Raw genomic sequence first — 57547 nt, 5'->3', positions numbered from 1 at the left:
CCAGTCAGCCACTTCCTTGCCGGACTTTTCGAGATCCGGGTACTGCGTCAGAACGGTTTCGTAACCGTTCGAGCGCGTTGCGGCGTTGTTGTCGGAGGGAGCGCCGAAGAGCTCGACATACTTGCCCTTGTCGCCGACCGCTTCGACCCACTGCTGGGCACCAAGCGCTGCGCCCTGGGCATTGTTCGAGACGAGCTGCGCCTTGGCGAGGCCTTCCTGGTTGATCTCGGCATTGACGAGGATGACCGGGATGCCGGCCGCAACGGCCTTCTTGACCGCGCCGACCGAACCATCGGCATTGGCCGGGTCGAGAATGATCGCGACCGACTTGTTGGTGATCGCGGTGTCGATCAGGTTGCTTTCGGTGTTGGTGTCACCCTTGTGGGCGCCGACATTGGCCGTGTAGCCAAGGCTTTCGGCCGTCTTCTTGGCGACTTCGCCTTCCGTGAACCAGTAGGGGTTCGACGGATCGTTGACGATGACGGTGATCAGGCCTTCGGCCCAGGCGGTGCTGAACAGCAGCGGCAGAGCGGCAGTTGCTGCGAAGAGTACACGCATACCTTTTTTGAACATGGTCTCACTCCCTTTGTTGAGGCCGGCCCTTTGTCGAGCCCGGTTGCGCCGATTATCGGCAATACTTTCCGCTGCCAGGCCGATCATCGATCCACCTCTCCCGGTCGCGGTCGGTTCCAGTCAGCCGTCGCTCCTTAGCGGCGGCCGTATTTCAGGCTGTTGAGCAGGACGGCGGTGACGATCACGGCGCCGGTGAAAACCGTCTGCCAGTAGGCCGAGACGCCGATGATCACGAGGCCATCCGACAGGAAGCCGATGACGAAGGCGCCGAGCATGGTGCCGATCACCGTGCCGCGACCGCCGGTCAGCGCCGCACCGCCGATGACGACGGCGGCAATCGCCGTCAGCTCGTAGGTGGTGCCGGCCGTCGGGCCTGCGGAGGTGAGCTGCGAGGAGAGAACCAGACCGGCGACGGCCGCGCAGATGCCCGACAGCACATAGACCGCAATCTTCACGCGCTTCACCGGCACACCGGAAAGTTCCGCCGCACGCTCGTTGCCGCCCGACGAGTAGAGCCAGCGGCCGAAGGCGGTGCGGGCAAGCAGGATGTGGCAGGCGACGGCGAAGACGAGAAGCACGAGCACGCCGATCGGCACGCCAGCCAGCCGGTTGAAGCCGAGCCAGTCGAAGCCGGTATTGCCAAGCTCCGGGCGACCGCCGAGATTGTTGTAGGTGAGGCCGTTGGTCATGAGCAGCGCGATACCGCGGGCGACATAGAGCACGCCGAGCGTCGCGACGAAGGCCGGCACACGCAGATAGGCGATGAGCACGCCGTTGACCGCGCCGACGACAGCACCGAGCAGGCAGGTCAGCACGACCACCACCCAGACCGACGGATAGAGGATCACGCCGATCTGCGGGATCGTGACACCCTGCATCAGGAAACCCGCGACCACGCCAGCCAAGCCGAGCGTCGATCCGACCGACAGATCGATGCCGCCGTTCAGGATGACGAGCAGCATGCCGATCGCCAAGAGGCCGAAAATCGCCACATGCGAGGCCATGATCAGGAAATTGCTGACCGTCAGGTAATTCGGCGACATGGCCGAAAAGACCACGATGATGGCGATGAGCGCGAAGAAGGCGCGGCCTTCGAACAGAAGCTCGACAAAGCCCTTCTTGCGCTTGCCGCCGCGAACCGCTGCCTTTGTGTCGATTGCAGGTGTGACTGACATTGCTTCAGCGCTCCTAATGGGCATGCACGGCTTCGCCAGAGGCGGCCATGATCTGTTCCTTGGTCACATCAGGACCGAATTCTGCGGAGATGCGGCCGCGCCGCATGACGAGGATGCGGTGCGCGATGCTCAGGCACTCGCCGACCTCGGAGGTGGTGTAGACGACGGCAAGCCCTTGCCTTGCGCGCTCGGCGAGAAGCTTGAAGACCTCAGCCTTGGCGCCGATATCGATGCCGCGGCTCGGCTCGTCGAGCAGGATGACTTCGGGATCGGTCGCCAGCATCTTGCCGATGACCACCTTCTGCTGGTTGCCGCCGGAGAGCGAGCCGATCGGCGCGCCGCCGCCATCCGTCTTGATATGGACCTTGCGGATCGCCTCGCCGACGAGCCCCGCCTCGCGCGAAGTCGAGGTGAAGAGGCGGCGCGTGAAGGCGCCGATGCTGGCGAGCGACAGGTTGCGGCCGACCGTCATGGTCTGCACGAGGCCGTCGCGCTGCCGGTCTTCCGGCACCAGAACGAGGCCGTCGCGAATGCAGCTTGCAATCGACTGCCCTGTAACGTCCCGGCCCTTCAGCACGACCTTGCCGGCAGATGCCTTCAGGCGGCCCGCCACCGCTTCGAGCAGTTCCGTGCGCCCCGCGCCCATCAGGCCGTAGATGCAGACGATCTCGCCGGCGCGCACCGAGAGCGACAGCCCGTCCACCACCGAATAGCCGGCGCCCGCCGGGTCCGGTACGGTGATGCCCTCGATCGACAGCGCGACATCGCCCTTCTCGTAGCCGGTCGGCGGCGAGCCGAGGTCGAAATTGTCGCCGACCATATGGCGCACGATCCATTCGAGATCGATATCCTTGCGCTCGGCATAGGCCGTCATCGCGCCGTCACGCAGCACCACCGCATGATGGGTGATCTGCAAGGCCTCTTCCAGATGATGCGAGATATAGACGATCGACACGCCGCGGCCCGTGAGGTCGCGGATGACCTTGAACAGCACTTCCACTTCCGTGGCCGACAGCGCCGAGGTCGGCTCGTCCATGATCAGGATGCGCGAATTGACCGAAAGGGCGCGCGCAATCTCGACGATCTGCTGCTGGCCGAGGCGCAGGTCCTCGACGGGGGTCAGCGGATCGATGTTCTCTTCCAATTCAGCCATCAGGAGACGCGTCTGGCGCTCTTCTTCCGCGAAGTCCACGCCCGTCGCCGTCATAATCTCCCGACCCATGAAGATGTTGTCGCGCACGTTCATGTTGGGAGCGAGGCTCAGCTCCTGATGGATGATGGAGATACCGCGATCACGTGCTTGGGAGGATGACGCGAAAACGATTGGCTCTCCATCTAGGACGATCTCGCCGGAGGTGGGCTGCACCACGCCGGAGAGGATTTTCATCAGCGTCGACTTGCCGGCGCCGTTCTCGCCGAACAGCGTCGTCACCTGGCCGCGGTGAATGTCGAAGTTCACGCCCTTGAGGGCATGGATATTGCCGTAGGCCTTCGCCACGTTGCGCGCGGCGAGAACGACTTCACCCTTCTGATACGAGCCATCGAGCGCACTCATTGGACGTCGATCCTCACGGGGGTGACGATCCAGCTCTTCGGATTCACGAGCTTGAAGACGCCGATGACCGTCACGGTCTTGCCGGTGAGCGCCGCCGGATCGAGGCTGCCGAGCACGACCTTCTTGACCTCGTTGTTGATGGCCGAGCCGGCATCCTGGTATTCGATCTGGTTCTTGAACTGTCCGAACTCGATCTGGCCCGTGGCATCGCGCAGGTCCGTGCCGTTCAGCGCCGGGCCGGTCTGCACGCGCAGCGTCAGCTCGGCGGGAAGCCCCTCGACGGCGACGACGTTGTAGTTCGCCTTGCGCTCGCCGACGACGCCGGTGAACTTGACGGAGAAGACCGGGCCGACGGAGGTCGCGACACCGTATTTCTCGCCCGCCGCCTTCTTGTCGGCGGTGATCGCCTGCGCCAGTTCCGCGGCCTCGACGGCCCGCGTCTCGACGCTCTGCTTGATCAGCGGGAACTGCTCGGCTCCAAACGCTTCCGGCGAGAACCGCTGCACCTGCACGTCCCTTTCGGAACCGATCTGCACGATCGTCGTGTCGAGCGCCATGGCCACGAGCAGCGCGACGACGGCGACGCCACCGATCCAGCGATAGCTCTTCGCGGGCTGGGGCGATTTGGAAATCGTGGTGTCAGTCATGTCGATTGGCCTTGGATGGGATGGACGGTTTCAGCGGGGATGCCGGCGACAGGCCGATGACATAGGCAGGCCCTCGGGTGGACGCGCAGCGCAGCGCCCAGGCATCGCTCTCTTCCGTAAAGACCATGTCATGATGACCTCCCCATGAACGGCGCCGGCCAGGTCTCCTCACCCGCCTTGCGCTGCATTGCACACATCTTCGCAGTTGCGATATCTGCATGTTATATGTCGCAGTATATATGTTAAATTAACACAGCCTGTCAATTGGGCTTTTTCGCTTAGGCTTCGATCATATGCTCACTATTTCGTCATGAAAAGGCGAACCTGTGCATTGAAATGAACGCTCGATGCAGAGGCGCACTGTACGCGAAACACTCCGACGAACCGAAAGATAAGCAGCACAACTACCAGATTCTATTAGATAAAAATCTGAATTTCGTTACGATTGAAGCGCCATTCCTCCAAGGGCAACGACGGTTGGCGACGGTAGCGCCCTACGAAAGAAGCCACCAAGCGCTCTTATTTCCTCTCTCTATCATACCTGAAAAAAAATTCTTGGTGCGCAAAATTTTACGAGACATAAGGTATCTTTGTGTTATGTTCGTTATGAGGTCCGGGAGGCCCGTGGTAAATCCTCTGAAACAGGTCGCAGGACCTCTGCCCTGCGGTACAAAGGGACCACGCGCACTTTCGCGAGAGAATTTCGGGAGGAAATCATGCTCTGTTTCGGGTCAGGCGAAGCGACGTGCGTCGTCGTGCGGTCCGTGGAGCAGCAGGCATGACTGAACGCGCAGACCTCATCATCGGCATCGACGCCGGCACGTCCGTCATGAAGGCCGTCGCCTTCACGCTCGCCGGCCGCCAGGTCGCCAGCGCCTCCGTGCGCAACACCTACACCACCGGCGATGACGGCTCCGTCACGCAATCCCTCGACCAGACATGGCTCGACTGCACGCGCGCCCTGCGCGGCCTCGCCGACAAGGTCGAAGGCCTCGCCGCGCGCACCGCCGCCATCGCCATCACCGCCCAGGGCGACGGCACCTGGCTCGTCGGCGCCGGCAACCGCCCGGCGGGCGACGCCTGGCTGTGGCTCGATGCCCGCGCGGCACCCACCGTCGAACGGCTTGCCGCGACCGAGGCCGACCGCGCACGGTTCGAGGCGACCGGCACGGGCCTCAACACCTGCCAGCAGGGCACGCAGCTCGCCCACATGGACCGCTATTTTCCGGAGCTGCTGGCCGGCGCCGAGACGGCGATGCACTGCAAGGACTGGCTCTACCTGAACCTGACCGGCATCCGCGCCACCGACCCCTCCGAAGTGAGCTTCACCTTCGGCAATTTCCGTACGCGCTGCTATGACAGCGACGTGCTCGCCGCCCTCGGCCTGACGCACCGCCGCGCCCTGCTTCCGGAGGTGATCGAAGGCACGGAAACCACCCACCCGCTGACGGCGGAAGCCGCAACCGCTTCCGGCCTCAAGGCGGGCACGCCCGTCTGCCTCGGCTATGTCGATATGTGCATGACGGCGCTCGGTGCGGGCGTGCGCAGCGAAGGCCGCAACGCCGCCTGCTCCGCCATCGGCTCGACCGGCGTGCACCTGCTCGCCAAATCCGTCTCCGAGGTGGTGTTGAATGCCGAGCGCACCGGCTATGTCATCGCGCTTCCGATCCCGGGCGTCGTCACCCAGGTGCAGACGAACATGGGTGCGACGATCAATCTCGACTGGCTGCTCCAGCTCGGCGCCGACCTGCTCGGCGAATTCGGCGTGACGGTCAGCCTCAACGAGATGATCGCCCGCGTCGACCCGTGGTTTGCCGCAAGCAAGCCGGGCAACATTCTCTACCACCCCTATATTTCCGAGGCCGGCGAGCGCGGCCCCTTCGTCAATGCGCGGGCGCGCGCCAACTTCACCGGCCTTGCCAGCCGCCACCGTTATCCGGACCTTGTGCGCGCCGTCGTCGAGGGCCTCGGCATGGCGACGCGCGATTGTTACGCCGCGATGGGCGCATTGCCATCGGAGCTTCGCGTCAGCGGCGGCGCCGCCCGCTCGGCGGCCTTGCGCAGCACGCTGGGCGCCGCCCTTGGCGCGCCTGTCCGCATGAGCCTTCGTGAGGAGGCGGGTGCGGCCGGCGCCTCGATGATGGCGGCGGTCGCCATCGGCGCCTACCGCACCATGGACGATTGCATCGCCGACTGGGTGACGCCCGAACTCGGTGAGGCCGAAAAACCGAAAGCCGAAGACACCGAACGCATGACGCGCCTCTTTGCCGCCTATGCGGATGTTCGCCGGGGCATCGCGCCCGCCTGGGACATCCTGGCCGCGCGCTGACACGAATGACGATTGCGCCTTCCCAAGGGGTGCCGAAGGAGAATTTGATGAACGAGCCCGAGCTTATTGACCTCTTCGTGATCGGCGGCGGCATCAACGGCGCCGGCATCGCGCGCGATGCGGCGGGCCGCGGCCTTTCCGTCGTCCTCAGCGAAAAGGACGATCTGGCCGAAGGCACCTCCTCGCGCTCCGGCAAGCTGGTGCATGGCGGCCTGCGCTACCTCGAATATTACGAATTCCGGCTGGTGCGCGAGGCGCTGATCGAGCGTGAGGTGCTGCTCAACGCAGCGCCGCACATCATCTGGCCGATGCGCTTCGTGCTGCCGCACAGCCCGGAAGATCGCCCGGCCTGGCTGGTACGGCTCGGCCTCTTCCTCTACGACCATCTCGGCGGCCGCAAGAAGCTGCCCGGCACCCGCACGCTGAACCTCGCCCGCGACCCCGAAGGCACGCCGATCCTCGATCAATATGCCCGCGGCTTCGAATATTCCGATTGCTGGGTGGACGACGCGCGTCTCGTGACCCTGAATGCGGTGGGTGCCGCCGAAAAAGGCGCCGTGGTGCTGACCCGCTCGCCCACCGTCTCCGCCCGCCGCGAGAACGGCGCCTGGAGCGTGACGACGAAGAACAGCGTGACGGGCGAAACCCGCACCTTCCGCGCCAAATGCCTCGTCAACTGCGCCGGTCCCTGGGTCTCCGACGTCATCAACCGCGTCGCCGGTTCGAATTCCAGCCGCAATGTGCGCCTCGTCAAGGGCAGCCACATCATCGTTCCGAAATTCTGGGCGGGCTCGAATGCCTATCTGGTGCAAAACCACGACAAGCGCGTCATCTTCATCAACCCCTACGAGGGCGACAAGGCGCTGATCGGCACCACCGATATCGCCTACGAAGGCCGCGCCGAGGATGTCTCCGCCGACGAGACGGAAATCGACTACCTGCTCAAGGCCGTGAACCGCTATTTCAAGGAAAAGCTGCACCGGCAGGATGTGCTGCATTCTTTCTCCGGCGTGCGCCCGTTGTTCGACGACGGCAAAGGCAACCCCTCCGCCGTTACCCGCGACTATGTCTTCGACCTAGACGAGACCGGCGGCGCGCCGCTGCTCAATGTCTTCGGCGGCAAGATCACCACCTTCCGCGAGCTCGCCGAACGCGGCCTGCATCGCCTCGCGCACATCTTCCCGAACATGGGCGGCGACTGGACGGAAAAGGCGCCGCTCCCCGGCGGCGACATGCCCGGAGCCGACTACGAAACCTTCGCCAACAGCCTGCGTGACACCTATCCCTGGATGCCGCGCAAGCTGGTCCATCACTATGGCCGCCTCTATGGCACGCGGGCAAAGAATGTCGTCGCCGGCGCCACCAGTCTCGACGGGCTGGGCCGGCATTTCGGCGGGCAGTTCTATGAGGCGGAAGCGCGCTATCTCGTCGCGACCGAATGGGCGCAAAGGGCTGAGGACATCCTCTACCGCCGCACCAAACACTACCTGCACCTGACGGAAGCCGAGCGTGCGGCCTTTGCCGACTGGTTCCATTCCGCCCGCCTTGCCGCCGCCTGAGGACGACCATGCCGCTGACGCTTTCGCTCAACACCAATCCGCTGGTCAACCGCTTCGCCGATCCCGACGACCTGATCGAGACCGTCGCGCGCGACCTGCGCCTGCGCGATCTCCAGCTGACGCATGAATTCATCAACCCGAGCTGGAACGCTTCGACGATCCGCCGGCTGACGCGGCAGATGGAAAAAGCGCTCCAGCGCACCGGCGTGCGCGTCACCTCCGGCATGACCGGCCCTTACGGCCGGCTCAACCATTTCGGCCATCCGGATGCCGATGTGCGGCGCTATTATGTGGACTGGTTCAAGATCTTTTCCGACATCATCGGCGATCTCGGCGGCACCTCCGTCGGCACCCAGTTCGCCATCTTCACCTACAAGGACTTCGATGATCCGGCGCGCCGCGAGGAGTTGATCCGGATCGCCATCGACTGCTGGGCGGAAGTCGCCGAGCACGCCAAGGGCGCCGGCCTGTCTTATGTCTTCTGGGAGCCGATGAGCATCGGCCGCGAATTCGGCGAAACCATCGCTGAATGCGTAAAGCTTCAGGATCGCCTCACCGCAGCGGACATGGCGATCCCCATGTGGATGATGGCCGATATCGACCATGGCGACGTGACCTCCAGCAACCCTGACGACTTCGACCCCTATGCCTGGGCGCGCGCGGTGCCGAAAATCTCACCAATCATCCACATCAAGCAAAGCCTGATGGACAAGGGCGGTCACCGGCCGTTCACCGCCGAATTCAATGCCCGCGGCCGCATCCAGCCGGAACCGCTGCTCAAGGCCTTTGCGGAGGGCGGCGCGGTGGACAATGAGATCTGCCTGGAACTCTCCTTCAAGGAGCGCGAGCCGAACGACCGTGAGGTCATTCCGCAGATCGCCGAAAGCATCGCCTTCTGGGCACCCCATATCGATACCGGCGTTTCCGATCTCAAGCTGGGCTGACCGTCCGACGGCCACTTGCTAAGACGGACCTGAAAACCGCTTCCGGTTGCAAAGCAAGGCAGGACATCGCTGATGACCGACAATGAAGACTCCCTCGCCGTCCGTGCCGCCTGGCTGCACTATGTCGGCGGGTTCACCCAGTCCGCCGTTGCCAAGCGCCTGGGCATCCCCTCGGTGAAGGCGCACCGGCTGATCGCGCGTGCGGTCGCCGAAGGCGTGGTGAAGGTCAGCATCGACGGTGATATCGCGGAATGCGCCAACCTGGAGGTCGAGCTTTCCACCCGCTACGGGCTCGATTATTGCGAAGTGTCGCCCGATATCGACGACGACCCGCTGGCGCTGACGACGCTCGGCCAGGCCGGCGCGAATTTCCTGCGGCGCGAGATCGAGCGCGGCGAGGCGTCCGTCATCGGCCTCGGCCATGGCCGCACGCTCTCGGCCGCCGTGCGCCACCTGCCGCGCATCAGCGCGAGCGGCACGCGCTTCGTCTCGCTGCTCGGCGGCCTCACCCGCAACTACGCCGCCAATCCCTATGACGTCATGCATCGCCTGGCCGAAAAGACCGGCACGCAGGCCTATGTCATGCCCGTGCCCTTCTTCGCCAACACGGAGGAGGACCGCGAGGTGCTGCTCTCCCAGCGCGGTGTCAGCGAGGTGTTCGATCTCGCCCGCAGCGCCGACCTCAAGATCGTCGGTATCGGCACCGTCGACAACCAGGCGCACCTCGTGAAATCCGGCATGTTGCAGCCGGATGAACTGGAGGAGATCGCCAGCCTCGGCGGCGTCGGCGAACTGCTCGGCCACTTCTTCGACAACCGGGGCCGCATCCTGCAGACGTCGGTGACCGCGAGAACGCTTTCCGCATCCTTCTCCGAGAACGGCAAGGACAGGATCGTCGCGATTGCCGGCGGGCCGGTGAAGACCGAGGCCATCCGCGCCGTGCTTCATAGCAACAAGCTCTACGGCCTGATCACGGACGAGCGTACGGCCCACGCATTGTTACAAGGCACCCCGTAAGAAAATCACAAAATCACAAAATCTGTGTTATATTCTGCGAAGAATGGTGTTATAGACCTCCCCACGGCGTGAAGATGGAGAACGCGGTGAAACGGGAAGAGCGCAGGCAGGAGATCATCAACCTTCTGATCGAAAGCCGGGCCGTCGAACTCGACGACATCGCGGCGCGCTTTGGCGTCTCCAAGATGACCATCCACCGCGACCTCGACGATCTCGAACGCGCCGGTGTGCTGCGAAAGGTGCGCGGCGGCGCGACGATCGATGCCGGCACCCAGTTCGAGAGCGATTTCCGGTTTCGCGAATTGCAGGAGGCCGACGTCAAGCGCGCGCTGGCGGAGACCGCAGCAGAGCTGGTCGAGCCCGGCATGACGGTCATGATCAACGACGGCTCGATGGCCTCCGTGCTCGGCGACGTGCTGGCTTTGAAAAAGCCGATCACGCTCATCACCAACAACGCGGCGATCATGGAGCGCCTGAAGGGCGTCTCCGGCGTCACGCTGATCGGCCTCGGCGGCGTCTATTCCGCAAAATTCAATGCCTATTTCGGCATCGTCACGGAAGAGGCACTGTCGCGCCTGCGCGCCGACATCGCCTTCGTTTCGGCGCCCGCCGCCACCGGCCGGCTCGCCTACCACATGGACGAGGCGGTGGTGCGCACCAAGCGGGCGATGATGAATGCCAGCCGCCAGACCTGCCTGCTGATCAACAGCCGCCGCTTCGGCCATACGGCCCTGCATGTGCTGGCCGATCTCGCGGAATTCGACACGGTCATTTCAGACAAACCCCTGCCCCACGATACCGCCGCCGAACTCGGCAGCGGCAAGACCGTGGTGACGATTGCCAAGGAGACAACGACATGACGTTCTGGGTCGGCACCAGTTGGAAGATGAACAAGACGCTTGCCGAGGCGAAGCTTTTTGCAGACGGCCTCGCTGCCGCGGATGGCGCTCGCGACCCGCGCATCCAGCGCTTCATCATCCCGCCTTTCACGGCCGTGCGCGAGGTGAAGGCGATGCTCCAAAACACCTCCGTCAAGGTCGGTGCACAGAACATGCACTGGGCCGATGAAGGCGCATGGACGGGTGAAATCTCGCCGGTGATGCTGAAAGATTGCGGCCTCGATATCGTCGAACTCGGCCATTCCGAGCGCCGCGAACATTTTGGCGAGACGGACGAGACGGTCGGCCTCAAGACGGAGGCCGCCGTGCGCCATGGCCTCGTGCCGCTGATCTGCATCGGCGAAACGCTCGCCGACCGTGAAGGCGGCCATGCGACCGAAGTGCTGGCGCAGCAGGTGCGGGGCGCGCTTGCGCGGCTCGACACGACGCAGAAACAGGCGGAAATCCTGCTCGCCTACGAACCCGTCTGGGCGATCGGTGAAAAGGGCATTCCAGCAACCGCGGATTATGCGGATGCGCGCCATGCCGAAATCGCCGAGGTTGCGGAAAGCGTCCTCGGCCGCCGCATTCCCTGCCTCTATGGCGGTTCGGTCAACCCGCAGAACTGCGAGGAGCTGATCGCCTGCCCGAACATCGACGGGCTCTTCATCGGCCGCTCAGCCTGGAAGGTTGAAGGCTATCTCGACATCCTGGCGCGCTCAGCCGCCACCATCTGAAAGGAGAATTTCCATGAAACTCGCTATTGCCGGTGACAGCGCGGGCGAAGGCCTCGCCAAGGTTCTCGCCGATCACCTGAAGGACCGCCACGACGTGCACGAAGTCTCGCGCACCGATGCCGGCCCGGATGCGTTCTACGCCACCCTCTCCGACCGGGTCGCTTCCGCCGTTATCGCCGGCGAATACGACCGCGCGATCCTCGTCTGCGGCACCGGCATCGGCGTCTGCATCTCGGCCAACAAGGTTCCGGGCATCCGCGCGGCGCTGACGCACGACACCTATTCCGCCGAGCGCGCCGCACTCTCCAACAATGCCCAGATCATCACCATGGGCGCCCGCGTCATCGGCACGGAGCTCGCCAAGGCGATCGCCGACGCCTATCTTGCCCAGACCTTCGACGAAAACGGCCGCTCGGCCGGCAACGTCCAGGCGATCAACGAGGTCGACGCCAAGTACAACGCTGGCAAATAGGCCGCGGCACACGAAGCGGAATGCGATCGCCCGATCGCGTTCCGCTCTTCGCGTAAGTTTCGACTAACCGAGAGCCGCCTCGAGCTTGCTGGCCGGCGGCGGCGCATAGCCGCCAAGCCGGGATGTGCGCATGTTGAGGCCGGCCATGGCCTCAGCGAGCTTCACCGCGCAGGTGACGCCGTCGAGCACCGGCAGGCCGTGTTCCTGCGCAAGGTCGTTCGCCAGGCCCGCCATGCCGGCGCAGCCGAGCACGATGGCCTCCGCCCGGTCCTCGCTGACCGCAAGGCCGATCTCGGCACTGATTTTTTGACGCGCGTTGGAGCCCGGCTGCTCCAGTTCCAGCACCGCCACTTCCGAAGACCGCACGCGGGCACAACGGACCGAAAGGCCATAGCGCGAAAGATTGTGCTCCAGCGCCGGCACGGAGCGTGCCAGCGTCGTCACCACGGAAAACTTGTTCGAGATCATCGAGGCGAAGTGATAGGCCGCCTCGCCGATGCCGATGACCGGCCGGTCGGTGAGGCAGCGCGCCGCATCGAGCCCGGTATCGTCGAAACAGGCGATGACCACGGCGTCGCAATCCGGATTGCTGCGGATGGTGGAAAGCAGGCCGGCGAGGCTCATCGCCTCGTCGAAATAGCCCTCGATGGAGACCGGGCCGTGCGCCGGGTTGACGGCTACGATCTCGGTGCCGGGGGAAGCGGCGTTGCGCGCCGCCGCCCCGATATGCGCCGTCATCGATGCGGTCGTGTTGGGGTTGATGACGAGGATTTTCATGTCAGAGTTCGCCTCCGAGGTAGGCAGCCTTGATGCGGTCGTCGTTCATCAGGTCCTTGGAATTGCCTGATAGCGCGATCGACCCGGTGGAAAGGGCGTAAGCGCGGTTGGAGATGGAGAGCGCCATGCGGCTGTTCTGCTCGACGAGCAGGATGGAGACCTTCTCGTCGCGGCTGATGGCAACGATGGCGCGCGCAATGTCCTGCACCAGCTTCGGCGCAATGCCGAGCGAGGGCTCGTCCAGCAGCAGGAGTTTCGGGCGGGCCATCAGCGCCCGGCCGATCACCATCATCTGCTGCTCGCCGCCCGACATGGTGCTGGCCTGCTGGTGATAACGCTCGCGCAGGCGCGGAAAACGCGTCAGCACGTTTTCCAAGGTCTGCTCGATTTCCGCCTTGTCCGAGCGGGTGAAGGCGCCCATCAGCAGGTTGTCCTTCACCGACATCAGCGGGAAGGCGCGCCGCCCCTCCGGCACCATGGAGATGCCCTTGCGCACGACATCGGCGGCCGACGTGCCGTCGAGCCGTTCGCCCTGGTATAGGATCTGGCCGGACTTGATGCCCCGAAGACCGGTGATCGCCCGCAGGATCGAGGACTTGCCCGCCCCGTTCGCGCCGATCAGCGCGACCGTTTCGCCTTCCGCAACGTCGATAGAGACGCCCTTCAGCGCGTAGATGTGGTCGTAGTAGAGCTCGACATTCTCAACACTCAAGATCTTGGTCATGGCTTACATCCCGATCGCAGCATCTTCGGAACCGAGATAGGCTTCGATCACCTTCTCGTTCTCGCGGATTTCCTGGGGCGTGCCTTCGGCGATCTTCTGCCCGAAGTTGATGCACACGATGCGGTCGCTGATCTTCATCACCGCGGGCATGTCGTGCTCCACGAGGAGAACGGTGACGCCACGCTCGTCGCGAAGCCGGCGGACAAGGCCCACCATCTTCATCGTCTCGTCGTGGTTCATGCCGGCGAAGGGTTCGTCGAGCAGGATGACCTTCGGATCGGTGGCAAGGCCGATGGCCATGCCGAGCGCGCGCAGGTGCCCCTGCGGCAGGTTGGAGGCGAGCTCGTTGCGGATCGCCTGGAGCCCGAGGAAGTCGACGATATCGTCTGCCGAGGAGGCAAAGGCCGCCTCGTCTTCCTTCGCCTGTTTCGTGCCGAGGAAGAAGCCGAAGAGGCTCGCCTTGGACCGCAGGTGATGGGAGACGATGATGTTCTCGCGCACCGTCATGGAGCGGAAGATCGTCGTTTCCTGGAAGGTGCGCACGACCCCCATCTGCGCGACCTTGTGGGGCGCGAGGCTGGAGATGCGCCCGCCGTTGAAGAGCACCTCGCCGGAGGTCGCCGGCACGAAGGAGGAGATCAGCTTGAACAGCGTCGATTTGCCGGCGCCGTTCGGACCGATCACCGAGAGGATTTCCCCCGCCTTCACGTCGAAGGAAACATCGTTGACCGCGGTGAGGCCGCCATAGCGCTTGGTGATGTTCTTGATTTGCAGGATGGGTGTCATCTGCTGCCCTCCTTCTTGTCGAGAAGACTCAAGACACCGTTCGGCAGGACCAGCATGAGCAGGATCATGACGCCGGAGTAGATGAGGAGCTGGTATTCGCGGGCGATCGACAGCAGGTCCCAGCCGAAATAGAGGAGCAGCGTGCCGAGCATCGGGCCGAAGACGTAACCGAGGCCGCCGAGGAAGCAGTAGAGCATGAAGTTCACGCTATCGGCGACCACGAAGGAAGACGGATAGATCGACTGCGCGATGGAGGCGAACATGGCGCCCGCAATGCCGCCGAAGAACGAGGAGATCGCATAGGCGAGCACCCGCAGATAGGCGGTGTTGACACCGATCGAGGCCGACAGTTCCTCGTTCTGCTGGAGGCTGCGGCAGAGATGCCCGAGCCGCGAGTTCACGATGCGCCAGAGCACCAGGTAGGTGATGATCATCAGGAGCACGGCCATGATGTAGAAGCCGAAGCGCGGATTGGACAGCGTTCCGAAGGCCGGGATGATCGTCAGGCCGAAGATCGACAGTTCGCCGGGCAGCGGGATGGAGGTGATGCCCTTCGCGCCGTTGGTGATGGGAAGGGCGAGTGCCGTGAGGCGCGCGACCTCGGTCAATACCAGCGTGACCATGGCGAAGTAGACGCCGCGGAGCCTGAGGATAGGAAAGCCGATCGCCACCGAAATGATGGCGCAGAACAGGCCCGCCAGCGGCAGCGTCAACCAGAAGGAGACGTTCGCCTGGGTGACGAGGATGGTCGACACATAGCCGCCGATCAGGGCATAGGCGCCCTGGCCGATATTGATGCGGCCGATATAGAAGGTGAGCCAGACGCCGGCAGCACCGACGGAAAGAAGTGCTACCGAAGTCAGCGTGTAGAAGAAGTCCCAGCGTCCCGTGGCGCTGATGAACAGCGGCACCAGCACGAAGACGACGACGAGGAAGGCGATAAAGCCAAGGAGTTTTTTACCGATCATCGCCTCAACCCCACGGCTTGCCCATCAGCCCCTGCGGGCGGACGGCCAGGAACACCATCAACGAGGCGAAGATGACGAGGTAGGTGATATCGCCATAGGCGGACAGCACGGTGAGGCCGACGCTCTCCATCATGCCGAGGATGAACCCGCCGGCAATCGCGCCGGAAATCACGCCCGCACCGCCGATCATGATCATCAGGAAGGCCTTGACCGAGGTCGGGCCACCCATGCCGAGATTGACGCCGGTGATCGTGACGAGCAGCCCGCCGACCAGGCCGGCCAGCATGGCGCCGAGCGCGAAGCCGATCATCGAGTAACGGGAGACATTCACGCCCATCAACTGGGCGGCTACCTTGTCCTGGGCGAGTGCGCGCATGGCGCGGCCGGTCCGGGAGTAGTGCATGAAGGCGATGAAGGCCACGATCAGCAGGATGGCGAGAACGCCGATCAGGATACGGTCATAAGGCATGATGATGCGCATATCGAGATTGAGCACGCCGTTGACGATCTTCGGCACGCCGCGCTGCTTTTCGCCGAAGAACAGCAGGATGACGGCATCGAGGAAGAAGGCGATGCCCGCCGCAAGCAGCATGGTCGATTCATCGCGTTTTGAGCGGCGCACCACCGGCGCGAAGAGGAATTTCTCGATGGCCGCGCCCATGACCGCAAGCACGATCGCCGAGGCGAAGAGGCCGACGATGAAGGGCAGGCCGAGCTGCACGACGACCGTGTAGGTGACGAAGCCGCCGAAGACGTACATCTGCCCGTGGGCGAAGTTCAGCACGTTCATCAGCGAGAAGATCAGCGTCAGACCAAGGGCGATCAACGCATATTGCGCCCCGAGGTAGAGACCGTTGGCGATTATCTGTTCCATCGTGAGCCTCCAATGGAAGGTTCAGGCAAAGAGGGATCCGGCCGGAACTGCACGCGCGGTCCGGATCCCGTTTCTTTGTAAAGTCCTAGGCTCGGATCAGTCGACCTGGCCGACGAACAGCGTCTCGAACTTGCCACCCTTGTACTCGTTCACGACGAGCGGAACGGAGACCTGGCGCTTCTGGCCGAAGGAGGTCATGCCGACATATTTCAGCTTGGCGTCGCCCTTCATGAAGGGGTTCGCGGCTTCGAACGTGTCCATCGTCTTCTTGAATTCATCGACATTCTCGATGGCCGCGGGGTTCGCCTTCAGCGTCTCGAGGATGTATTCGAGCGCATAGACCTTGGTGTTCGACTCGTCGTTATATTCGCCGAACATCTTCGTATAGCGGTCGACGAATTCCGTCATCGTTTCACTGGCAAGCTCCGGCGTGGACGCACCGCCGACGGAGATGAAGCCGTCCGCGAGTTCGCCCGCACCTTCCTGCAGGACGCTCGCATCCTGGCCGGTTTCCGTCGAGATGAGGCCGGTATAACCGAGCTCGCGCGCCGAGCGGATGAGCTGCGGCGCATTGGCCGGCGACACGCCGGAAAGCACCAGCAGGTCCGGCGACGCCTGGATGACGGGCAGCAGAACCGGCGTGAAGTCGGTCGTATCCACCTGGTAGGTCACGTTGCCGGAGACGACTTCCAGCCCGAGCGCCTCGGCGGCGGCAATGCCGGATTCACGCTGGCTGAGCGGGTCGGATTCGTTGGCGGCAACGAAGGCCACCTTCTTCACGCCCTTGTTTTCCTTTAGGAACTTGTAGATGGCGGGACCGGACTGGTAGTTCGCCACCATGCCGAGGATCGCGTTCGATGCCGGCGCGGTGAAGAGTTCCTTCGGGAAGGCATACGGGAAGTACATGATGCCGTTCTGTTCGGCGACCGGGCGAACGGCCGCAGCACCGTCATCGACGTTCGGGCCGACGACGTAATGCACGCCGTCCTGCGCCATCTTTTCCATGCCGGCGATGGCACGCTTGGGGTCCTTCTGGTCGTCGAAGGGGACGATTTCGATATTATAGGTCTTGTCGCCGATCTTGACGCCGCCGAGCTCGTTCAGCCAGGCCGCCCGGGTTTCCATCGAGCGCTGGTTGGAAACGCCCCAGGATGCGGCCGGGCCGGAGGTGACGCCGACGAAGCCGATCTTCAGCGTCGCGTTCTGGGCATAAGCCATGAGCGGCAGCGACAGGACGGTCGCTGCGGCAAGGGCGGAAAATTTCAGGAATGTGCGCTTTTGCATGATGTTCCACTTCCTCTGGGCCATTGATCTGTTTTCTATTGGCGAGCGGGCCGCTGAGCGCGGCCTCATTCGGCCTTTGGCATGGGCATTACGCGCATTGTTAACGATCCTGTCAAGGGGTTGTGAACAAGACATTTTGATCATGTCAACGAAATCGCGGCTTGTTGGTGAACCGAATGCGACATATTAGATGGATCATGCGAGTGCAGGCGGAGCGTATCGAGGTAAACGGCAGTGGTTGAACTCAGCAGCGGAGCGCCCTTCGAAGCGGACGAGATCGACGAGAGCGATATCGTCGAGCGTATTTTCGAAGCGGTCATCGAACAGCGGTTGCCCCCAGGCACGAAATTGTCGGAATCCGCCCTGTGCGATGCCTTCGGCGTCGGGCGCATGCGCATCCGGCGCAGCCTGCTGCTGCTCGCCAGCCGCGAGGTCGTGGAACTGCACGCCAACCGCGGCGCCTTCGTCGCCTCGCCGACGCCCGAGCAGGCGCGCGAGGTCTTCGAGGCCCGCCTGGCGCTGGAGCCGAACATCGCGCGCCTCGCCGTCCACCGTGCCTCGGAGGAGGATATCTCTGCGCTGACGCGCCACCTCGAAATGGAATATGTCGCGCACAAGGAGCGGCGGCGCCACGATGCGATCCGCCTTTCCGGCCAGTTCCACACCCTGATGGCGCAGGTCGCCGGCAATGCCATCCTCATCCGCACGATGAAGGAGTTGGTGACCCGCACCTCGCTGATCATCGGCCTTTTCGGCTCCGGCGTCAGCAATTGTCGCGACGACGATCACGCGGCGATCGTCGGGGCGTTTCACACGCGGGATGCGGAAAAGGCGGCGTGGATGATGACGCTCCACCTGCGGCACATCCAGAACCACCTGGAACTCGGTGCGAAAACCACGGATTCCGTCGACCTCATGGCGCTTTTCGGCAAGGCGTGAGGCGGCTTACGGAACCCGCATCAGCGCCTGGCCATCCGCATCGGTGACGAGCACGCTGACCTTTTCGGTCACCGCGATTTCCCGCACGATCCGCCGCGCATAGGCGGCTGCAGCCGCCGTGTCATCAAGGATGATGCCCTTCTCGTCCCGCAAGGTCTCGGTGTCGTTGGATATGTGGAAATAGAACCTGGGCATCCCGGCAGGAACTTGCGTTTCATCAGTTTTGAGCATGTTCCTCGCTCTTGGCATAAAACCTCCGACCGCAATATTGATAAAAAATCACTGTGTTGAGATGAGCTTTCCGGTCGCTAGCGGGGCACTTCCACGCGGATAGCGGGATCGAAACGGTAGCGTGTCGTCGCGACGACCTTGTAGCCGTTCACCTCCGCATTGGAGACGACCGCCACCGGCAGGCGGGTCGCGGGATCAAACCAGGCGGTCACCCGGCTTTCCAGCACGCCGACCGTCTGGTTGAAGACGAAGCGTTCATGCGGCTTGCCCTCGAACGCCGCCTCGCCCGGGCATTCGAAATCCTGCGCATCCCGGTCGTAGACATAACGATCGGCGATGACGCCTTGCAGCGCCAGCGTCCGCTGCTCGGCCGGCATCGGCGTCCACTGTCCTGCCGCGAGCGTCCAGCCCTCCTCGCCGATCAGGATGAAATCAGCCTGGGTGTTGAGCCCGGAGGTCTTCATGCGCAGGCCATCCGTCAGGTCGAACAGCGACGAAGAGGCCATGTGCTTGACCACGCTGCCCTCGAGCGAAAGCACATCCGCCGAAACCTCCAGCGCATAACGCGCGGTGTCACGCCGCTGGCTGTTGATCGCGTTGAAATCGGCAAGGCAATCCGCCCGACCGGCCTCTGCCCCCAAGACCGCCAGCAGACCCCCAAGAAAAACCGTTCTGGCTTGCAAAGCCCTCTCCCATGCAAACAGCAGCGCTCCTGCGCATCCAGACAGGTGACGCCTCAAGCCGTGCTGCTATTCGCCGGCGCCGCAAATTCGTGCCGCGAAGGCTGAGTGATGTATAAAATGGATGTATAGAGATTAAATTCAGTGAATTAAACTCAACAACTTGAGTTTTTCTCAACAAAATCCGAAAGAGACGGCATATTTCTTAGCATTATTGACGATCTATAAGACAGTTAATTCAAACTTTAATTACAACTTAACAATTAACGCAAATATTGACAGCACAAGCCCTTCGCTTGCCATGATGGCATCTTCGCGTGCGATGCAGAGTGTTGCGCGTTACCAGCATCAGTCGGCGGCCTTACACAGGTCGCGTTGCCGATATGGAGGGGGCGATGTTGATCATCCCGGCTTCCGCCATCCTCACGAGGCAACCATGTCTTTCCTACAAAATGCCAAGATCATCACCAAAGTGCTGGCACCGCTCATCATGTTGAGCGTCATCACGATTACCAGCACCTTTTATTTATCTTGGAATTACCTCAAGGCCGATTCGGCCTATAGCGAATTCCTAGCGACCGACAACAAGGCGACCTTGTTGGTCGCAAGGGCCAATACAAGCATTCATACGATAATCTATATTGCCTACAAAGTGGTCGTGTATGACGCGAACTCGCCGCAAATGCCCGGGCTGAAACAAAGCTATTCCGAAAATGCCAAAATTGCGATCGAGCAGCTCGAGACAGCCAAAGAGCGAATGCCTGCAGAAGCAATGGATATCCAGGCGTTTGCAGACGCGACCCGAGCCATAATAGTCGAACTGGACAAAGCCGTCGAATACGCATCAAGAAACAAGAACGACGAAGCGCTGGTCATTCTCGCGCGGCAGGATGAGGAAATCATCAAGCTCCGGAAGAGCATTGCCGCCTGGGTCGAGACCGGCATCGCGTCCGTCGATGCGCAGTCGGAGACATTGACCACCGATGCCCACTTCACGGTTGATACATCGCTAGTCGTCTTGGGCGTCGTTCTTCTCGCTGCAATCATCGCCTCTCTGGCAGTAACGATCTATGGCATCACCAGGCCGGTCAATGCCCTGCGCCAACGCATGCTCACACTTGCGGAGGGCGAGACGGCAGCACCGGTCTCTGGGCTCGCCCGCAAGGACGAGGTCGGCCAGATGGCGGCCGCTGTCGCCGTCTTCCGCGACAATGCGATCGAGCGCATCCGGCTCGAACAGGAAGCCGAGGCGAACCGCGGGCTTTCCGAGCAGGAACGCCGCCAGCGCGAGGAGCAGAAGGCACTGGAGGCAGCAACCATCCAGCACGCCGTCGACGCACTCGCCACCGGCTTGGAACGCCTCTCCGGCGGCGACATGACCCACCGCATCGAGCAGCCCTTCGGCCTTAATCTCGATGGCCTGCGCAGCAACTTCAACGACTCGATGCTCAAGCTCCAGACGACCCTGCGCCGTGTCGAGCAAAGCACCCGCAGCATCAATGCTGGCGCCAACGAAATGCGCTCCGGCGCCGACGATCTGGCGCGCCGCACCGAACAGCAGGCCGCTTCCGTCGAAGAAACGGCAGCCGCACTGGAAGAGATCACCACCGCCGTCAAGGACTCCGCCCGCCGCGCGGAAGAGGCCGGCAGTCTCGTCGCCCGCACCCGCGCGGGAGCTGAACGTTCCGGCATCGTCGTCGGCGACGCGATCGAGGCAATGCAGCTCATCGAAAAGTCCTCCGGCGAGATCACCAACATCATCAGCGTGATCGACGAAATCGCCTTCCAGACCAACCTTCTTGCGCTCAATGCCGGCGTCGAGGCGGCACGGGCGGGCGAGGCCGGCAAGGGCTTTGCCGTCGTCGCCCAGGAAGTCCGCGAACTGGCACAGCGCTCGGCGGCAGCCGCCAAGGACATCAAGAACCTGATCAGCGCATCCAGCCTGCAAGTTCAGGCAGGCGTGCAGAAGGTGCGTGAAACCGGTGCGGCCCTCGGCACGATCGCCACGGAAGTGCAAGAGATCAACCGCAACGTCTCGGCCATCGTCGAGGCGGCGCGCGAACAGTCGATCGGCCTCCAGGAGATCAACACCGCGGTGAATTCGATGGACCAGGGCACGCAGCAGAATGCGGCGATGGTCGAGCAGACGACGGCGGCGACGCACAGCCTCTCCACCGATGTCTCGACGCTCTCGCAACTTCTGGCGCAGTTCAAGCTGGACGAGCGCCAAAGCGGGCCTGCCGCGGTGACGGCGATGAACCCCGCTGCCGCGAAAGCCTCCCCCGCCCGCACGCTCGCCCGCAAGGTGGCGACCGCCTTCTCGAACTCTTCCGCCCTCGCCCAGGCTCCACAAGGCGATCAGTGGGAGGAGTTCTGAGCGGCATGGGGAGAGTGGCCTCCCGCTCTCCCCATGCCTTGCCTGATCTAAGAGAAGACTGGAGATCCCATGTCCAATGTCCTCGCCTTCCCCACTGCCCAGCTGATCACGGAAAAGCAGGGTAATCTGTTCGACGAAACGCAGATCCACGCCTATGCCATACGGCATCCAGATCGGGTGACGGACATGACCAACAAGCTGCGCCTCGCAGCCAGGGCTGCCCTGATCCTGCATGCGCTCATGAACGATATAAACACGCAGCTCAGCTCGTAGCGAGAAAGTCCGGGCCGCAGCATTCTGCGGCCCGGATAATGATGTTTACTGGCCGCCCCAGGCCGCCGGATAATCGGGCAGCTTCTCGCAGCCGCACATGGCGTGATGCAGCGGCGGCATCTTGTCGTTGACATACTGGTCGAGCGTTTCAGCCGTGATGGACGGCTGCGGCATCACCCATTCCGGACCCGGCACCGCTTCGCCCTTCAGCACCTTGACGGCCGCGATGATCGGCGTGCGCCACTGGTAGGTTGGATAGGTCGGCGCGATCGCCTTGAAGCCCTCGGCCTTCCATTTCATCAGGAAATCCTGCTGGTCCTCGCCGGTGATGATCGGCAGCGGCAGGCCGGAATCCTCGAAGGCTTCGAGCGCCGCGACGGCCGTCGCGCCGGCGTCCATCCAGATCGCATCGATCGAACCGCGTTGCAGATAATCCTCGACGATCGACTTGGTCTTGGCATTGTCACCCTCGGTGAATTCCTCGCCGATGACGTTCAGCCCCTTCTCCTTGAAGATGCGCTTGGCCGCCGAGGCGCGGGTTTCCAGAACATCGACGCCGGGCACGATGCGCAGCATCAGCACGTGGGCGCCGGCCGGTGCGGTCGCCGCCACGAACTCGCCGGCCTGGATGCCGAAGCCGTAGCCGCCGACCGGGTGGATGAAGGTCACCGGGCACTTGGTGTTGACGCCGCGATCGAAGACGATGACCGGCAGCTTGGCGCAGGCTTTTTCGACGGCGGGCGTCAGCGCCGCGGTGGTGTTCGGCGAGACGATCAGCACCGAGCACTTGCCGCCGTTGATCAGGTCATCGATGTCGGAAATCTGCTTGTCGTCCGAGCCCTCGGCATCGACATGGATGAGTTCCTTGATCTCCGGATGCAGCTTCACCTCAGCCTGCATGTTGGTCCAGCCGGTCACGCGCCAGGCATTGTTCACGCCGGCATTGGAAAAGCAGATCGTGTAGGGACCTTCCTTCTTGTACTGCGCGGTGTCGGCCATCTGGTCACCGTAATATTGCACCCAGGGCTCCCCCTCCGGGCCATTGGCCTTCGCCGTCAGCATCTCGCGCTGCCGGGCAAATTCCGCGGGATCGTCGAAGTTTAGCTGTTGGGCCTGCGCGGTGCTGGCAAAGAGGGCAGCCGAAAGGGCGGCGGTCAGCAGTTTTTTCATGTCTCACTCCCATTTGATCATGATGTTCAGGTTCCTCCCGACGGCCATGCGGCCGGCGAAATTCAGGTCCCGCCGGCGCGGTTGCGCCGGTAGGTGGCAAGCACGACCGCGACGATCAGGATCACGCCCTGCACGACGTCGCGCACCGGTTTCGGCAAGCCGATGAAGTTGAGCAGCGTGAAGATCGCCGTCAGCGTCAGCGCGCCGGCAATCGAGGCCGGCACCGAGCCGCGCCCGCCCAGAAGCTGCGCGCCGCCGATGACGCAGGCGGTGATCGCCTGCAATTCGTAGCCGACGCCGACATCCGTCGAGACCCCGGCAAAGCCGCCAAGCAGGATGCCGGCCGTCACCGCGCTCAGCGACGAGATGACGAAGGCGATGATACGCACCCGCTCCAGGGGAACGCCCGACATCTGCGCCGCCCGCGGATTATCGCCGATCGCATGCAGCAGACGCCCGAGATTGGTGCGGTGCATGAGCCAGAACAGGCAGAGCCCGACCACGATGAGCACCAGCAGCGCCACCGGCAAGAACTGGATGAGCGGAATGCCCTGGATATTGGTGCGCCCGAAGAAGCGGAACGTCTCCGGCAGGTAGCCGCGCGGCGAGCCGCTCGACCACATGAAGGCCGCCCCGTTCAGCGTGATCATCATGCCGAGTGTGGCGATCAGCGAGGGCACGCGCAGATAGCTGACGACGAGCCCATTGACCACACCGACGGCAAGCCCGACCGCATACATGACCGGGATCACCCACCAGGTCGCATCGGCATTGTTGTTGAGCAGCACGGAGGAGCCGACCACCGTCAGCGTGATCACCGAGCCGACGGAAAGATCGAAGCCGCCCGAGACGATGACGTAGATCTGCCCTGCGGCGAGGATCGCCAGCGGTGCGGCCCGCTTCAGGAAATTCATGTAGCCGGTAGGCTCGACGAAATTCGGGTTGGACAGCGTGATGGCGACAAGCAGCGCTGCAAGCACGAAGAAGACGGGATTGATCTTCGGCAGGCGGCCGCCCCTTGCGGCGCCCGGCGCCTTTGCGGAACCGACGGTTTCCTGGATCATGCCACTATCCTCTTCGAACGCACGGCGTAGAAGGCAACGGCGGCGACGATGATGATGCCGCGCATCACCTGCTTGGCGAAGGCATCGACGCCGGCGAGATTGAAGATCGAATCGATCAGCGAGAAGATGATGACGCCCGCCACGGTGCCCCATATGCCGCCCTTGCCGCCGGAAAGGATCGTGCCGCCGATGACGACCACCGCGATCGATTCCAGATCATAGGCACCCTCCGTGCCGATCCATGGCGAGCCGGATTTCAGGCGGCTTGCGAGATAGAGGCCGGCGAGCGAAGCGCAGAGGCTGCAGATGATGTGGCTCGCCATCACCACACGCGCGGTCTTGATGCCGGCGGCGCGCGCCGTGTCGCGATTGCCGCCGACCGAATAGATGTTCGAGCCGAAGCGGGTAAAGCGCAGCACAGCCCAGGCTGCCAGCACCAGAAGCGCCAGCACGATGAGGCTCACCGGCAGGCCAAGCACTTCGCCATAGGCGAAATACTGGAACGCATCCGGCACCGAGCCGCCGAAACGGCCATGGAAGGAGGCGAGGCAGCCCTGGATGATCAGTGCCATGCCGAGCGTCGCGATCAGCGGATTGACCTCCAGCTTGGTGATCAGCAGCCCGTTCAGCGTGCCGACCACGGCGCCCATCAGCAGCACGGCGAGGACCGCAGGCACCATCATCGCCGGGTCGCCGTTCATGATCGCCGAGGAGACGACCGCGGACGCCGAGATCAGATGCGCCACCGAGAGGTCGATCGAGCCGACGAGGATCGCAAAGGTCTGGCCGACGGCGGTAATGCCGAGCGCGATGGAGCGGTTGAGGATGGAGACTGCCGCTTCCGGTGTCAGGAACCGCGTGTGGCCCAGGCTGAGCGCAATCGCGATATAGATGGCGAGTGCTGCGGCAAGCAGCAAAGCCGGTGCGTAGCGCTCCATGCGCCAGGCGGGACGTTTGGTGAGGGTCGCCGTGTTCATGCCGCCACCGCCTCTTCGCCGGTTGCGGCGAGCATGACATCGGCCTCCGAGACGCCGCGCGGGAACGCAGCCACGAGTTCGCCGGCGCGCATGACGAGGATGCGGTCAGCCGCGCCCAGCACCTCCGGCAGATCGGACGACACCATCATGATCGCCGTGCCCTTGCGCGCCAGATCACGCATCAGGTGATAGATGCCGGCCTTGGCATTGACGTCGATGCCGCGTGTCGGCTCGATGAAGATCAGCAGCCGGGGCGCCAGCGCCAGCCAGCGCGCGACGATTGCCTTCTGCTGGTTGCCGCCGGAGAGCGCCTTGATCTCCTGCGAAAAACTGCCGGCCCTGACATCGAGTTCGTGCAGCAGCTTGTCCATCTCTTCAGCGGAGGCAAAGGGCGTCGCGTCGGCCTTGCCCGCAAGGCCGGAAAGCGCCCGCGCCGTCAGCAAACCGTTGTCCGAAACCGACTGCATCAACACCAGCCCCTCGGCCTTGCGGTCTCCCGGCAGGAGGCCAATGCCGGCGCGGATCGCGTCACGCGGATTGGTGAAGCGCGCCGGCTTGCCGGCAAGCTCGACCTCGCCTTCGGTGAAGGGCGCAAAACCGAAGATCGCCTGGGCCAGCGCCACGCGCCCCGCCCCCTGCAATCCGGCAAAACCGACGATCTCGCCCGCGCGCAGCTCGAAGGAAATGTCCTTCAGCCGCTCATTGCCGGCATGGCGTACGGACAGCACGACCTCGCCGATCTCCTGCGGCGTCGCCGGTGCCGCATAGAAATCGCCGATATCGCGGCCGACCATGGCGCGCACGATTGTGTCGGGCTCCGGCACATGGTCGAAACTCGCCGCCGTCTCGCCGTCCTTCAGCACGGTCACCCGGTCGGCAAGCCGCGTGATCTCGCGCATGCGGTGGGTAATGTAGACGATCGCCACGCCCCGCTTCTTCAGCGTATCGACGAGGCCGAACAGCACCTCGCATTCCGCCTCATTGAGCGCCGCGGTCGGCTCGTCCATCACGATCACCTTCGCATCGAGCGATACCGCCTTGGCAATCTCGACCAGCTGCTGGCTCGCGACATCGAGATCGGCGACGACCGTATCGGGCTCGATGCGGTGCGCCGAGCCGAACAGTGCCAGCACGCGCCGCGCCTCCGCATTCATCGCCTTGTGGTCGATCAGGCCAAGCCGCGTGGGCTCGCGGCCGAGAAAGATGTTCTGCGCCACCGTGCGCTCCGGCAGCAGGGAGAATTCCTGGTAGATGACCGCAATGCCGGCGCGGATCGCCTCCAGCGGATGGCTGAAATGCCGCTCCTCGCCGCCGACGACGACGGCGCCGCCATCCAGCCGGTAGACGCCGGAGAGGATCTTCATCAGCGTCGACTTGCCGGCGCCGTTTTCGCCGGCCAGCGCGTGCACCTCGCCCGGATAGGCCGAAAAACTGACGCTCTTCAGCGCCTTCACGCCGGGAAAACTCTTGGTGATGCCGCGCATCTCGATTGCGGGACTAATCATGCTGCTGCCCATGTCTTGCGAATGAACGTTGCGCTTTCGGAGAAAAGCGTCTCGAAATCCGGAAACAGCGGCCGCCAGACGCGGGTCGCCGTCGCGATGGCCGGCAGGCCGGCCCCGAAAGCCTCAAGCGTCAACCAGCCGTCATAACCGATCTCCTTCAGCACGGTGAACATGGCCGGGAAATCTATGTGCCCGCGCCCGGGGATGCCACGGTCGTTTTCCGAGACATGGAAGACGCCGATATCCGGGCCGATGAGCCGGATCGCCTCCTCCGGCCGGCGCTCCTCCACATTGGCGTGGAAAGTGTCGTACATGATCTTGAAGGCAGGATGCCCGACGCGATCGACATAGGCGCGGGCCTGCTCCATCGTGTTGAGGTAATAGGTCTCGAAACGGTTGAGCGGCTCCAGGCTCAGAAGCATGCCGTTCGCCGCCGCCCGCTCCGCCAGTGCCCGGTGCGCATCCGCTCCGTACTTCAGTTCGTCCTCGCTTGCACCCGCGCCGGTGAAAAAGCCGATCGGCGCATGGAACGGCCCGCCCATGCTTTCGGCGCCCAGCGCAATGGCGCAATCCAGCGCCCAGTCGAGATGGGCAAGGCCCCGCGCCCGCACCTCGGCATCGCCGCTGACGGGATTGGCCTCTGGCGTCGGCACGATCGACGTGGTCGACCGGGCGAGGCCGAGCGTATCCAGCTCCTTGCCGAGGCGCTCGTAGTGGCCGATCTCACCTTTCAGAACCGGAACCTCGATGCCGTCATAACCGAGGTCGCGCAGACGCCCGATGCTTTCGAGATGCCGGTCATCGACGAAATCCGTCAGGCACAGCAGGTTGATGCCGAGTTTCATGGCGCGCTCAATGCAGCTTGATGCCGAGATCGCGGCAGATGCCGCGGATCCAGGCGAGCGATTTCTCGATCATCGGCCCGGCCGTCCCTTCGCATTCGAGGCTCAGCACGCCGTCATAACCATGGTCGCGAAGCTGGGCGAGGCAGGCCTTGATGTTCTCAGCGTTGATGCCGTCGCCGAGCGCGCAATGGCTGACCGCAATGCCGGTCTGCCCGCCGCGCACCGCATCCGCCAACGATTGCGACACGTCCTTGACGTGCACATGGCTGACCTTGTCGATGAAGCGCGGCAGGAATTCCGTCGGCTCCTGGCCGGCGATAAACGTATTGCCGGTGTCCATGTTCATGCGCAGCCATTTCGAATCGACGAAGGCCAGCATGCGCGCCATGAATTCGGGGCGGGTCGTGAAATGGCCGTGCGGCTCGATGTTGACGATGATCTCGTGCGCCTCCGCAACCTCGATGATCTTCTCGTAGCTGCGCTTCATCAGCGCCATCGATTCCTCTTCGCTCAAGCCCGCCGGCATGTGCAGCCCGTCGGTCGTATCGACACAGGGGCTGCCGGCCTGCGCGGCCCAGGCGATCGATTTCAGCACATAGGGCACGCCCCGCAGCGGGCCATCCTCGCCGGAAAGCGGATAAGCGGCATCGACCTGGGAGAAGCGCACGCCGTAGCGATCCATCTTGCGGCGCAGCAGCGCGGGGTCCTCGTAGAGCGCGACATGCGGCTGGTAGCCGAGGCCATGGATCCAGCTCACGCCGTCGATCAGGCCGCACTCGATGAAGTGCACATCGTTGTCGCTCGCCCACTGCAAGCATTTTTCGAACGACCAGTAGGCCGAGTTGAACGCGTCCGTGTGGAAGCCTATCCGCACCGGCAAATCCTCCCTGATTCTCCCTCATGCCGTTGAGTTTCAACGGCAAATCACCAGCGCCTCCATTTGTCGCTTGATGATGTCCCAGCATTGCGCAATAAATCGCTGCCGGCGTTCGAAATAGACGACCGGTAAATTTCAGACATCGACGGAGGGGAGCGATGACGAAGGGCAGCAACGAACGGGCCGTCAACCGGCCGGCGGTTTTCCGCGAGCCGGGTGCCCTGCTCTATGCCGGCAATTGCCAGGACCTGATGAAGGCCTCGCTTGCCGGGCAGGTCTCGCTCAATGCCTGGACGCGGCGCGGCTATCCGGGCATCGACCTCGGCAACGCGCTGCCGCAGGTCTGCTCCGTCGGCGGCTGGGATGCGACGATCCCGCAGGATTGGGGCCTGCGCGAACATTGCAACGAGGGCGTCAAGATCGCCTATCTCGCCCGCGGTTCGCTGGCGATCACCATGGACGGCCGCAGGACGGTCATCAACGAGGGCCAGATGTTCGTCGTGCGGCCCTGGCAGCTGCATGCGCTCGGCGATCCGAATATCGGCGCCAGCCACATCATCTGGGTGCTGATGGACATGGGCGTGCGCCGGCCGCACGAAACCTGGCTCTGGCCGGACTGGATCGGCTGGCCGGAGCGCGACCGTAAGCGGCTGAGCGAGCTGCTGTCGAAAAACGAACAGCTCTCCTACCTCGCCTCGCGCGACGTCGCGCGCACCTTCCTGGAAATCCACGAGGTGGTGGCGGGCCGCGATATCGACGGGGGAGAGGCGCGCCTGCGCCTGCTGATCTCGATGATGCTGCTGCAATTCCGCCAGATGCTGGAAAGCCAGTCGCCCGTGCTGGACCTCGCGCTGGCAAGCTCCAAGCGCACGGTGGAAATCTTCCTGAAGCGGCTGAAACACGCGCTTGATGAAGACTGGACGCTGGAGAACATGGCAGCGGAGTGTAACCTATCACGCACCCAGTTCACCCAGCACTGCCAGGTGCTGACCAACATGACGCCGGTGCGCTATCTCCAGATGCTGCGGCTCAATGCTGCGCGGCAATTGCTGGAAAGCGGCCAGCAGACCGTCACCAACATCGCCTATGACTGCGGCTTCTCCTCCAGCCAGTATTTTGCGACCTGCTACAAGAAACGCTTCGGCTTTTCCCCGATCGAGACACCGCGCCAGCAGGCTCACATGAACGGCTAACTCAAAAATGCTCGGCGACCCAGGGCGGCGGGCCGGCAAAAATGCGGTCCGCGAGCACAACCGCCTCGGGATCGCCGTCGACATGGCCGGCACGGTGCAGGAAGCTCGCTGAGCGGAAGCCGGAGAACAGGCTTGGAAGCTGGGCCGCTTCGATCGACAGCGACGGTCCCTCTCCACGACCGGGCGTGCAGCTTGCCTTGCCGTCGCGAAGGGCAAGATGCAGGACCTGCGGCTCGTCCCCTTCGATCGTAAGCGTCAAATTACCATCGTCGCAAGCATAACCCCGCGCGTTCAGGGCAGCGATGGGGTCCAGCACACGCATGAGAAACTCTTCCTGGTGGACCTGCGACCATCCCTTGTCCGGCATGGCGAAGACCAGCGCATCCTGCGGCGCGCCGTGCCAGCGCACCGTGCGATAGACCGTCGAGAAGGTGCCGATGAATTTCAAGATCTGTCGCGCGGCCGCGCCATTGAGCGCCGCCCAATCGCGGATTTCCAGGACGTCTTCACTGGGTGTCTCGATCACCACATAGCCTTCGTCATCGCCCAGGACGAAGACGGAGGGTATGTATGTCGTTTCGTCAAGGCGGGCGTTCCAGTGCGCGTCGTTGCGGTCGAGCAGGCCGGCCTCGTTGCGGCAGGCGCGCCGGTAGATCGGGTCGAGAACGGCCTGCGCCTCGGCGAGCGGTATGCGGCGGACGCGGATATCCTGCCGGATCTTGTAGAATTCCGCGGTTTGCGCCTCGTAGATCATCTCGTGGCCAGCGAGGTTGAAGCCGGAGCGGCGGTAGACCGGGCGCGTCGAGGCAAAGAGGCTGGCGAGGCAGGCGCCACCCTTGCGCGCGTCGTCACAGGAAAGCTCCATGATCTCCGCGGCAAGCCCTCCGCCGCGGAACTCCGGCTGGATCGCGATATGGGCGATGTTGGCCGCGGGCACCGCCCGTCCGCCGAACCAGTGGCCGCAGGGCACGACCGCCCAGACCGCGGCCGGCACACCGTCCTTTTCGAGGATGCGGAAGCAGTCGATGCCGGTCATGCGCACATAGTTGCGCGTCCACGCTTCGTTGACGGCGAAGGCCAGGCGATAGGCGTCCATGATGAAGGCCATGTCCGCCATGGCCGCGTTTCGAACCGACATCCGGTTCCTCCTTTTCGACAAATGGGGACGGCGCGCCTTAGCGGCCCCGCCCCGAAAATGCGATACGCGCGAGATTCGCGACCCCTAGAATGCCGGCGCGAACACCAAGCTCGGCCCGGCAGACAGGCACCGGCGGAACGGCACCGAGCGGCGGCCGGAGAGCGCTGACCCGATCGATGAACCCCTCCGCCAGACCTATGCCGCCACCGAGCACGATGCGCGGCGGATCGAGCGCCAGCTGGATGTTGCGGCAGAGGCGCCCCACGCGCTGAGCGGAGGCTGCGACGATATCCATCGCCCATGTCTCGCCGCGCGATGCATCAGCAAAAACCTGCCGCGCATCGGCCTCATGTCCCTGGCGCCGGGCCTCCGCCGCCATCCACCGTCCGGAAACGCGGTCTTCGAGGAAGGCGCCGTCGTCGCCATCGGTGGTGAGCCCGAAATGCCCGGCGAGACCCTTTTGCAGCCGGCCGCCGAGCACGATGCCACCACCGATGCCAGTCGATATGGTGAGGAAGACGAGGTCTTCGCCGCGCCCTGCGCCAAAGGCATGTTCGCCCCAGGCGGCGGCCTGCGCATCGTTGACGGCGATGGCCGGCAGGGAGGTAAGCGCCTCGACTCGGGCGATGAGCGGGTAATCCGGCGGAATGCCCAAGGTCGCCGGGTTCATCGCGGACCAGCAGCCGTTCCGCACGAAGCCGGTGACGGCAAGGCCGACGCCATGGAACCGCCCCTGCCAGGGTTTTGCGGCGGAAAACGCCGCTTCTAGCCAGCGGTCGGGGCCGTCGTCCCGGGCAGTCGAGACCGTGGCCTCTTCCACCATGCCAGACGCATCGACAAGGGCGACCAGGGTTTTCGTGCCGCCGATATCCACGGCGAGGATTGCGCTATCGTCCGTCATAGTCACGATCCTAGCCGATCAGCCGTCCGCTGGCGGCATCGAAAAGCGAGACCTTGTCGGCCGCGATCGTCACCGGCACGGTGGAACCCTGCGAGACGCTGCCGGTCTCCATGCGGGCGACCAGCGAATGGCCGTGCACCGACAGGGTGACATTGTCCTCCGGCCCGGTGGATTCCACCATCTCGACCTTGGCGTCGATTGCCTGCGATCCCTCCCGCGCAAGCCGGATATGTTCCGGCCGGATGCCGAGCAGCACGTCGCTGTTTGCCGCGCTGCCTGCCGGCAGGGCAAGCGGTAGCGTCCAGCCCTTCCCGTCGCTGAAGCACGGTTTTCCGTCAGCGAGGGCAAGCGCCCCGCGCACGAAATGCATGGCGGGCGAGCCGACGAATTTTGCGACGAAGAGATTGGCCGGGCGGTGGTAGATCTCGTAGGGGCTGCCGATCTGCTGCACCTCGCCCTTGTGCATCACGACGATCTTGGTGGCGAGCGTCATCGCCTCGATCTGGTCGTGCGTCACGTAGATCATCGTCTTGCCGATGCGCTCGTGCAGCTGCTTGATCTCCACCCGCGTCTCGACGCGAAGCGTGGCATCGAGATTGGAGAGCGGTTCGTCGAAGAGGAAGACTTTCGGGTCACGCACCAGCGCCCGGCCGATTGCCACGCGCTGGCGCTGGCCACCGGAAAGTTCGCGCGGCTTGCGCTCCAGCAGTTGTTCGATCTGCAGGAGTTTTGCCACCTGCATCACCTTGTCTTGCATGTCCGCCGCATTGGTGCGGCGCATGCGCAGCGGAAAGGCGATGTTCTGCCGCACCGTCATGTTCGGGTAGAGCGCATAGGACTGGAACACCATGGCGATGTCGCGCTCGCGCGTCGGCACGGCCGTGACGTCGCGCCCGTCGATCTCGATCAGCCCGCCATCGATCGGGTGCAGACCGGCAATGGCATGCAGCAGGGTGGATTTCCCGCAGCCCGAGGGACCGAGCAGCACCACGAAGTCGCCTTCGTTGACCTCGATGTCGATGCCCTTCAGCACGCTCACGCTGCCATATGATTTGCGGATGCTTTTCAAGAGAAGGGACCGCGTCATTGTGTTGTTTTCCATCATCGTTCTATCCCTTGATGCTGCCGAGCGACATGCCGCGCACGACCTTGCCCTGAACCAGCATTCCCAGAACCAGCATCGGCAGCATGACCAGCGTCGCCGCCGCCGTCAGCGGTCCCCATTGCACGCCCTGGAAGGTGAGGAAGGAGGTGATGCTGACCGGCAGGGTCTGCGTATCGCGGCCCGTCAGCACCAGCGCGATGAAGAATTCGTTCCAGGTGAAGAGCACGCAGAGAATGAAGGTGGCAACGATGCCGCCGAACGCCACCGGCAGGAAAATCTCGCGAAAAATGGTGAATTCGCGCGCGCCATCGACCTTCGCCGCATCCCGCAGTTCCCGCGGAATATCTTCGAAAAAGGTGATCAGCAGCGAGATCGCGAAGGGAATGTTGACGAAGGCATAGACCCCGATGACGATCCAGTGGTTGTTGAGGAGCTTCATCTGCGCCGCCAGGAAATAGGTCGGGATGATGAAGATCAGCGGCGGCGCGATGCGAAGGCTGAGGATGAATTTCTCGTTCTGCCGCTTGGTCGCCTCGTCCTGCGCCACAAGCCCGTAAGCCACGAGCGCGCCGACGCCGACGGAGATCAGGCTTGCCGAAAACGAGATCACCACGCTGTTGAAGAAGGCGCGGATGAAGACGCCGTTGTTCAGCACCTTGACATAATTCTCCCAGGTCGGCGCAAACAGCCAGACCGGCGGCATGGCGAAGGCATCGCGCTGGGTTTTCAGCGAGGTCGCCACCACCCAATAGAGCGGGAAGAGCACGCAGAGGAGGAGGACGGCGAGCGCGATCCAGAAGATGATCCGGCGCATCAGGCTTCTCCTTGCTTCGGCGCCTTGAAGGCGAGGTTGTAGAGCAGCAGCAGGGCGACATTCGTCAAAATGGTCAGCACCATGGCTATTGTTAGCGAATATGAGATGTCGAAATTGGTGAAGGCGGAGATGTAGCCGTAGAGGTTGAGTGTCTCCGTGGAGAGCGCCGGCCCGCCGCGCGTCATGATGTAGAAGATATCGAAGGCCTTGACCGCATCGATCGCGCGGATGAGGGCCACCACCATCAGCGCCCGCTTCAGCGCCGGCAGCGTGATGTACCAGAGCACCTGCCATTCCCGCGCGCCATCGACGCGCGCGGCATTCTGCGGGTCGCCCGGCAGCGATTCCAGCGAGGCCATGGTGAGCAGCACGACGAAGGGCGTCCATTGCCAGATATCGGCCATCAGCAGCGAGAACAGCGCGACATTCGGATTGCCGAGCCAGTCGACGGGGCCGAGGCCGATGGTCGAGAGCAGGTAATTCATCATGCCGTTCGACGGATCGAGCAGGAAGCGCCAGGTGAGGCCGACGACGACCGGCGTCATGACGATCGGCACCAGCAGGATGCCGCGCACGATGCGTTTTCCCAGGAACTCCCGGTCCACCAGCAGCGAGATCGCCAGCCCCAGAGAGACTTCAATGACGGTCGCCGCGACCGTGAACAGCACGGTGCGCCCGAGCGCGTTGATGGCGCGGCCGTCGAACAGCAGTCGGACATAGTTGTCGAAGCCGATGAAGCTCTCCTGCCCCGGACGAAGCAGGCTGATATTGTGCAGCGTCAGCCACACGACATAGACGGTCAGGATGACCGAGACCGTGCCGAAAAACAGGACGACCGGACGGTAGAAATAGGTGGTCGCATCCTTCATGGTGCCGCTCCCCGTGAGGCTGGCCATGCCCGGCGAACCGGGCACGGCCGTGATGATCAACGGCTGAGGGCCGCGTCGTTGGCCGCATTCGCCTCGGCGAGCGCATCCTTGGCCGTGGCCGTGCCGGCGAGCACCTTCGATACCGCGATGCCGGCATTGTTGATGACCTCGTTGGCGGCCTCCACGGTCGGCAGATATTGCGGATTGCCGGCATTGATCGAGGCAAGCATGGCATCCTTGAACGCGCCGTAGCGCTTGTTGAACTCTTCCGAGTTCAGCGCCGCAAGCGAGGTCACGCCGGAATTGGGCGCGAGGCCGAACGACTTGACCTGCTGCTCTTTCGCCGTCGCCCAGGAGGCGAAGAGCCAGGCCGCTTCCTTCTGCTGCGAGGCCTCGGAAACATAGAGGCTGTGCACGGCAAGCGACGAGGAACCGCCCTTCAGCTTGTCGGTCTCGACAGGCACCGGCACATAACCGACCTTGCCGACGACGGAGGATATCGAGGCGTCCTCGTTGAAGGCCCCGTTGACGGTGGCGTCCATCGTCATGCCGGCCTTGCCCTGCTGGAAGAGCACGCGGTTTTCCTCCCAGCCGAAATTGGCGACGCCGACCGGGCCATAATCCCGCAGCACGCCGGCAAAGGCATCGAGCGAGGCGGCGGCCTCATCGCTGCCGAGCGCCGACTTGCCATCCGCGCCGATGAACTCGCCGCCATAACCCCACAGCCAGCCGGCCCAGACATAGACGTTCTGGATGCCCTGCGCGCCGCGCATTGTGATGCCGGCGACCGCGCCGTTCGACTTTTCCTTGATCGTCTTCGCGGCCGCCGTCACCTCGCCAAAGCTCTTGGGAGGAGCAATTCCGTATTCTTCAAACAGGTCCTTCCGGTACATCAGGAAGGTGCTTTCGCCATAGACCGGCAGGCCATAGAGCTTGCCGTCGACGATATTGGTGTTGAGGTAGCCGGGCACGAAATCGGCCTTGTCGTAATTGGCGGGGAACTTGCCCGCCAGCTCGTCGAGCGGCGCGATATAGCCGGCCTTCAGGAAACCCGGAATATAGATGATGTTGTTCTGGACCACATCATAGCGGCCAGAACCGGAGGAGAATTCCAGCAGCATCTTGGCGGTGATGTCGGATTCCGGCACCACTTCGAGCTCGACCTCGATGCCGGTCGCCGCGGTGAATTCCGGCAGCAGCGCCTGGATGCCCTCGGTGGTCGGATGACCTTCCATCAGCACGGCAAGGCGGGTGCCCTTGTAGGGCTGGTCCGCATCCTGCGCGAAGGCCGGCACCGCCACGGACGAGGACAGTGCAAGTGTCAGAGCAATAAATTGACGTCTTTTCATGTCGTTCCCCTTTTTTGGATAGCGCTCGTCAACGAGCCGTCAGTTGCACTTCGCAGCGCCTAGCCGCGCTGTATCTCTGTCGAGTTTAGAACCGCTGCACCTCGCCCGTATCCGCCGAGCGCACCAGCGCCTGCGTCAGTTCGAGCGACAGCAGCGCCTCCTCGCCGGTCGCGACCTGGCAGTCGGCGCCGTCGATCCATTCGAGCACGCCCGAAAGCTGGAGGCGGAGATCGCCGCCGACCTTGCCGCCGATCTCCGGCCAGTGCTGGGTGTCGATTTCGCGGGAGGCCTGGTTGTCGGCGAAATAGAGGCCGCTGTCGCCGCACTGCACTTCGAAGGAGCCTTCGGTGCCGATCATTTCAAGGCGCGCATCGATCATGTGGCGGGCACCCGCCGGCAGCGACCAGGCGCTTTCGAAGGTCACCACCGTGCCGCCGGAAAAGCGCACGACGCCGGCGATCGTGTCCTGCGTGCCCATCTCGCCGAGCAGGATTTCCGTCTGCTGCGCATAGGCGGTGACCGGCGTCTGGCCTTTCAGCATCCACAGCACCATGTCGACATCGTGCACCGTGACGTGCATGGCGAGCGGCAGCGTGCCGGCATACCGCTTCGGCCCTTCGGTGCGGGCGCTGTTGCGGCGGGCATAGACATGGATCGGCGTGCCGATCTTGCCGTTCTCGATCAGCTCGCGCGCCTTGTAGTAGCGCGGGTCGAAGCGCAGCAGGTAGCCGACACCAAGCTTCACATTGGCCGCCTGGCAGGCCGCGACGATCTTGCGGCCGTCCTCCAGCGTCGAGGCGATCGGCTTTTCGATGAAGAGATTGACGCCCTTTGCGGCGATCGCCAGCGCGGGTTCGAGGTGGAGATGATCCGGCGTGCAGATGCTGACGAGGTCGAGCGTTTCGGCCGCAAGCAGTTCGTCATGAGACCCATAGACGCGCACCCCGCCGCCGAGCCCGTCCGCCACCGCCTGCGCCCGGGCGAGGTCCCGATCGACTATGGCCACCAGCTCCGCCCGCGGGTCGCTGGAAAAGATCGAGGCGTGCATCGAGCCCATGAAACCGGCGCCGATGACGGCGACTTTTTTCGTCCTGATCATATCATCCTCCAAAATCTCAACGCGTGCCGCCGGTAATGGCGTCGGCAAACCGTCTGGTAATCTCATCCGGCCGGGTGATGGCGGAGCCGACGACGACGAAGGCCGCACCAAGCTCCAGGGCGCGCCGCGCCTGCTCCGGCTCCCAGATCCGCCCCTCCGCGACGAAGGGGATGCCCGCTGCCGCAAGGTCCTGCATCAGCGCGAAGTCCGGGGCCGTGGTGCCGGTCGTATAGGGCGTGTAGCCGGACAGCGTGGTGCCGACGAAATCCGCGCCGGCGGCAATCGCCTGCCTGGCCTCCGCCAAGGTGCTGATATCGGCCATGCTGATTTTCTTCAGCCGCGCGATTTCGCCGACAATGTCGGCGACCGGCACCGGGCGCGGCCGGTCCGTCGCATCGAAGGCGATGACATCGGCACCCGCCGCGGCAAGGCCCTGCACGTCTTCGAGCGAGGGCGTGATGTAGACGTCGGAGCCCGGCTGGGCGATTTTCGTAATGCCGATGACCGGCAGGCCGATGGCGGCGCGTACCGCCTGGACATTGCGCACGCCCTCGATCCGCACGCCCGAGGCGCCGCCGAGAACGGCCGCGCAGGCAAGCGCCACGATATGCTCCGTGGCATGGAGCGGGCTGGTTTCCGCCGCCTGGCAGGACACGACAAGCCGGCCCCGCATTGTTTCCATGATGTCCATAAACGCCGCATCTCCTTGACTGGAGACGACGTTACGGCCTTTGGAGAAAACCGTCAATAATTTTTTTTATCTGAAGATTATCTTCAAAGAAAAACTTCAGATGTTGCGGTCGCTGACGCTCTCTGCCGTATCCTTGATGGTTTCGAGGCGTGCCGGATCGAGTTTGGTGATCGTGTTGGCGATGGCATCGACAATCAGCAACTGGCTGATCTTCGACGGGAAGGCGCCGCCCGTCAGCGGCGTTTCCGGCGAGGAGGCGAGCAGCACGAAGTTACAGATCGCGGCCAGCGGGCTCTTCGTCCGGTGCGTAATGCCGACGATGCGGGCGCCGCGCGCATGGGCATTCTCCGCCACGCGCAACGTATCGATGGTCGAGCCGGAGGTGGAGACGAGGATGTAGAGATCGGCGGGCGAGGCGGTCGCGGACGCCATGGTGGCAAGGTGCGCATCCCGGCCGATATGGGCGGAAATGCCGAGGCGCGCGAGCTTGTATTCGAGATATTGCGCCGTGATGGCAGACGCCCCGACGCCGAAAATCTCGACATGGCGGGCCGAGAGCAACAGCGAGGACACCTCCTCGATGGCCCGCCGGTCGAGCATCCTTTCGGTTTCCTCCAGCGCGATGCGGGCGGTCTCGACCAGTTCCTGCACCATGTCGCCGGGCGCGGAGGTTGAAGCGGTCTGCTGGAGCGTGGCGAGCTCGTGCGCGAGCGCCAGCTTGAAATTCTGGAAACCGGGATAGCCGAGTTCGCGACAGAACCGGATCACGCTCGCCTCGGAAGACTGCGCCTCGTCGGCAAGCTCCGTGATGCTCTTGAAGAGCACGGATTGCGGATCGGCCAGCACGAAGGAAGCGACGCGCTCCAGCGCCCGGGTCATGGCAGGCCCCTGCGAGCGGATTCGCGCGATCAGCGGCGGTTGAGGATGTACGTCCACCTTGTTTCCTTGCAGCAGGCTTAGCTTCGGATGGCCCGATTCATATGCGACGGCTGGGGGAAAGGAAACAGGCCCGGCGGCGGGCAGGTCGTCAGGGCGCGGGTAAACCGCGCCCTGAGCTATGTCATCGATCAGACGAGGTCGAAGCGGTCGGCGTTCATCACCTTGTTCCAGGCCGAGACGAAGTCCTTGACGAACTTCTCCTTGGCGTCGGACGAACCGTAGACTTCGGCGAAGGCGCGAAGCTGCGAATGCGAGCCGAAGATCAGGTCGACGCGCGTGGCGGTCCACTTGGGTTCGTTCGTCTTGCGGTCGCGGCCCTCATAGACACCCTTCTTGTCGGCGACGGGCGCCCAGACAGTGCCCATGTCGAGCAGGTTGACGAAGAAGTCGTTCGTCAGCGCTTCCGGACGGGTCGTGAACACGCCGTGTTCCGGTTCACCGGCCTTCAGCACACGCAAGCCGCCGAGGAGCACCGTTAGTTCCGGCGCCGTCAGCGTCAGGAGCTGGGCGCGGTCGATGAGCGCCTCTTCCCCCTTCAGGAATTGATGGCGGTTGGCGTTCACATAGTTGCGGAAGCCATCGGCGCGCGGCTCCAGTGCTGCGAAGGATGCGGCATCGGTCTGGGCGTCCGACGCATCCGTGCGGCCCGGCGTGAACGGCACGGCGACAGCGTAACCGCCAGCCTTCGCCGCCTTCTCGACGCCGGCAGCACCGGCCAGCACGATCAGGTCGGCAAGCGAGATCTTCTTGCCGCCGCTCTGGGCCGCGTTGAAGTCTGCCTGGATGCCTTCGAGCACGCCGAGAACCTTGGCGAGCTGCGCCGGCTGGTTGACCTCCCAGTCCTTCTGCGGCGCAAGGCGGATGCGCGCGCCATTGGCGCCGCCGCGCTTGTCGGAACCGCGGAAGGTCGAGGCCGACGCCCAGGCGGTGGAGACCAGCTCCTGCACGGATAGGTCGGTGGCGAGAACGCGCGCCTTGAGGTCGGCGACGTCCTTGTCGTCGACCAGCGGATGATCGACGGCCGGGACGACGTCCTGCCAGATCAGGTCTTCCGCCGGCACTTCCGGGCCGAGGTAGCGGGCCTTCGGGCCCATGTCGCGGTGGGTCAGCTTGAACCAGGCCCGCGCGAAGGCATCGGCGAACTGGTCCGGGTTTTCGAGGAACCGGCGCGAGATCTTCTCGTAGATCGGGTCGAAACGCAGCGCGAGGTCGGAGGTCAGCATCTTTGGCAGGTGCTTCTTCGTGGAATCGAAGGCATCCGGGATCGTGGCGCCTGCACCCTTTGCCACCCACTGGTGCGCGCCGGCCGGGCTCTTTTCCAGTTCCCATTCATAGCCGAACAGGTTCCAGAAGAAGTTGTTGCTCCACTTGGTCGGCGTCGAGGTCCAGGTGACTTCGAGGCCGCTGCCGATCGCATCCGTGCCGACGCCCGAATTGAACGTGCTCTTCCAGCCGAGGCCCTGCGCTTCGAGTGCGCCGCCTTCCGGATCGATGCCGACAAACGACGCGTCACCGGCGCCGTGCGTCTTGCCGAAGGTGTGGCCGCCGGCGATCAGCGCCACGGTCTCTTCGTCGTTCATCGCCATGCGGGCGAAGGTGTCGCGGATGTCGCGGGCGGAGGCCAGCGGATCGGGATTGCCGTTCGGGCCTTCCGGGTTGACGTAGATGAGGCCCATCTGCACGGCGCCGAGCGGTTCTGCCAGCTCGCGTTCGCCGCTATAGCGCTCGTCGCCGAGCCAGGTGCCTTCCGGACCCCAGTAAAGCTCTTCCGGCTCCCACACATCGGCGCGGCCGCCAGCAAAACCAAAGGTCTTGAAGCCCATGGATTCGAGCGCGACGTTGCCGGTAAGGATGAGCAGGTCGGCCCAGGAGATCTTGTTGCCGTATTTCTGCTTGATCGGCCAGAGCAGGCGGCGGGCCTTATCGAGGTTGACGTTGTCCGGCCACGAATTGAGCGGCGCGAAACGCTGCTGGCCCTGGCCGGCGCCGCCGCGGCCGTCGGTGATGCGGTAGGTGCCGGCAGAGTGCCAGGCCATGCGGATGAACAGGCCGCCGTAGTGACCGAAGTCGGCCGGCCACCATTCCTGCGAATCCGTCATCAGGGCCGTGAGGTCCTGCTTGACGGCGTCGAGGTCGAGCGTCTTGAAGGCCTCGGCGTAGTCAAAATCCTTGCCCAGGGGATCGGAAAGGTTGGAATGCTGGTGCAGGATCTGGACATCCAGCTGGTCCGGCCACCAGTCGCGGTTGGATCTGCCTTTGGGTGCCGCATGGGCGACGGGACACTTGCCCGCTGTGTCAGTTTTCTGGTCCATGATTCTCTCCTGTTGTTTCCTGGGGCCTGCCGCGCGGGGCAGCCTTGCGAACGCTTGGGGTGAGATCTGCGCCCTCCCCTTGATACCTTCTTATCGGAAGCGTGCGATAATTTTAAGTTGGATTTACTGATCGCTGCGATAAGCTAAGATTATGACCAACCTTACACTGAAACAGCTACGCTATTTTGAAGCCCTGGCGCGCCATGGCCGGTTCCGCCATGCGGCCGATGCCTGCGCGATTTCCCAGCCGGCATTGTCTATGCAGATCAAGGAGTTGGAGGAGGAACTCGGCAACGACCTCTTCGAGCGCAGCGCCCGCGAGGTGAAGCTGACCGCCTTCGGCCAGACCTTTGCGATGCGGGTGCGCGGCATCCTGCGCGCCGTCGACGAGCTCGGCGACCTTGCCCGCGCCTCGCGCACGCCGTTCCTGTCGCGCCTGCGCATCGGCATCATCCCCACCGTCGCGCCCTACCTTTTGCCCGCCATCATAAACGATCTGAACAAAACCTTCGACGGCATCCAGATCGAGGTGCGCGAGACGATGACGGCAAAGCTGATCCAGGAACTGGGGCAGGGCGATCTCGACATGGCCATTGTCGCCCTTCCCGTATCGGAGCCATCGCTCACCGAACTCAAACTGTTCGAGGAGGAATTCGTGCTGGTGCGCCACCGGGAGGACGAGGGCAAGCCGACCCCCGAGCCCGACAAGCTGCGCGAAATGCGCCTGCTGCTCCTAGAGGAAGGCCATTGTTTCCGCGACCAGGCGCTGTCTTTCTGCCGGATCGGCTCGGCGCGGCCGCGCGAGGTGATGGAGGGCAGCTCGCTGTCCACCCTCGTGCAGATGGTCGGCGCGGGAATCGGCATCACGCTGATCCCCGAAATGGCGGTGCCGGTGGAAACCCGCTCGGCACAGGTCTCGATCGCCCGCTTCCAGACCCCGCGACCCGCCCGCACCATCGGCATGATCTGGCGCAACTCGACACCGCTCGCCAAACAGCTTCTGGAGATTTCCGAGGTGGTGCGCCGCTCGTGCGACGCCATGCGCGAACGCTGCGGGCCGCTGTAACGATCAGCTGCGCTCGATATCCCGCCGCAGCACGATGGAGGTCGTCAGGTCCTCGACATTGTCCATGGTGGAGACCTCGTTGCGCAATTCGTTGAGCGCATTGATCGAGCCGACCTCGACCTCCACCACCAGATCGAGCTGGCCGCTGACGGAAGAAACCTTGCGCACCGCGGAAAAGCCAGCCAGGCGATCGAGCACGCCGATCGAGGGCGTGCGTTTCAGCGTGACGAGCAGGAAGGCCTGCACCTGACCGTCGTCGAGCTGGCCGATATCGGCGCGGTAGCCGCGGATGATGCCGGCCTTTTCCAGCCGGCTGACGCGCTCGGTGGTCGCGCTGCGCGAAAGCCCGATCCGCCCGGCGAGCGACTTCATCGGGATGCGCGCCTCCTTCGACAGGATGCTGAGGATCGTCCGGTCGATGGCGTCCGTATCCTGCATAGCCCCTCCTCCCATCCCGCCGACAAGATGACGGTTATTACATACAGAGTGCCGGCACAACCGGCATAATGCCGGATGCGCCCAACCGCCTCCCGTGCAACTCTTGTCGCCGCGAAGAGGATTGCCATGAACGACATGCTGAAGACGACACCGGATTTTTCCATCGAGGCCGCAGCCGCGCTGCTTTCCGAGCATTACGGGCTTTCCGGCACGCTTTCGCCGCTTGCCAGCGAGCGCGACCAGAATTTCAAGGTGGAAACATCGGATGGAACCTTCATCCTGAAGATCGTCAACGCCGCCGAGCCGGAGGTCGAGAGCGACTTCCAGACGGCGCTGCTCGCCCATGTCACCGCACATGCCGGCGACCTGCCGGTGCCACATATCCGCCCGACGCTTTCGGGGGCAAGCCTTGGTCGCACCACCAGCCCGCACGGCGTCGACCACTGCATCCGGCTCGTCGGCTGGGTCGTCGGCCAGCCGCTTGCCGAAACGGACCGCAGCGATACCGCACTCGAATCGCTCGGCCGCATGCTCGGCCGCTTCGATGCGGCACTGAAGGGTTTCATGCATCCGGGCGCGCTGCGCGATCTCGACTGGGACATCCGCAAGGCCGGCCGTTCAAGCGAACGCCTGCAACACGTCGCCTCTGCCGAAGACCGGGCCCTGCTGGAACGCTTCCTCAAGCGTTTTGCGTCCCTCGCCCCGCGCCTGGCGAAATTGCGCGCCGCCGTCATCCACAATGATGCCAACGACTGGAACGTGCTGGTCGACGGCGCGAATCACGACCGCATTTCCGGTCTGATCGACTTCGGCGACGCGCTGCATGCGCCTGTCATCGCCGAGGTGGCGATCGCCGCCGCCTATGCCGGCCTCGACCATGCCGACCCGATCGGCGCCGCCGCCGCCATCGCCAGCGGCTTCCACGCCGAATATCCGCTGCTGGAAGAGGAAATCGACCTCCTCTACGACCTTATCGCCGCCCGCCTCGTTACCTCGGTGACGATCTCCGCCTCGCGCCGCAGCCACACGGAAGACAACCCCTACCTCGCCATCAGCGAGCGGCCCGCCTGGACGCTGCTGCGCAAGCTCGACCGGATGAACCCGCGTTTCGCCACCGCCATCCTGCGCAAGGCCTGCGGCTTCGAGGCGGCCCCCGGCGCGCATGCCGTTGCCGACTGGATTGCGAAGAACCGCAAGGCGCTCGCCCCCCTGCTGGAGCGCCCGGCCGCCACCTACCCCGCCGCCCTCGTGCCCTATGGCGACCCGACGCACCCGATGACCGTCAAATCCGCCGCCGAACAGCCGAACGAGGCACAGGCGATCTGGGAGGCCCATTGCCGTGAGAACGGCATCGCGCTCGGTATCGGGCCGTTCGGCGAGGAGCGCACCGTCTATGCCGGCGACATGTTCGTCTCGCGCTTTATCGAGAACACCCGCCGCACCCATCATCTCGGCCTCGACCTCTTCATGCCCGCCGGCACGAAAGTCTTCACGCCGCTGCCGGCAACCGTCGTCAGCGTCGAGATCGAGCAGGACCCGCTCGGCTATGGCTGCCTCATCGCACTGCGCCATGAACAGGAAGGCTGCCCGCCCTTCGTCTCGCTCTGGGGCCACCTTGCGCATGAGGCCATGCAGCGCCTCAAGGCCGGCGACCGGCTGGACGCAGGCAGCCTGGTCGGTGAAATGGGCGCACCAACGGAAAACGGCGGCTGGGCGCCGCACCTGCACCTCCAGCTTTCCACCGACACCAACCTCTCCGCCACGGAAATCCTCGGCGTCGGCGAGCCGCGCTATCTGAATGTCTGGGCGGAACTCTTCCCGGATGCGCGCACCTTCGCCGGCATTGCCGAAGAGTTTTACGAACGCCACGGCCGGTCGCATGACGAGATCGTCAAGCTGCGGCACGAGCTGCTGCTGCCGAACCTCTCCATCTCCTATGACAAGCCGATCAAGTTCGTGCGCGGCGAGGGTGTCTGGCTGATCGACGACAGCGGCCGGGCCTATCTCGACTGCTTCAACAATGTCTGCCACATCGGCCATGCCCACCCGACCGTCGTGGAAGCGATGGCGAAACAGGCAGCCACGCTCAACACCAACACCCGCTACCTGCACGACAATATCGTCGCCTATGCCGAACGCCTGACGGCAACACTGCCGAAAGAACTGACGGTCGCCGGCTTCGTCAACAGCGGCTCGGAGGCAAACAGCCTGGCTCTGCGCATGATGCGGGCGCATACGGGCCGCGAAAACGCCATCGTGCTCGACTGGTCCTATCACGGCACGACCCAGGAACTGATCGACATCAGCCCCTACAAGTTCCGCCGCAAGGGCGGCAAGGGGCCGAAGCCGCATATCCATGTCGCGGCCATCCCCGACAGCTACCATGCGCCGGCGGATTGGCCGGCCGAGGAACATGGCAAGCGTTTTGCCGAAAGCGTCGCCGAGCTGATCGCAGCGATGCAGGCAAAAGGCGAAGCCCCCGGCTTCTTCATCGCGGAATCGATCCCGAGCGTCGCCGGCCAGGTCTTTCTGCCGGACGGCTATCTCAAGGAGGTCTACAGCATGGTGCGCGAGGCCGGCGGCGTGTGCATCGCCGACGAGGTGCAGGTCGGCTTCGGCCGCGTCGGCAGCCATTGGTGGGCGTTCGAGACGCAGGGCGTCGTGCCCGACATCGTCACCATGGGCAAGCCGATCGGCGATGGCCACCCGCTGGCGGCCGTCGTGACGACCCGCGAGGTCACCGACAGCTTCAACAACGGCATGGAATATTTCAACACCTTCGGCGGCAACCCGGTCTCCTGCGCCGTCGGCCTCGCCGTGCTCGACGTCATTGAAAGCCAGGATTTGCGCGGCAACGCGCTCACCATCGGCAACCACCTGATGGACGCCTTCCGCGACATGCAGAAGCGCTACGACGTGATCGGCGACGTGCGCGGCCTCGGCCTGTTCCTCGGCATCGAACTGGTGACCGACCGCAGGACCAAGGCACCCGCCACCGATTTCGCCCGCGCCGTCTCCAACGGCGCGCGCCGCCGCGGCGTGCTGATGGGCACCGAAGGCCCGCATGACAACGTGCTGAAGATGCGCCCACCGATGATCTTTTCGAAACGCGACGCCGATCACCTGATCGCCGTGCTTGAGGAAACCTTCGCCGACGTCGCAAGAACGCTCGGCTAAGGCGAGCCGCACCACCGCTCAAAACCTGTCAACCGGGAGGACCACCCACCCGGGTGGGCAGACGCATGCCCAAAAACCAACCCCAAAATTCAACAAGGAGGAGAACCACATGAGGATGACAATTCTAACCATGATCGCGGCCGGCCTTGCCGCCGGCACCGCACATGCAGGCACGTTCGACGTCATCAAGGAGCGCGGTGAGGTGCGCTGCGGCGTCAGCCAGGGCGTGCTCGGCTTTTCCGTGCCGGACAAGAACGGCGTCTGGAGCGGCTTCGACGTCGATTTCTGCCGGGCGATCGCCGCCGCCACGCTCGGCAATCCGGACAAGGTCGCCTATGTGCCGCTGTCCACCAAGGACCGTTTCACGGCGCTGCAATCGGGTGAAGTGGACCTGCTGTCGCGCCAGACGACCTGGACGCTGTCGCGCGATACCGACCTCGGCATGAGCTTCGTCGGCGTCAATTATTATGACGGCCAGGCCTTCATGATCAACAAGGATGTCGGCGTGAAGAGCGTCAAGGAGCTCTCCGGCGCCTCCGTCTGCACGGAAACCGGTACGACGACCGAGCAGAACATGGCCGACTATTTTAGCGCCAACAAGATCGAATACCAGGTCATCGCCTTCGAGAAACCGGACCAGACGATCCAGGCCTTCAACACGGGCCGCTGCGACGTCTATTCCACCGACGCCTCGGCCCTCTATTCCCAGCGCCTGACGCTGAACGACCCCGAGCGTTTCGTCGTGCTGCCGGAAGTCATCTCCAAGGAGCCGCTCGGCCCGGCCGTGCGCCAGGGCGACGATCAATGGTTCAAGATCGTGCGCTGGACACTCTTCGCGCTGGTCGAGGCGGAGGAGATGGGCATCGGCAAGGAAAACGTCGCGTCGCTTCTCGAAAGCGGCACCGTCGCCCAGAAGCGTTTCCTCGGCATCGACAACGAGGCCGGCAAGACGCTCGGCCTCGATCCGAAATGGGCGTATCAGGCGGTTTCGGCCGTCGGCAACTACGGCGAGATCTTCGAGCGCCACCTCGGCAAGGACAGCCCGCTCAAGATCGACCGCGGCCTCAACCGGCTGTGGAACGACGGCGGCCTGATGTACGCCCCGCCCGCCCGCTGAGGACGCGGGACGAACGCCGCGGGTTCAACCCCGCGGCGTTTTGCCTATCAGAAATCCCAGTCCGCATCCTCGGTCGCCACCGCCTTGCCGATGACATAGGACGAGCCGGAGCCGGAGAAGAAGTCGTGGTTCTCGTCGGCATTCGGCGAGAGCGCGGAGAGGATGGCGGGGTTGACCTTGCAGGCTTCCGGCGGGAAGAGAGCCTCGTAGCCGAGGTTCATCAGCGCCTTGTTGGCGTTGTAGTGCAGGAATTTCTTGACGTCCTCGGTGAGACCAACGCCGTCATAGAGCGCCTCGGTATATTTCGCCTCGTTGTCGTAGAGTTCGAGCAGCAGGTCGAAGGCAAAATCCTTGATCTCCTGCCGGCGCTCCTCCGAAAGACGCTCCAAAGCACGCTGGAACTTGTAGCCGATATAATAGCCATGCACGGCCTCGTCGCGGATGATCAGCCGGATCATGTCGGCGGTGTTGGTGAGCTTGGCACGGCTCGACCAGTACATCGGCAGGTAGAAGCCGGAATAGAACAGAAAGCTTTCGAGGAAGACGCTGGCGACCTTCTTCTTCAGCGGATCGGCGGAGGCGTATTGCTCCATGATCAGCGCGGATTTCCGCTGCAAAAACTCGTTTTCCTCCGACCAGCGATAGGCGTCGTCGACATCCGGCGTCGAGCACAGGGTGGAAAAGATCGAGGAATAGGAGCGCGCATGCACGGCCTCCATGAAGGCGACGTTGGAGAGCACGGCCTCCTCATGCGGCGTGGCGGCGTCTTCCATCAGCCGCACGGAACCGACACCGTTCTGGATCGTGTCGAGCAACGTCAGGCCGGTAAAGACGCGGATGGTGAGTTGCTGCTCCTCCGGCCGCAGGGTCGCCCAGGAGGGGATGTCGTTGGAGAGCGGCACCTTTTCCGGCAGCCAGAAGTTTCCGGTGAGCCGGTTCCAGACTTCGAGGTCCTTGTCGTCCTCGATGCGGTTCCAGTTGATGGCGCGCACGGCGGCGGCTGCCTTCGGGGCCTTGGTCTTTACCTGGATGTTCATGGTCTTCCCCGATGTCACAGCGCGCAGGAAACGCAGCCCTGCACTTCCGTGCCGGACAGCGCCATCTGGCGAAGGCGGATGTAGTAGATGGTCTTGATGCCCTTCTTCCAAGCGTAGATCTGCGCCCGGTTGATGTCGCGCGTCGTCGCCGTATCGCGGAAGAACAGCGTCAGCGACAGGCCCTGGTCGACATGCTGGGTGGCCGCCGCATAGGTATCGATGATCTTCTCCGGACCGATCTCGTAGGCATCCTGGTAATAATCGAGATTGTCGTTCGTCATGAAGGCGGCCGGGTAATAGACGCGGCCGATCTTGCCTTCCTTGCGGATCTCGATCTTCGAGACGATCGGGTGGATCGAGGAGGTCGAGTGGTTGATATAGGAGATCGAGCCCGTCGGCGGCACGGCCTGGAGGTTCTGGTTGTAGAGCCCGCCGTCCATGACGGCCTTCTTCAGCTCCAGCCAGTCTTCCTGCGTTGGGATATGGATGCCGGCCTCTTCGAAAATGCCCCTCACCTTCTCCGTCGCCGGCAGCCATTCGGCCTCGGTGTATTTGTCGAAATACTCGCCGGAAGCGTATTTGGAGTTCTCGAAACCCTTGAAGCTGACACCCTTCTCGACGGCCAGCCGGTTCGAGGCGCGGATGGCGTGGTAAGTCACCGTGTAGAAATAGATATTGGTGAAGTCGACGCCCTCTTCAGAGCCATAAAAAATGCGCTCGCGGGCAAGGTAGCCGTGCAGGTTCATCTGGCCAAGGCCGATGGCGTGGCTGTCGTCGTTGCCCTTCTCCACGGAGGGAACCGAGGAGATGTGGCTCATCTCGGAGACCGCCGTCAGCGCGCGGATCGAGGTCTCGATCGTTTGGCCGAAATCGGGGCTATCCATCGCTGCCGCGATGTTGAGCGAACCGAGATTGCAGGAAATGTCCTTGCCCATCTTCGAATAGGACAGGTCGTCGTTGAACTCGCTCGCCTCGCTGACCTGCAGGATTTCCGAGCAGAGGTTGCTCATCGAGATGCGCCCGGCGATCGGGTTCGCGCGGTTCACCGTGTCCTCGAACATGATGTAGGGGTAGCCGCTCTCGAACTGGATTTCGGCGATGACCTGGAAGAAGTCGCGCGCCTTGATCTTCTTCTTCTTGATGCGGGCGTCCTCGACCATCTCGCGGTACTTTTCCGTCACCGAGATCTCGCTGAAGGCGACGCCATAGACGCGCTCTACGTCATGCGGCGAGAACAGGTACATGTCCTCGTTGTTCTTCGCGAGTTCGAAGGTGATGTCCGGAATGACGACGCCGAGCGACAGGGTCTTGATGCGGATCTTCTCGTCGGCATTTTCGCGCTTGGTATCGAGGAAGCGCATGATGTCCGGATGGTGGGCGTTGAGATAGACCGCGCCTGCGCCCTGCCGCGCGCCGAGCTGGTTGGCATAGGAGAAGCTGTCTTCCAGGAGCTTCATCACCGGGATGACGCCGGAGGACTGGTTTTCGATCTGCTTGATCGGCGCGCCCATCTCGCGAAGGTTGGTGAGCGACAAGGCCACCCCGCCGCCACGCTTGGAAAGCTGGAGCGCCGAATTGATCGAGCGGCCGATGCTCTCCATGTTGTCCTCGATGCGCAGCAGGAAGCACGAGACGAGTTCGCCACGCTGTTTCTTGCCGGCATTGAGGAAGGTCGGCGTCGCGGGCTGGAAGCGACCGGAAATGACCTCGTCGACGAGGTCGCGGGCAAGCGCCTCGTTGCCGCGCGCCAGTGCCAGCGCCACCATGCAGACGCGGTCCTCGTAACGCTCCAGGTAACGCTTCCCGTCAAAGGTCTTCAGCGTATAGGACGTGTAATATTTGAAGGCGCCGAGGAAGGTGGGGAAGCGGAATTTCTTGTCATAGGCGTGGTCGAACAGATCGCGCACGAAGTTGAACGAATACTGGTCCAGCACCTCCTGCTCATAGTAGCCCTCGGTCACCAGATAATCGAGTTTTTCCCGCAGGTTATGGAAAAACACCGTGTTCTGGTTGACGTGCTGGAGGAAATATTGTTTTGCGGCCAGCCGGTCCTTGTCGAGCTGGATTTTGCCACCCTCGTCATAGAGGTTCAGCATCGCATTGAGGGCGTGGTAATCCAGCGCCGTGATTTCCGGGACCTTTGCCGGCTTGCCGAGCGTCATCGTGTCCAAAATCGTTCCAATCCGTCTTTGACATTGGCGACGTCCTCCGCGGTGCCCAGAAGCTCGAAGCGGTAGAGATAGGGCACCCCGCATTTGGCGGAGATGACGTCGCCGGCGATCCCGAAGGTCGCGCCGAAATTGCTGTTGCCCGCGGCAATCACGCCGCGAAGGTTCGACCGGTTGTCCGCATCGTTGAGGAAGCGGATCACTTGCTTGGGCACGGCGCCTTTCCCCTCCTCGCCGCAATAGGTCGGCACGACGAGCACGAAGGGTGCTGCGGCTTTCAGCGCCTCATCGGCGCGAAGGGGGATGCGGGCGGCGGAAAGGCCGAGCTTGGCGACGAAGCGATGGGTGTTTTCCGACCGCGTGGAAAAATAGACGAGATCGCCCATCGCCCGAGGCTCAGGCGAGCGCGCTGATCATGTCGGGGCGGAAGCCGGCCCAATGCTGCTCGCCGGCAACCACCACCGGAACCTGCCGGTAACCGAGACCCTGGACGAGTGCAAAAGCGTCGCTGTCCTCGGAAATGTCAACGACGCTGTAGTCGATGCCCTGGCGGTCGAGCGCGCGGGTGGTCGCGGTGCACTGGACGCAGGCGGGTTTGCTGTAAACGGTGATGGACATGGTTTTCCTCGTGACTTTGCAATTGAGCATGGGGCAAATTGGGCGTTGAGCAATTGGGCATGGGAGATCGTCCGGTCATCCGCCGATGGCCGTGCGATGGATTGGAAATGGATCAGGCAGCCGCAGGCGCGCGGCCGGGATTACCGCCTACTCGCGCGGATATGCTGGAAACTGTATCGACATGGACTTCACCCCGAAGCAATTCATGCGGGGGCCATTCGGGAAACGACAGGGCGGCATCATTCCGCAACCCATCGTTCGCCTGCCGGGCACCCCGCCCGTGGACGTTCATGCGCGAGGCAGGTCTCCTGGCTTGCGGGTCGGCGCATCCGTTCACCTTCCCAAGGCATTTGCGCCCCAGTGGCTTATCGAACGAACGCTCGCCGCTTACAGTTGCGGGGGCAGCTCCGGATTTACAGGGCCATCATGGCCCCACCGGATTCCCGTCTTAGCTTCCGATCCTCTCGAATCGGAAGAACCTCGAACACAAGATATAGTAGACGAGGTAAAAAATGCGTCAACAACTATGATGTCTGGCCGCAATATCGCTTGGGGATAAGGAAGGCGCATGCCGGAAAATTCGGCATGCCCAAGGCTCACGCCTTGCCGGTCGGCCGGCTGATCTCGTCCAGATACCAGTCGATATAGCGCAACTCGTTCTGCTCCATCGGCGCGATGGGACCGGGCACGAAATAGTGCGACTGCACGCCGCGCGCCGTGTGCTCGATGATCGTCTTGTCTTCCGCCGTCGTCACCTTCCAGAGCCAGGTGAGCTTTTCGAGGTCGTAATCCGCGCCCTCTTCCGCCTTGCCGTCGACGAGCCAGATCAGCTCCATCTCGCAGCTCTGCGCGGTCTTGGGGATGAAGCGGTAGATCATGCCGTGGTCGGGATAACAGACGAGGAAGGTCGTGCCGCCGAGATGGATGGAGGTGACGCCGCCGTCGAAATCGGAGAAACGACCCATCAGCGGCGCGACCGCCGTGCCGTCCTCGCTGCCACTCTGCACGCCGTCATACAGCGCATAGCGGAAGGCATGGATCGCCTCGCGGCCCTCGCGCGACGTCTGCCAATGGTTGCCGGAGCCGACCTCGATGCCGAGCGCACAGGTGCGCTCCTCCATCGCGGCATTCAGCGCCTCGATCATGTGCAGCGGCTGCTCAAGCGCATGGGTCTGCGAATATTCCGGATGCGCCGGGCCGCAATGGTAACACTCGACATAGTTTTCCACCGCGAGCTTCCAGTTGGCATCGACCGGATAGGTTTCGCGGTGCGCGATCTTCGCGCTCGCCCAGCCATATTGCCCGCAGGTCGCATGCAGCAGGCGCTCCACCTCGGAAAAATCGAGCGGCTCATCGGCAAAGGAAATGAAGATCAGTCCCTCGACAACGCGCACATGCAGCGTCTTCAGCCCATGGTCCTCGCGCTTGAAATCCTTCGGCATCAGGCGGGCGGCCCGCAGGCTCCCGTCATTGCCGTAGGTCCAGGCGTGGTAGGGACAGACGAAGACGCGGGCATTGCCCTTCTGCTTGGTGCAGACTTCCGCGCCGCGATGGCGACAGACGTTCAGGATTGCGTTGATCGACCCGTTCGCCGCGCGGGTGACGATCACCTGCTCGGTATCGATGCGGAAAACCTCGAAATCGTTGACGTTCGGGATGACGCTCTCATGCGCGATACAGTGCCAGTGGCGGCGGAACACCCGCTCCATGTCGCGCTGGTAGATGTCCGGATCCTGATAGAACGCGCGGGCGAGGCCGTGCCCCGGCCGATGGTCTGCCACAAGACGGTCGATACGGTCGGCGATATTGTCGATTACGGCTTCGGCGATATGTGCCATACCAGCGGACCCCTCAATGGCTTTTTCTCGCGGCAGTATCCAGAGGATAAAACCTCCCGGCAAGATGACCAGAAGGCCACGATTAATCGACATAGTCGATTAGTGCCCCCGCGGACGCCCCGCGCCCGCCGCGTCCCGGTGGCCCACATTTCGCGAATTTCGACAGGGTCTCGGCCGTCTCTATGATAGGTCTGCGCGTTTCGGGCAAAGTCCAAGGGCGCATTCCACCGGGCCGGCAGAGGTGCACATGTTTCGGATTCTGTACCAGGGCGACATTTTCGCCGACTATTTCCAGATTTACCTGCGCGACGAAGCGCATGCGGACCTGCCCGACGACTACACGGAAGAGACGATCGCGTGCCACCTCATGGCCGGACCGCATGCCGTCATCCTTCATACCGTGCGCAACATGATGGTGCCGGTCTACGTCGAATGGCACCAGCAGCGCCCCGACCTCGATCTCGACAGCCACCAGCACGTCGTGGAGGCGGGCATCACCTGCCCGTCGGGCCAACTGGTGCTTGCCGGCATGACCGAAAACGAAATGGAATCACCCCGGCTTGCCGTGAAGGCGGGGCCGCTCGGCATTCGGGCGAGCCTCGCCGGCCTCGACACGCTCAGCACCGACGGGCTGGAAGGCGACGACCGTTACCTCCTGCAGCTTTGGCCCGGGGTGGAGGCGAAAGGCGTGCGGGTGCTGAAGGCCTGGCAGACGGCCTAGGGCAGCTACCGCCCTCTCGTGGTGGTAGCGGCTTTGCAAATGAGGCCTTAGCCGATGCTCATCAGGCTGGCATTGCCGCCGGCGGCTGCCGTGTTGATCGAGGTCGAGACCTCTTCGAGCAGCCAGTTCAGGCAATAGGCTTCGCTGCCCGCCTGGATTTCCTGCGTGGAGGCAGCCTGCGTCAGGACGAGCGGCCCTGGCAGCGTCGCGATGCGGCGCGCGGCCTCGACGACCCTATCGCCATCCCCTTCGATCAGCGCACCCGCATAGGGACCATCGGCCGCCCAATCGGTGGACCAGGTGATGAGGGCGGCGAGGTTGGCCGGCAGATTGGATAGGCTGGCCTTGAGGCCGGAGGCCGAATCGACCACCGCCTTGTTGCCCGTGGCGAGAACGGCGCCGAGCTGGGCCAGCAGCCCCTCTTCCGTTGCGGGAACGAGAAGGATGCGGCCGCGCGAATGGAGGGAATAGAGGTTGCGTTCGCCGACGGGGCCGGGAAGTTCGAGATCGAGCCCGAGCGCCGAATTGCTGCCGAGATCACGCACGCGATCCGCCAGTTCGGCCTTGCCCTTGCCGCGCAGCCACTGCGCGAAATCGGTCACGGCCGGCTGGAGATGCACGGACGAATGCTGCGGCGGCACCGGCGGCGTCTGCACGAGACGGCCGATATAGAGCGGCCCGCCCGCCTTCGGGCCGGTGCCGGAAAGCCCCCGACCGCCGAACGGCTGCACGCCAACAATGGCGCCGATAATGTTGCGGTTCACATAGATATTGCCCGCCTTCACCCGGCTGGTGACATGGGCGATCGTCTCGTCGAGACGCGTGTGCAGGCCGAAGGTCAGGCCGTAGCCGGTGGCGTTGATGTCGTCGATCAGGCGATCGACGTCTTCGCGCTTGAAGCGGATGACATGCAGGACCGGGCCAAACACCTCGCGCTCCAGGTCGGCGAGCGATTGCAGCTCGATGATGGTGGGCGAGACGAAGGTGCCGCGCGCGGCTTCCGCCGGCAGAGCCACCTGCTCGACCTTGCGGCCGCGGGCGCGCATCTTTTCGATATGCCCCTCGATCGTCTGCTTGGCTTCCGCCGTGATGACCGGGCCGGTATCGACGTTCAACCGATCGGTGCGGCCGATCTTGAGTTCCGCGAGCGCCCCCTTCAGCATGGTCAGCGTGCGGTCGGCGACGTCTTCTTGGAGGCAGAGCACGCGCAGCGCCGAGCAGCGCTGGCCGGCGCTGTCGAAGGCGGATGCGATGACATCCGCCACCACCTGTTCGGCGAGCGCAGACGAATCGACGATCATCGCATTCTGCCCGCCGGTTTCGGCGATCAGCGGAATGGGCTTGCCCGAGGACGACAGGCGCCCCGCAAGCTCCTTCTGGATAAGGCGGGCTACTTCCGTCGAGCCGGTGAACATGACGCCCGCCGTCTCCGGCGCACCAACGAGGGCGGCGCCCACGCGGCCATCACCCGGCAGCAATTGCAGCGCGCCGATTGGAATGCCGGCCTCGTGCAGGATGCGCACGGCTTCGGCAGCGATCAGCGGCGTCTCTTCCGCAGGCTTCGCCAGCACAGGATTGCCGGCGACGAGGGCGGCGGCAATCTGGCCGGAGAAGATGGCCAGCGGGAAATTCCACGGGCTGATGCAGACGATGGGGCCGAGCGGCTGGTGGGCGGCGCCGAGCGTGCGGCGCGCCTGTTCCGCATAATAACGCAGGAAGTCGATCGCCTCGCGCACTTCGGCAATGGCATTGGCCGCCGACTTGCCGGCCTCGCGGATGGCAAGGCCGATCAGCGTCGAAATCTTCGCCTGCATCAGGTCGGCGGCGCGGTCGAGGCGGTCGCCACGCTCGCGCGGCGGCACGGCAGCCCATTCGGACGCGGCCGCCAGCGCCAGTTTCGCGGCCTTCGCCACGCCCTCGCTGGAGGTTTCCGTCACATAGCCGACGACATCGGACTGGTCGGCCGGGTTCAGCACCGCCCGCTTTTCGCCATCGCTGGAACCATCCGCGATCCGCGGCACGGCCTGCCATTCGACGGCAGCGGTCTTGGCGAGGTCCTGCGCCAGCGCTGCGAGCACCGTCTCGTTCGACAGGTCGAGACCGGCGGAGTTCAGCCGGCCCTTGCCGTAAAGCTCTGCCGGAAGCGCGATCCGGTCGTGTTTTCCGCCCGGCACCGGCATGGAGCGCACGACGGCGGCGGGATCGGCGATCAGCTCATCGACCGAGATGGCCGGATCGGCGATGCGGTTGACGAAGGAGGAGTTCGCACCGTTTTCGAGCAGGCGGCGGACGAGATAGGCAAGCAGCGTCTCATGCGTGCCGACCGGCGCATAGATGCGGCACGGCCGGTTGAGCTTTTCCGAGCCGACCACTTCGTCATAGAGCGGCTCGCCCATGCCGTGCAGGCACTGGAACTCATATTGCCCGACGCGGAAATCCGGGCCGGCGAGCTGGTAGATCGTGGCGAGCGACTGGGCATTGTGCGTGGCGAACTGCGGAAAGACCGCATCCGTCGCCGCCAGCAGCTTTTTCGCGCAGGCGATATAGGAGACGTCCGTGTGGATCTTGCGCGTATAGACCGGGAACTCCTCCAGGCCGTCGAGCTGCGCGCGCTTGATCTCGGCATCCCAATAGGCGCCCTTGACGAGGCGCACCATGATGCGGCGGCTGGAGCGGCGGGCGAGATCGATGATGAAATCGAGCACGAAGGGGCAGCGCTTGCCATAGGCCTGAACCACGAAGCCAACGCCATCCCAGCCCGTCAAAGCGGGATCGTGGCAAAGCTCTTCCAGCAGGTCGAGCGACAGTTCCAGCCGGTCGGCCTCTTCGGCATCGATATTGAGGCCGATATTGTAGGATTTCGCAATCGCCGCCAGCGCCTTCACCTTGGGCAGCAGTTCGCTCATCACGCGCCCGGCCTGCGCCCGCACGTAGCGCGGATGCAGCGCCGAAAGCTTGATCGAGATGCCGGGGCCTTCATAGATGCCGCGGCCGGCGGACGCCTTGCCGATGGCATGGATGGCGTTCTCGTAGTCACGGTAGTAGCGCTCCGCATCGGCAGCCGTCGTCGCCGCCTCGCCGAGCATATCGTAGGAGTAGCGGAAACCCTTGCGCTCCATGGCGCGCGAGTTGCGCAACGCCTCGTCGATCGTCTCGCCGGTGACGAACTGCTCGCCCATCATGCGCATCGCCATGTCGACGCCGCGGCGGATGACCGGCTCGCCGCAGCGGGCGATGAGGCGCGTGAGTGCGGCGGAAAGGCCGCGGTCGTTGACCGTCGAGGTCAGCTTGCCGGTGACCACCAGGCCCCATGTGGCCGCGTTAACGAAGAGCGAACGACCGCCCCCCATATGCGACTTCCAATCGCCTTCGGAAATCTTGTCACGGATCAGCGCGTCGCGGGTGGCGTTATCGGGAATGCGCAGCAGCGCTTCGGCAAGGCACATCAGCGCGACGCCCTCCTGGCTGGAGAGCGAATATTCATGCACCAGCCCCTCGACGCCGGAGCCCTTGTGCTTGGCGCGCAGCGCGACGATCAGCTTGCGGGCCGTCTCGCGGATGCGGGCGGTCACCTCGTCCGGCAGCGTCGCCTGGTCGAGAAGCGGCCGCACGGCCTCCACTTCGGGAATGCGATAGGCGGCGGTGATGCGCTGCCGGAGCTCGCTCTGCGCCCGGATGGGCGGTGCGAAATCGGCGAAAGCGGGAGCATTATGTTCGTTTGCAGACTGGACCATTTTCATCACCATCTCGGGCTATCGGCCATTCCATCCGAGCGCAGAATACATCGCCTGCCGGCGCATTCCACCCTCGTGGCGCTGGCCGGGAACATAGTGGATTGCTACGGGACTTTCTCACCAATATAAGGCTTCAAACGAGAACTATCTCCAAATAAATCCGGATTTGGTGGTCTTAATGTCCAAGACAAAGCAAGTTTTTAGTGAAATCGATGCGATCGACCGGAAGATCCTCGATCTTCTCGTTGAAAATGCACGCATTTCCATCACCGAAATGTCGGAAATCGTCGGCCTTTCGAAGACCCCGTGCACGTTGCGCCTGCAGCGATTGATCAACGACGGCTATATCGACGGCTTCCGCGCCGTGCTCAATCCGAAGAAGCTCGGACTGGACCATGTCGCCTTCGCCGAGGTCAAGTTGTCCGATACGAAGGAGGCAGCACTCATCGCCTTTAACAATGCGGTGCGCAAGATCAAGGAAGTCGAGGAGTGCCACATGATTGCCGGCCGCTTCGACTACCTGATAAAAATCCGCACCTCCGATATCCGCAGATACCGGGAGGTGCTGGGCGAGAAGATTTCGAGCCTCCCGAATGTCGCAAGCACCTCCACTTCCGTCGCGATGGAATCCATCAAGGAAAGCGGCCGCTGATATCCGTCAGGCCGGTTGTGCGGCCTGCGGCACCGGGAAGACCCGGTCATAGGCGAGGTTGTAGGCGAAGGTGTAGACCACGTAGAAGCCGACGATCGCCATGTCCATCATCAGCGCCTGCCACACGGTGATGCCGAGATACCAGGCGATCGGCGGAATGAGGATGGCGAGCAGGCCGCCCTCGAACAGCAGCACATGCACCACGCGCGCCTTCAGGCTCTTGCGCGTATGGCCGACGAGCCGCAGCATCGCGTGGTCGAAGCCGAGATTGTAGACGAAGTTCCACAGCGTCGCGATGGTCGCCGAGACAACGCCGACGACGCCCATATGGCCG

General features: G+C 63.5%; 53 protein-coding genes and 1 riboswitch (2 of these 54 running past the window's edge). Of the genes, 16 read left to right on the top strand and 37 right to left on the bottom strand.

What is annotated here, in order from left to right; all coding sequences use genetic code 11:
* The 5 genes from GB927_RS23660 to GB927_RS23640 all read right to left on the bottom strand — a co-directional run.
* A protein-coding gene (locus GB927_RS23660; RefSeq protein ID WP_256119684.1) for a D-ribose ABC transporter substrate-binding protein crosses the window boundary here: on the bottom strand, positions 1-573 show its 5' portion. 375 nt of this gene lie to the left of the window's left edge; 573 of the gene's 948 nt are visible here — the first part of the coding sequence; the start codon lies at positions 571-573; its stop codon lies off the left edge, out of view.
* Between the two features lie 134 nt (positions 574-707).
* Complete coding sequence (locus tag GB927_RS23655) at positions 708-1748, bottom strand: ABC transporter permease (RefSeq protein ID WP_256119683.1); 1041 nt, start codon at positions 1746-1748, stop codon at positions 708-710.
* Positions 1749-1761: 13 nt separating this feature from the next.
* Complete coding sequence (locus GB927_RS23650; RefSeq protein WP_256119682.1) at positions 1762-3303, bottom strand: sugar ABC transporter ATP-binding protein; 1542 nt, start codon at positions 3301-3303, stop codon at positions 1762-1764.
* A complete protein-coding gene (locus GB927_RS23645) occupies positions 3300-3950 on the bottom strand; it encodes a DUF2291 family protein (protein ID WP_256119681.1) in 651 nt (216 codons plus the stop codon). The genes GB927_RS23650 and GB927_RS23645 overlap by 4 nt, the downstream gene beginning before the upstream one ends.
* Positions 3943-4077, bottom strand: coding sequence for a hypothetical protein (locus GB927_RS23640; RefSeq protein WP_256119680.1), 135 nt, complete (start codon positions 4075-4077; stop codon positions 3943-3945). Before GB927_RS23640 ends, GB927_RS23645 begins: the two co-directional genes overlap by 8 nt.
* Before the next feature lie 651 nt (positions 4078-4728).
* Here GB927_RS23640 and GB927_RS23635 point away from each other — a divergent pair.
* The 7 genes from GB927_RS23635 (at position 4729) to derI (ending at position 11886) form a co-directional block, all read left to right on the top strand.
* Complete coding sequence (locus GB927_RS23635) at positions 4729-6279, top strand: FGGY-family carbohydrate kinase (RefSeq protein ID WP_256119679.1); 1551 nt, start codon at positions 4729-4731, stop codon at positions 6277-6279.
* A 47-nt stretch (positions 6280-6326) separates the two neighbouring features.
* Positions 6327-7838: a glycerol-3-phosphate dehydrogenase gene (locus GB927_RS23630; RefSeq protein ID WP_256119678.1), complete on the top strand. Its 1512-nt coding sequence runs from the start codon at positions 6327-6329 to the stop codon at positions 7836-7838.
* An 8-nt stretch (positions 7839-7846) separates the two neighbouring features.
* Positions 7847-8782: a TIM barrel protein gene (locus tag GB927_RS23625; RefSeq protein WP_256119677.1), complete on the top strand. Its 936-nt coding sequence runs from the start codon at positions 7847-7849 to the stop codon at positions 8780-8782.
* A 72-nt stretch (positions 8783-8854) separates the two neighbouring features.
* Positions 8855-9799 (top strand): sugar-binding transcriptional regulator, encoded by a 945-nt coding sequence (locus GB927_RS23620; protein WP_256119676.1) that lies wholly within the window; start codon positions 8855-8857, stop codon positions 9797-9799.
* Between the two features lie 86 nt (positions 9800-9885).
* Complete coding sequence (locus tag GB927_RS23615; RefSeq protein ID WP_256119675.1) at positions 9886-10659, top strand: DeoR/GlpR family DNA-binding transcription regulator; 774 nt, start codon at positions 9886-9888, stop codon at positions 10657-10659.
* A complete protein-coding gene (locus GB927_RS23610) occupies positions 10656-11414 on the top strand; it encodes a triose-phosphate isomerase (RefSeq protein ID WP_256119674.1) in 759 nt (252 codons plus the stop codon). The genes GB927_RS23615 and GB927_RS23610 overlap by 4 nt, the downstream gene beginning before the upstream one ends.
* Positions 11415-11427: 13 nt before the next feature.
* On the top strand, positions 11428-11886 hold the full coding sequence (gene derI / locus GB927_RS23605) for a D-erythrulose-4-phosphate isomerase (protein WP_256119673.1): 459 nt from the start codon (positions 11428-11430) through the stop codon (positions 11884-11886).
* A gap of 63 nt (positions 11887-11949) precedes the next feature.
* Here derI and GB927_RS23600 read toward each other — a convergent pair whose 3' ends face one another.
* The 6 genes from GB927_RS23600 to GB927_RS23575 all read right to left on the bottom strand — a co-directional run bounded on the left by GB927_RS23600 (position 11950) and on the right by GB927_RS23575 (position 17299).
* Positions 11950-12663 (bottom strand): aspartate/glutamate racemase family protein, encoded by a 714-nt coding sequence (locus GB927_RS23600; RefSeq protein ID WP_256119672.1) that lies wholly within the window; start codon positions 12661-12663, stop codon positions 11950-11952.
* Position 12664: 1 nt separating this feature from the next.
* Positions 12665-13387 carry an ABC transporter ATP-binding protein gene (locus tag GB927_RS23595; protein WP_256119671.1) on the bottom strand — a complete coding sequence of 241 codons (723 nt, stop codon included), beginning with the start codon at positions 13385-13387 and terminating at the stop codon, positions 12665-12667.
* 3 nt (positions 13388-13390) lie between these two features.
* Positions 13391-14173, bottom strand: coding sequence for an ABC transporter ATP-binding protein (locus GB927_RS23590; RefSeq protein WP_256119670.1), 783 nt, complete (start codon positions 14171-14173; stop codon positions 13391-13393).
* The gene (locus GB927_RS23585; protein WP_256119669.1) at positions 14170-15141 is read right to left on the bottom strand and encodes a branched-chain amino acid ABC transporter permease; all 972 of its coding nucleotides are present in this window, start codon (positions 15139-15141) and stop codon (positions 14170-14172) included. The genes GB927_RS23590 and GB927_RS23585 overlap by 4 nt, the downstream gene beginning before the upstream one ends.
* A 4-nt stretch (positions 15142-15145) precedes the next feature.
* Positions 15146-16015: a branched-chain amino acid ABC transporter permease gene (locus tag GB927_RS23580; protein WP_256119668.1), complete on the bottom strand. Its 870-nt coding sequence runs from the start codon at positions 16013-16015 to the stop codon at positions 15146-15148.
* A 96-nt stretch (positions 16016-16111) separates the two neighbouring features.
* A complete protein-coding gene (locus GB927_RS23575) occupies positions 16112-17299 on the bottom strand; it encodes an ABC transporter substrate-binding protein (RefSeq protein WP_305112339.1) in 1188 nt (395 codons plus the stop codon).
* Between the two features lie 234 nt (positions 17300-17533).
* Here GB927_RS23575 and GB927_RS23570 point away from each other — a divergent pair, with 234 nt between their 5' ends.
* Entirely contained in the window at positions 17534-18238 is a 705-nt protein-coding gene (locus tag GB927_RS23570; RefSeq protein ID WP_256119667.1) for a GntR family transcriptional regulator, read from the top strand.
* 6 nt (positions 18239-18244) lie between these two features.
* On the opposite strand, the gene GB927_RS23565 is transcribed toward GB927_RS23570, so the two are convergent.
* Positions 18245-18433 (bottom strand): DUF6894 family protein, encoded by a 189-nt coding sequence (locus GB927_RS23565; RefSeq protein WP_256119666.1) that lies wholly within the window; start codon positions 18431-18433, stop codon positions 18245-18247.
* Positions 18434-18546: 113 nt separating this feature from the next.
* Entirely contained in the window at positions 18547-19152 is a 606-nt protein-coding gene (locus tag GB927_RS23560) for a hypothetical protein (RefSeq protein WP_256119665.1), read from the bottom strand.
* Between the two features lie 433 nt (positions 19153-19585).
* On the opposite strand from GB927_RS23560, the gene GB927_RS23555 reads away from it, so the two are divergent.
* Entirely contained in the window at positions 19586-21526 is a 1941-nt protein-coding gene (locus GB927_RS23555) for a methyl-accepting chemotaxis protein (protein ID WP_256119753.1), read from the top strand.
* Positions 21527-21595: 69 nt separating this feature from the next.
* Complete coding sequence (locus GB927_RS23550; protein ID WP_256119664.1) at positions 21596-21799, top strand: hypothetical protein; 204 nt, start codon at positions 21596-21598, stop codon at positions 21797-21799.
* Positions 21800-21844: 45 nt separating this feature from the next.
* On the opposite strand, the gene GB927_RS23545 is transcribed toward GB927_RS23550, so the two are convergent.
* From GB927_RS23545 to GB927_RS23520, 6 genes are all read right to left on the bottom strand, one after another.
* On the bottom strand, positions 21845-22969 hold the full coding sequence (locus tag GB927_RS23545) for a substrate-binding domain-containing protein (RefSeq protein ID WP_256119663.1): 1125 nt from the start codon (positions 22967-22969) through the stop codon (positions 21845-21847).
* A gap of 62 nt (positions 22970-23031) precedes the next feature.
* Positions 23032-24033, bottom strand: a complete 1002-nt coding sequence (locus tag GB927_RS23540; protein WP_256119662.1) for an ABC transporter permease — start codon at positions 24031-24033, stop codon at positions 23032-23034.
* A complete protein-coding gene (locus GB927_RS23535; RefSeq protein ID WP_256119661.1) occupies positions 24030-25010 on the bottom strand; it encodes an ABC transporter permease in 981 nt (326 codons plus the stop codon). Before GB927_RS23535 ends, GB927_RS23540 begins: the two co-directional genes overlap by 4 nt.
* Positions 25007-26515 (bottom strand): sugar ABC transporter ATP-binding protein, encoded by a 1509-nt coding sequence (locus GB927_RS23530; protein WP_256119660.1) that lies wholly within the window; start codon positions 26513-26515, stop codon positions 25007-25009. The genes GB927_RS23535 and GB927_RS23530 overlap by 4 nt, the downstream gene beginning before the upstream one ends.
* Positions 26512-27360, bottom strand: a complete 849-nt coding sequence (locus GB927_RS23525; protein ID WP_256119659.1) for a sugar phosphate isomerase/epimerase family protein — start codon at positions 27358-27360, stop codon at positions 26512-26514. The genes GB927_RS23530 and GB927_RS23525 overlap by 4 nt, the downstream gene beginning before the upstream one ends.
* Before the next feature lie 7 nt (positions 27361-27367).
* Positions 27368-28234 carry a sugar phosphate isomerase/epimerase family protein gene (locus GB927_RS23520; RefSeq protein ID WP_256119658.1) on the bottom strand — a complete coding sequence of 289 codons (867 nt, stop codon included), beginning with the start codon at positions 28232-28234 and terminating at the stop codon, positions 27368-27370.
* Between the two features lie 161 nt (positions 28235-28395).
* Here GB927_RS23520 and GB927_RS23515 point away from each other — a divergent pair, with 161 nt between their 5' ends.
* Positions 28396-29430, top strand: a complete 1035-nt coding sequence (locus GB927_RS23515) for an AraC family transcriptional regulator (RefSeq protein ID WP_256119657.1) — start codon at positions 28396-28398, stop codon at positions 29428-29430.
* Position 29431: 1 nt separating this feature from the next.
* Here the strand turns inward: GB927_RS23515 and GB927_RS23510 are convergent, their stop codons facing one another.
* From GB927_RS23510 to katG, 10 genes are all read right to left on the bottom strand, one after another.
* Complete coding sequence (locus GB927_RS23510) at positions 29432-30568, bottom strand: GNAT family N-acetyltransferase (RefSeq protein WP_256119656.1); 1137 nt, start codon at positions 30566-30568, stop codon at positions 29432-29434.
* A gap of 37 nt (positions 30569-30605) precedes the next feature.
* A complete protein-coding gene (locus GB927_RS23505; RefSeq protein ID WP_256119655.1) occupies positions 30606-31469 on the bottom strand; it encodes an ROK family protein in 864 nt (287 codons plus the stop codon).
* A 10-nt stretch (positions 31470-31479) separates the two neighbouring features.
* Complete coding sequence (locus GB927_RS23500; protein WP_256119654.1) at positions 31480-32556, bottom strand: ABC transporter ATP-binding protein; 1077 nt, start codon at positions 32554-32556, stop codon at positions 31480-31482.
* 22 nt (positions 32557-32578) lie between these two features.
* The gene (locus GB927_RS23495; protein ID WP_256119653.1) at positions 32579-33388 is read right to left on the bottom strand and encodes a carbohydrate ABC transporter permease; all 810 of its coding nucleotides are present in this window, start codon (positions 33386-33388) and stop codon (positions 32579-32581) included.
* Positions 33388-34257 (bottom strand): carbohydrate ABC transporter permease, encoded by an 870-nt coding sequence (locus tag GB927_RS23490; protein WP_256119652.1) that lies wholly within the window; start codon positions 34255-34257, stop codon positions 33388-33390. The genes GB927_RS23495 and GB927_RS23490 overlap by 1 nt, the downstream gene beginning before the upstream one ends.
* A gap of 56 nt (positions 34258-34313) precedes the next feature.
* A complete protein-coding gene (locus tag GB927_RS23485; protein ID WP_256119651.1) occupies positions 34314-35606 on the bottom strand; it encodes an ABC transporter substrate-binding protein in 1293 nt (430 codons plus the stop codon).
* 85 nt (positions 35607-35691) lie between these two features.
* Positions 35692-36705 carry a Gfo/Idh/MocA family protein gene (locus GB927_RS23480; protein ID WP_256119650.1) on the bottom strand — a complete coding sequence of 338 codons (1014 nt, stop codon included), beginning with the start codon at positions 36703-36705 and terminating at the stop codon, positions 35692-35694.
* A gap of 16 nt (positions 36706-36721) precedes the next feature.
* Positions 36722-37396 carry an N-acetylmannosamine-6-phosphate 2-epimerase gene (locus GB927_RS23475; protein WP_256119649.1) on the bottom strand — a complete coding sequence of 225 codons (675 nt, stop codon included), beginning with the start codon at positions 37394-37396 and terminating at the stop codon, positions 36722-36724.
* Positions 37397-37492: 96 nt separating this feature from the next.
* Positions 37493-38332, bottom strand: coding sequence for a MurR/RpiR family transcriptional regulator (locus GB927_RS23470; protein WP_256119648.1), 840 nt, complete (start codon positions 38330-38332; stop codon positions 37493-37495).
* A 131-nt stretch (positions 38333-38463) separates the two neighbouring features.
* Positions 38464-40647, bottom strand: a complete 2184-nt coding sequence (gene katG, locus GB927_RS23465; RefSeq protein ID WP_256119647.1) for a catalase/peroxidase HPI — start codon at positions 40645-40647, stop codon at positions 38464-38466.
* Positions 40648-40798: 151 nt separating this feature from the next.
* Here katG and GB927_RS23460 point away from each other — a divergent pair, with 151 nt between their 5' ends.
* Positions 40799-41713 (top strand): hydrogen peroxide-inducible genes activator, encoded by a 915-nt coding sequence (locus tag GB927_RS23460; protein ID WP_256119646.1) that lies wholly within the window; start codon positions 40799-40801, stop codon positions 41711-41713.
* Between the two features lie 3 nt (positions 41714-41716).
* On the opposite strand, the gene GB927_RS23455 is transcribed toward GB927_RS23460, so the two are convergent.
* Positions 41717-42151, bottom strand: a complete 435-nt coding sequence (locus GB927_RS23455) for an Lrp/AsnC family transcriptional regulator (protein ID WP_256119645.1) — start codon at positions 42149-42151, stop codon at positions 41717-41719.
* A gap of 126 nt (positions 42152-42277) precedes the next feature.
* Here GB927_RS23455 and GB927_RS23450 point away from each other — a divergent pair, with 126 nt between their 5' ends.
* Together GB927_RS23450 and GB927_RS23445 are read left to right on the top strand one after the other, a co-directional pair.
* Complete coding sequence (locus GB927_RS23450; protein WP_256119644.1) at positions 42278-45328, top strand: aminotransferase class III-fold pyridoxal phosphate-dependent enzyme; 3051 nt, start codon at positions 42278-42280, stop codon at positions 45326-45328.
* A gap of 109 nt (positions 45329-45437) precedes the next feature.
* Positions 45438-46445 carry an amino acid ABC transporter substrate-binding protein gene (locus tag GB927_RS23445; RefSeq protein WP_256119643.1) on the top strand — a complete coding sequence of 336 codons (1008 nt, stop codon included), beginning with the start codon at positions 45438-45440 and terminating at the stop codon, positions 46443-46445.
* 47 nt (positions 46446-46492) lie between these two features.
* Here GB927_RS23445 and nrdF read toward each other — a convergent pair whose 3' ends face one another.
* The 5 genes from nrdF to GB927_RS23420 all read right to left on the bottom strand — a co-directional run bounded on the left by nrdF (position 46493) and on the right by GB927_RS23420 (position 52106).
* The gene (gene nrdF / locus GB927_RS23440; RefSeq protein WP_256119642.1) at positions 46493-47482 is read right to left on the bottom strand and encodes a class 1b ribonucleoside-diphosphate reductase subunit beta; all 990 of its coding nucleotides are present in this window, start codon (positions 47480-47482) and stop codon (positions 46493-46495) included.
* Positions 47483-47496: 14 nt separating this feature from the next.
* Positions 47497-49644: a class 1b ribonucleoside-diphosphate reductase subunit alpha gene (gene nrdE, locus GB927_RS23435; protein WP_256119752.1), complete on the bottom strand. Its 2148-nt coding sequence runs from the start codon at positions 49642-49644 to the stop codon at positions 47497-47499.
* Positions 49641-50036, bottom strand: a complete 396-nt coding sequence (gene nrdI / locus GB927_RS23430) for a class Ib ribonucleoside-diphosphate reductase assembly flavoprotein NrdI (protein ID WP_256119641.1) — start codon at positions 50034-50036, stop codon at positions 49641-49643. The genes nrdE and nrdI overlap by 4 nt, the downstream gene beginning before the upstream one ends.
* Before the next feature lie 10 nt (positions 50037-50046).
* The gene (gene nrdH, locus GB927_RS23425) at positions 50047-50268 is read right to left on the bottom strand and encodes a glutaredoxin-like protein NrdH (protein WP_256119640.1); all 222 of its coding nucleotides are present in this window, start codon (positions 50266-50268) and stop codon (positions 50047-50049) included.
* 281 nt (positions 50269-50549) lie between these two features.
* A riboswitch (cobalamin riboswitch) is annotated at positions 50550-50766 on the bottom strand.
* A gap of 98 nt (positions 50767-50864) precedes the next feature.
* A complete protein-coding gene (locus GB927_RS23420) occupies positions 50865-52106 on the bottom strand; it encodes an aromatic ring-hydroxylating oxygenase subunit alpha (protein ID WP_256119639.1) in 1242 nt (413 codons plus the stop codon).
* A 247-nt stretch (positions 52107-52353) separates the two neighbouring features.
* Between GB927_RS23420 and GB927_RS23415 the strand changes: the two genes are divergently transcribed.
* Positions 52354-52827, top strand: a complete 474-nt coding sequence (locus GB927_RS23415) for a hypothetical protein (protein WP_256119638.1) — start codon at positions 52354-52356, stop codon at positions 52825-52827.
* 47 nt (positions 52828-52874) lie between these two features.
* Here the strand turns inward: GB927_RS23415 and putA are convergent, their stop codons facing one another.
* A complete protein-coding gene (gene putA / locus GB927_RS23410) occupies positions 52875-56561 on the bottom strand; it encodes a trifunctional transcriptional regulator/proline dehydrogenase/L-glutamate gamma-semialdehyde dehydrogenase (protein ID WP_256119637.1) in 3687 nt (1228 codons plus the stop codon).
* Positions 56562-56739: 178 nt separating this feature from the next.
* On the opposite strand from putA, the gene GB927_RS23405 reads away from it, so the two are divergent.
* A complete protein-coding gene (locus GB927_RS23405; RefSeq protein WP_256119636.1) occupies positions 56740-57213 on the top strand; it encodes an Lrp/AsnC family transcriptional regulator in 474 nt (157 codons plus the stop codon).
* Between the two features lie 6 nt (positions 57214-57219).
* On the opposite strand, the gene GB927_RS23400 is transcribed toward GB927_RS23405, so the two are convergent.
* Positions 57220-57547: the 3' portion of a PACE efflux transporter gene (locus GB927_RS23400; protein WP_256119635.1), read on the bottom strand. Its footprint extends 107 nt past the window's final position; 328 of the gene's 435 nt are visible here — the last part of the coding sequence; the start codon falls outside the window, past its right edge; the stop codon is at positions 57220-57222.

Source organism: Shinella lacus (assembly GCF_010994755.1).
Lineage (GTDB): Bacteria > Pseudomonadota > Alphaproteobacteria > Rhizobiales > Rhizobiaceae > Shinella > Shinella lacus.
This window is presented reverse-complemented; position numbering and strand designations above follow the sequence as displayed.

Coding starts and splice junctions, on each gene's coding strand:
- katG (WP_256119647.1), bottom strand. CDS start 40,647: ATGGACCAGAAAACTGACACAGCGGGCAAGTGTCCCGTCGCCCATGCG.
- GB927_RS23590 (WP_256119670.1), bottom strand. CDS start 14,173: ATGACACCCATCCTGCAAATCAAGAACATCACCAAGCGCTATGGCGGC.
- GB927_RS23620 (WP_256119676.1), top strand. CDS start 8,855: ATGACCGACAATGAAGACTCCCTCGCCGTCCGTGCCGCCTGGCTGCAC.
- GB927_RS23655 (WP_256119683.1), bottom strand. CDS start 1,748: ATGTCAGTCACACCTGCAATCGACACAAAGGCAGCGGTTCGCGGCGGC.
- GB927_RS23485 (WP_256119651.1), bottom strand. CDS start 35,606: ATGAAAAGACGTCAATTTATTGCTCTGACACTTGCACTGTCCTCGTCC.
- GB927_RS23635 (WP_256119679.1), top strand. CDS start 4,729: ATGACTGAACGCGCAGACCTCATCATCGGCATCGACGCCGGCACGTCC.
- GB927_RS23595 (WP_256119671.1), bottom strand. CDS start 13,387: ATGACCAAGATCTTGAGTGTTGAGAATGTCGAGCTCTACTACGACCAC.
- GB927_RS23610 (WP_256119674.1), top strand. CDS start 10,656: ATGACGTTCTGGGTCGGCACCAGTTGGAAGATGAACAAGACGCTTGCC.
- GB927_RS23455 (WP_256119645.1), bottom strand. CDS start 42,151: ATGCAGGATACGGACGCCATCGACCGGACGATCCTCAGCATCCTGTCG.
- GB927_RS23565 (WP_256119666.1), bottom strand. CDS start 18,433: ATGCCCAGGTTCTATTTCCACATATCCAACGACACCGAGACCTTGCGG.
- GB927_RS23645 (WP_256119681.1), bottom strand. CDS start 3,950: ATGACTGACACCACGATTTCCAAATCGCCCCAGCCCGCGAAGAGCTAT.
- nrdI (WP_256119641.1), bottom strand. CDS start 50,036: ATGGGCGATCTCGTCTATTTTTCCACGCGGTCGGAAAACACCCATCGC.
- GB927_RS23550 (WP_256119664.1), top strand. CDS start 21,596: ATGTCCAATGTCCTCGCCTTCCCCACTGCCCAGCTGATCACGGAAAAG.
- GB927_RS23580 (WP_256119668.1), bottom strand. CDS start 16,015: ATGGAACAGATAATCGCCAACGGTCTCTACCTCGGGGCGCAATATGCG.
- GB927_RS23460 (WP_256119646.1), top strand. CDS start 40,799: ATGACCAACCTTACACTGAAACAGCTACGCTATTTTGAAGCCCTGGCG.
- GB927_RS23555 (WP_256119753.1), top strand. CDS start 19,586: ATGTCTTTCCTACAAAATGCCAAGATCATCACCAAAGTGCTGGCACCG.
- GB927_RS23495 (WP_256119653.1), bottom strand. CDS start 33,388: ATGCGCCGGATCATCTTCTGGATCGCGCTCGCCGTCCTCCTCCTCTGC.
- GB927_RS23475 (WP_256119649.1), bottom strand. CDS start 37,396: ATGGACATCATGGAAACAATGCGGGGCCGGCTTGTCGTGTCCTGCCAG.
- nrdH (WP_256119640.1), bottom strand. CDS start 50,268: ATGTCCATCACCGTTTACAGCAAACCCGCCTGCGTCCAGTGCACCGCG.
- GB927_RS23540 (WP_256119662.1), bottom strand. CDS start 24,033: ATGATCCAGGAAACCGTCGGTTCCGCAAAGGCGCCGGGCGCCGCAAGG.
- GB927_RS23420 (WP_256119639.1), bottom strand. CDS start 52,106: ATGGCACATATCGCCGAAGCCGTAATCGACAATATCGCCGACCGTATC.
- derI (WP_256119673.1), top strand. CDS start 11,428: ATGAAACTCGCTATTGCCGGTGACAGCGCGGGCGAAGGCCTCGCCAAG.
- GB927_RS23640 (WP_256119680.1), bottom strand. CDS start 4,077: ATGGTCTTTACGGAAGAGAGCGATGCCTGGGCGCTGCGCTGCGCGTCC.
- GB927_RS23500 (WP_256119654.1), bottom strand. CDS start 32,556: ATGACGCGGTCCCTTCTCTTGAAAAGCATCCGCAAATCATATGGCAGC.
- GB927_RS23535 (WP_256119661.1), bottom strand. CDS start 25,010: ATGAACACGGCGACCCTCACCAAACGTCCCGCCTGGCGCATGGAGCGC.
- putA (WP_256119637.1), bottom strand. CDS start 56,561: ATGGTCCAGTCTGCAAACGAACATAATGCTCCCGCTTTCGCCGATTTC.
- GB927_RS23510 (WP_256119656.1), bottom strand. CDS start 30,568: ATGTCGGTTCGAAACGCGGCCATGGCGGACATGGCCTTCATCATGGAC.
- GB927_RS23415 (WP_256119638.1), top strand. CDS start 52,354: ATGTTTCGGATTCTGTACCAGGGCGACATTTTCGCCGACTATTTCCAG.
- GB927_RS23505 (WP_256119655.1), bottom strand. CDS start 31,469: ATGACGGACGATAGCGCAATCCTCGCCGTGGATATCGGCGGCACGAAA.
- nrdE (WP_256119752.1), bottom strand. CDS start 49,644: ATGACGCTCGGCAAGCCGGCAAAGGTCCCGGAAATCACGGCGCTGGAT.
- nrdF (WP_256119642.1), bottom strand. CDS start 47,482: ATGAACATCCAGGTAAAGACCAAGGCCCCGAAGGCAGCCGCCGCCGTG.
- GB927_RS23625 (WP_256119677.1), top strand. CDS start 7,847: ATGCCGCTGACGCTTTCGCTCAACACCAATCCGCTGGTCAACCGCTTC.
- GB927_RS23575 (WP_305112339.1), bottom strand. CDS start 17,299: ATGCAAAAGCGCACATTCCTGAAATTTTCCGCCCTTGCCGCAGCGACC.
- GB927_RS23530 (WP_256119660.1), bottom strand. CDS start 26,515: ATGATTAGTCCCGCAATCGAGATGCGCGGCATCACCAAGAGTTTTCCC.
- GB927_RS23630 (WP_256119678.1), top strand. CDS start 6,327: ATGAACGAGCCCGAGCTTATTGACCTCTTCGTGATCGGCGGCGGCATC.
- GB927_RS23650 (WP_256119682.1), bottom strand. CDS start 3,303: ATGAGTGCGCTCGATGGCTCGTATCAGAAGGGTGAAGTCGTTCTCGCC.
- GB927_RS23490 (WP_256119652.1), bottom strand. CDS start 34,257: ATGAAGGATGCGACCACCTATTTCTACCGTCCGGTCGTCCTGTTTTTC.
- GB927_RS23600 (WP_256119672.1), bottom strand. CDS start 12,663: ATGAAAATCCTCGTCATCAACCCCAACACGACCGCATCGATGACGGCG.
- GB927_RS23515 (WP_256119657.1), top strand. CDS start 28,396: ATGACGAAGGGCAGCAACGAACGGGCCGTCAACCGGCCGGCGGTTTTC.
- GB927_RS23445 (WP_256119643.1), top strand. CDS start 45,438: ATGAGGATGACAATTCTAACCATGATCGCGGCCGGCCTTGCCGCCGGC.
- GB927_RS23545 (WP_256119663.1), bottom strand. CDS start 22,969: ATGAAAAAACTGCTGACCGCCGCCCTTTCGGCTGCCCTCTTTGCCAGC.
- GB927_RS23405 (WP_256119636.1), top strand. CDS start 56,740: ATGTCCAAGACAAAGCAAGTTTTTAGTGAAATCGATGCGATCGACCGG.
- GB927_RS23450 (WP_256119644.1), top strand. CDS start 42,278: ATGAACGACATGCTGAAGACGACACCGGATTTTTCCATCGAGGCCGCA.
- GB927_RS23585 (WP_256119669.1), bottom strand. CDS start 15,141: ATGATCGGTAAAAAACTCCTTGGCTTTATCGCCTTCCTCGTCGTCGTC.
- GB927_RS23480 (WP_256119650.1), bottom strand. CDS start 36,705: ATGATCAGGACGAAAAAAGTCGCCGTCATCGGCGCCGGTTTCATGGGC.
- GB927_RS23525 (WP_256119659.1), bottom strand. CDS start 27,360: ATGAAACTCGGCATCAACCTGCTGTGCCTGACGGATTTCGTCGATGAC.